The following is a 57,671-nucleotide window of genomic DNA, read 5'->3' as shown; positions in this document are numbered from 1 at the left end:
CTGCTATTGTCCTTTGCGGAAAAAATTGGTTACAACTACGCGTACCTTATCTCGTCTACTGCTACAATAGGGCTAATCTCTTTCTTCACGGCTTCGCTGCTCAAGAACAAAGCAGCCGCAGCGATGTTCGCCTTTATTCTGAGCGTATTCTACGGCTTCATCTTCATCATCATACAATTAGAAGAGTACTCCTTGCTGGTAGGGGCAGTGGCCTTGTTCTTCATCGTAGCGGCATTGATGTATTTCTCCCGAAAGATAAACTGGGATAACCATTAAATAAATATTCACCTAAACCTTATTACCCAAGCTTTCACCCGCATGCACTGGCATGCGGGCGATTTAAACCGAACCAACATGCATACAAGTAATTATTGGATAGCACATTTCAAGACAAACGCCCGGGAACAGCGCGTAGACTGGAAGTTATTTCCCTCGCTAACAACCGAGGAGGTTAAGATTATATTGCCATCGCTGCAGGCCTGGCAATTAGGAGAAACATCGGAAGGGAAGCATTTAATTGCGGCTTCAACCAAATACGCCAACAAAATAGGCGACCCGGATTACGTGGAGGCTGTAAAGCTTTTTATAAAGGAAGAGCAAAAGCACGGTAACAACCTGGGCCGGTATATCGATGGCATCGGGAAAACGCGTATCAGAAAGGATTGGGGCGATACGCTGTTCAGGAAAGTGCGGTATTACAACACCAATATGGAAATATGGACGCTGGCCGTTATTGTAGTGGAAAGCACCGCGCAGATTTTTTACCAGGCACTAAAAGATGCTACGGACTGCGAACTGTTACAGGCGATATGCACCGATATATTAATAGACGAAGCCTATCACATCACTTTCCAAACCGAACGGCTTGCAACAATTTATGAAGGCAAACCCGAATACTCCAAAGCCTGGCGCAACCTGGTGTATAAGGCGTTCTTCTTTTTAACCTCCTGCATGGTATGGGTGGCGCACCGTACCTTATTTAAAGCCGGCGGCAACACGTTCAATTCATTTACCCGGAAAATGATTTTTAAGTACAGGAAAACCATTAAAATGATAACCGAAAGGCAGCGAAAAGAGGTATCGTGGGAATAAGGAAAAAATAAATTCAAAATACCGTTTTGGTTTTCGGTTCAAATTTTATTATGTTTGCATAGTAAAACATAATACCATGAGCGAAGAACTAACTGAATTTTCGGAACAGATAGAGGAGCAATTCGAGATGGAAGACATCACCATCGAGGTTTATATCGATAAGCTGCTCAGCATCTTTTTATAAATGCTTGCTGCCTTTATAAAAAGGCAGGGTGCCAATAAATCTGCTCCGGGCCATCCTGTGCCTGCAATAAATGCGCGCAAATCCGTACGCACAATTAATTCAAGGGCATTTTAGCCAATCAGGCTTTGCGCCTTCGCGCCTTTGCGTGCCAAAATAGCCCCTGATCTTATCTACACATCTGAAATCTGCACATCTGCACATCATTTTCAGCCTCAAAATCGTACCTTTGCCTGTCAATTTGACTTTATAATTACTATGGCGCAATTGTTGAGTTTGCCGTAGTACCATAATATAATAACATGTTAGACTTTTTTAGTAAGCTTTTCGGAAGCAAATCAGAACGGGATGTAAAAAGCATACAGCCTATAGTTGAAAAAATTAAGGCTGAATTTGCCAAATTGGGCGGGCTGAGCAATGATGAGCTTAGGGCTAAAACCATAGAATTCAAGGAAACCATAGCCGCAGGGCTTTCCGGAATTGATAGCGAGATACAGGCCATTAAGGCTCGTACCGAAACCGAGCTGGATATGGAAGTAAGCGAAAAGGTTGAGCTTTATACTCAGCTGGATAAGCTGGAAAAAGACCGCAATAAAGAGCTGGAAGATATCCTGATCAATATTCTCCCTACCGCCTTCGCCGTAGTTAAAGAAACCGCAAAACGCTTAGCGGAGAACCCGAGCATAGAAGTTACCGCAACCGTTTTCGACCGTGAACTTGCTGCCAAAAAGGGCAACGTAGTAATAAAAGGCGATAAAGCTACCCACAGCAGCACCTGGCTTGCTGCCGGCAACCCTGTTACCTGGAACATGGTACACTATGATGTACAGCTGATAGGCGGTATAGTATTGCACCAGGGTAAAATATCCGAAATGGCAACAGGTGAAGGTAAAACGCTGGTAGCCACGCTGCCTGCCTACCTAAACGCACTGGCTGGCCAAGGCGTACACATTGTAACCGTGAATGATTATCTGGCACGCCGCGATAGCGAGTGGATGGGTCCGTTGTACGAGTTCCATGGCCTGTCGGTTGATTGTATAGATAAACATGAGCCAAATTCGGAAGAACGCCGCAAGGCTTACCTCGCCGATATCACTTTTGGCACAAATAACGAGTTTGGTTTTGATTACCTGCGTGACAATATGACACGCAGCCCCGAAGAGCTGGTACAACGCAAGCTGCACTACGCCATGGTAGATGAGGTGGATTCGGTATTGATTGATGATGCGCGTACACCGCTCATTATATCGGGCCCTATACCACGTGGCGACGAACACGAGTTTTATGAACTGAAGCCACGCATAGAGCGTTTGGTGAATGCCCAGAAAGCTTATGTTAACGCCGTATTGAACGAGGCCAAGAAAGCCATCAACGAAGGCAAGACCGGCGTTGACGATGGCGGCTTAGCCTTATTGCGCGCGCACCGCGCCCTGCCAAAGAGCAAAGCACTGATAAAATTCCTGAGCGAAGGCGGCAATAAAACCGTATTGCTTAAAACAGAGAACCACTACATGCAGGACCAAGGCAAGGATATGCCTAAGGTTGATGCTGAACTGTTCTTCATCATCGACGAGAAGAACAACTCGGTAGAGCTTTCTGAAAAAGGTATCGAACTGATTACTGCATCGGGCGAAGACCCGGGCTTCTTCGTGATGCCGGATGTAGGTTCTGAAATTGCACGTATCGAAAAATCTGAGCTGCCCGCCGAAGATAAAATTGCCCGCAAGGATGAGCTGATGCGCGATTTCTCTATCAAATCTGAGCGTATCCACTCGGTAAACCAATTGTTGAAGGCTTACACCTTATTCGAAAAAGATACCGAATACATCCTGGACGAAGGCAAGGTGAAAATAGTAGATGAGCAAACCGGCCGTGTGCTTGATGGCCGCCGCTACAGCGATGGCCTGCACCAGGCGATTGAGGCTAAGGAAAACGTAAAGGTAGAAGATGCCACCCAAACTTTTGCCACCATTACCCTGCAGAACTACTTCAGGATGTACCACAAGCTTTGCGGCATGACGGGTACCGCCGTTACCGAAGCGGGCGAGTTTTGGCAGATATACAAGCTGGATGTGGTAGAGATACCAACCAATACGCCAACCAGCCGTGCAGATATGCAGGATTTGGTTTACCGTACCATCCGCGAAAAATATAACGCTGTTGCCGATGAAATCGTAAAACTAACCCAGGCAGGCCGCCCGGTACTGGTAGGTACTACATCGGTAGAAATATCAGAATTATTGAGCCGTATGCTTAAGCTGCGCGGCATAAAACATAACGTACTGAACGCCAAGATGCACCAGAAAGAGGCCGATATTGTGGCCGAAGCAGGGCAGGCAGGTACCGTTACCATTGCCACCAACATGGCCGGTCGTGGTACAGATATAAAATTAGGTGCAGGCGTGCAGGCATCTGGCGGTTTGGCCATTGTAGGCACCGAGCGCCACGAGAGCCGCCGTGTGGACAGGCAGTTGCGTGGTCGTGCCGGTAGGCAGGGCGACCCGGGCTCTTCGCAGTTCTTCGTATCGTTAGAGGATAACCTGATGCGTTTATTCGGCTCGGAGCGTATCTCAAATCTGATGGTGCGTATGGGTATAGAAGAAGGCGAAGTGATACAGCACTCTATGATATCCAAATCTATCGAGCGTGCGCAGAAGAAAGTAGAAGAGAACAACTTTGGCATACGTAAACGCTTGCTGGAGTATGATGATGTGATGAACTCGCAGCGTACCGTTATCTACGCAAAACGTAAGAACGCTTTGTTTGGCGAGCGCCTGGAAGTGGATTTGAATAACACCGTCTTCGATGTTATGGAAGATGTGGTTACCGAATATAAAGAAGCCAACAACTACGAAGGCTTCAGGCTGGAGGTTATCCGTTTGTTCTCGGTAGATATCGATACCACGCAGGAAGAGTTTGTGGCTACATCATTAAATAACCTGGTTGATAAAACCTTTGCCCAGGTGATAGAGTTTTACAAACGTAAATCAGAGCAGGTTGCCCAACAGGCTTACCCTGTATTGAAAGACGTGTACGATACCCGTGGCCAATATGTAGAAAACATTGTGGTGCCCTTTACCGATGGCGTGCATGGTCTGCAGGTTGCCGTTCCGTTGAAAAAAGCAATCGAGAACAAAGGTGCAGAAGTGTTTAAGTCTTTCGAGAAGAACGTTACCCTTTACCTGATAGATGATGCCTGGAAAGAGCACCTGCGCGAGATGGACGAGTTGAAGCAATCGGTACAGAACGCCGTTTACGAACAAAAGGACCCATTGTTGGTTTACAAGTTCGAGGCCTTCGAATTGTTCCGTGCGATGCTTTCGAACGTGAATAAAGAGCTGGTGAGCTTCCTGTTCCGCGGTGGTATTGCTGTACAGCAGGAGCCGGAGCAGGTACGCGAAGCAAAGCCGGAACCTAAGATGGATCTAAAGAAGATGCGTACCTCTAAACCGGAACTGATCAGCGAAGCTAACGGCATGCCGATGGAAGATACCCGCGAGATACAAAAAGCAACACCCGTAAAGGTGGAGCAAAAAATAGGCAGGAACGACCCATGCCCATGCGGTAGTGGCAAAAAGTTCAAAAACTGCCACGGCGTAGGGCAGAATTAGCCCCACCCAACCCTCCCCAAAGAGAGGGCTAAAAGAATAACCCCCGCGTCATTGCGAGGAACGAAGCAATCTCCCGATAAGCATATCCGCTATGCATAGCTTAGAGATTGCTTCGGTCCTCGCAATGACGTTTTAAAAACATTGATAAATGAAAAGAGCAATATTTGATCGTAAAGCTATGTTAAGCCTCATCAAATGTTGCTCTTTTTTCGTTTTGCTGCTTTTTTCGGCCAGCGCATCGGCGCAAACCAAAGGCAAGGTAGTGGTGGTACGCCCTGCCTTGTTCGATACCTTGCTGGCAAAACGCGCCTCGCTCAACAGGAATGGTGGCAGCGTTAATGCCGGTGGTGCATACACTTCAAATTACGGCTATAGATTGCAGGTATATAGCGGCACCAGTCGTAATGCGGCCTATGCTGCCCAGGCTAAATTCAATAGCGAATATCCCGAAATACGCACGTACATGACTTACCACGAACCCTACTTTAAAGTAAAGGTGGGCGATTTCCGCACGCGGCTCGAAGCCGAAAAGATGAAAGCCGCCCTGCAATCCGTATTCCAGGCCATGTTCATCGTCTCAGAAAAAATCATCCCCCCTAAAACCGTTACCAATAATGATTAAGGAAAAGATACAGCAACTATCGGCAACTATTTTTGATGATGTGGTGGCTACCCGTCGCCATTTGCATTCGCACCCCGAGCTTTCGTTTCACGAGGTAGAGACATCTGTTTTCGTGGCTAACAAGTTAGAGGAGCTGGGCCTCGAATACCACAAAATGGCCGATACCGGCCTGGTTGCTTTGATAAAAGGGGATTTACCATCTGATAGGGTAGTGGCCCTCCGTGCCGATATGGATGCCCTGCCTATATTGGAGGCGAACGATGTGCCCTATAAATCGCAGAACCCTGGCGTAATGCACGCCTGCGGGCACGATGCACACACCTCATCGTTATTAGGCACAGCTAAGATTTTGACGGAACTGAAAAGCGAGTTCGGCGGGACCATAAAGCTGATTTTCCAGCCGGCAGAAGAGAAGCTGCCAGGCGGCGCCAGCCTAATGATCAAAGAAGGCGTATTGGAAAATCCCAAACCACAAGCCGTATTGGGTCAGCATGTAATGCCGCTGATAGATGCCGGCAAGGTGGGCTTTCGTGCGGGCAAATACATGGCCTCAACGGATGAATTGTACGTTACCGTGCGCGGCAAGGGAGGCCACGGTGCACAACCGCAACAGAATGTTGACCCGGTAATTATCACCGCGCATATATTAACCGCCCTGCAAACCATCGTGAGCCGTTCTGCCGATCCTAAGAGCCCTTCGGTATTGTCGTTCGGCAAGGTGATTGCCAATGGCGCTACCAACGTTATCCCTAACGAGGTTTACCTGGAAGGCACCTTCCGCACCATGGACGAAAAATGGCGCAGCGAGGCCCATATCAAAATCAAGAAAATGGCCGAAGGCATTGCAGAAAGCATGGGTGGTAGCTGCGAGTTCAATATCGTGCGCGGCTACCCTTTCCTCATTAATGAGGAAGTGCTTACCGCTGCAACCCGCGGCCACGCCGAAGATTACCTGGGCAAAGAGAACGTGCTGGATTTGGATATTTGGATGGCTGCTGAGGATTTTGCCTACTACTCGCAAGCGGCTGATGCCTGCTTTTACCGTTTAGGTACCCGCAACGAGGCCCGCGGCATCACCTCATCGGTACACACCCCAACATTCGATGTAGAGGAAGATGCCTTTAAGATAAGTACCGGTTTGATGGCCTATTTGGCGGTGAAGCAATTGGGGAATTAATTTTAGTTCATGGATGATGGTTCATAGTTCATGGCGGTCAGCAGCAAAATTTACTATTTAGCTTTTGTCTATGAACCATGAACTATCATCTATGAGCTATAGAAAACTCCTCTTACTTCCTATCTTCCTCCTGTCTGCCATCTGCTCGCAGGCCCAGCAAATCAATCGTTACAACCCCGATACGCTGCGCACCATCGTTATCGATTCGGCGGTTAATATACGTTCGCACCGTTTGCGGGCGCAGGATTTTATAGATGCAGTGCTACAGGATACCAGTTTCTACCTGGCTTTCCGCAACATGAAAGGCTATGGCTTTACAGCCGAGAACCGCATTTTTACTTACGATAAAAAGAACAAGGTTAATGGTAAGATCTACCGGAAGATACAGCACAGCAATGTTGCGGGTACGCCAAAGGTAAGCTACCTGGCCAAAGCGGATAGTGGAAACGTGGTCAAGAAGAACGGCAAGTACCAGTTGTACACGGTAGAGATGTTCGATTATATTTTTATGAGCGCCTACAATGCCGATTTTGCCAGAAGCGCGCCCGTACCCGGAGAGCCAAAAGGCAAGAATGCGGGCTATAAGGCAAAGCTGAAAGCCCTTATTTTTACGCCGGGCCGCAAGATAAGCGGCATACCGTTCATCAGCAGCAAAACAGAGATATTCGGAGATGATTTGAAGCAGTTTTATCGCTATGAGTTTGCCCGGGGCAAGTATCTGGATACTATCCCTGTGTACCGCTTTAAGGTTATCCGCAAGCCCAGCAGCAGCATGGATGACGTGATGATACAGGAGATGACCACCATTTTTGATGAGCGCACCTTCCAGATATTGGGCCGCTACATCGATATGAAATACAGCAACATGTTCTTCGATTTTGATGTGCAGATGAATATCGAACTCAACTACTTCGATGGCGTGCTGCTCCCCACCAAAATAACCTATCAAGGCAACTGGGATATCCCCTTCCACAAAGAAGAACGGGCGAGTTTTTTGATTTTGCATAAGGAATATAAGAAGGAGTAGAAGCCCCCTAAACTCCTGTCCGTGAGGACTCCTTCGGAGAAGGGTGGACAGATATTAAAAGAGGCTGTATCAAAATCCCGGTTTTTTTTGGCGCAAATATAGCGGATAACAGCAACAATGATGGTGACACGATATTGACACCATTCGCAAAATTGCAAGTAGTTGATTGTTAAGGATTTGAAAATGTTCACGGTGTTCATGCTGCGCCGCGTGAACACCGTGAACGGTGGCCTTGCTGTTCTGCAGGCCCATATAAAGCAAAAAGAGGCTGTATCAAAATCAATATGATACAGCCTCTTTTAATATTGCCCAAATAGTTTATTTAACCGTCTGTAGCATTTCTTTCACAGCAGCTTCCAGTTGTTCGTCTTCGCCGCTCAATACATTATTGTAATTATTGGTTACCATAATGTCGGGCTCTAACTGGTGATTTTCGGTATAATGTGTTTCGCCGCTACCCCAGCTCGATACCATTGGGATACCGAATACAAGTGTTCCATCTATTTGCCGTTCCCACCAAACCGCTGTGCCGGTACCGGCAACAGGCATGCCTATCAACTTACCTATTTTAAGCTCTTTGTACGCGTAAGGGAACATAAATGCATCGGAGTAATTACCTTCACTCATTAAAACGCAGCTTGGCTTGTTCCATTTGTTCAAACTTTCGCCCCCAATGGTTTTATTTCCCTGCGGACGCAATTCGAAATACAACTTACCGCCTAAGAAAGTCACCAACTCATCGTGCAACCAGCCGCCACCATTAAAACGGGTATCAACTATAAGCGCTTTTTTATCATAATTGCGGCCCAGTACCTTATCAAAAGTTACTCTGAAACTCGGGTCGTTCATGCTTTGCACATGCACGTATCCAACTTCACCATGCGAAAGGCTATCTACAAGGTGCTCCATTAGGCCTAACCAGCGTTTGTACATGAGGGTGCCGCTTTCAAACCTGGTAGTAACCGGTTTTACGTTTTCTTCAAACGTAGCGTTACTTTTGGGGTCGTGAAAGCTTATTAATGTAAATTTCCCGGCTTTATGGTTCAGTAGTTTATTCCAATCGGCATCTCCGGTAACGGCTTCGTCGTCTATCATATCAATTACGTAGCCTTTTTTCATTTTAGTACGCGCAATATCAAACGGGCCGCCGCTTAAAATATCCTTAACCAACAGCCCGTCGCCGCCCTTCGTAAGGTCGTATAGTAAGCCTAATGCAGCGGTTTCATCGGCGTTGGGGAACAGCGGTGCGTAACGGCCACCTGTATGCGAGCCATTTAGTTCTCCTAAAAACTCGCTTAATAGTACCTGGAAATCGTAGTTGTTGTTGATGTGTGGCAGGAAATTAGCATAAGCGGTATGATAATAGTTCCAGTCGGTACCCTGTAAACCGGGATCGAAGAATTTCTTCTTTACCTGTTTAAACGCGTGCTCAAAAATATAGCGTCTTTCCGCAGCAGCGTCCAAATCCATGCTCCCGTTTATCTTAACGGGTGTCATTTTGCCATCATCGGTGTTTACTTTGGTAATGTTACCGCTTGCCAGTACAAACAGCGTTTTGCCGTCGGGCGTAAGTTTTAATGAACCGCCGGTAGCGTTTAAGTTGGCGAGCACTTTGGTTTCGCGCGTGCGCGTTAGTATCTGCCAAAGATCGTACCCCTTGTCGTATTTAGCCAGGTAATACATTTTTTCGCCATCCTTAGATAGTATATTATCGGCTATATCTGCAGGGGAAACCGTAAGCCGCATCGTGCGCTGGCTAAGATTTTTAAAGTTGGGAATGTATTCATATGGCGCCGGCCCCGCTGATGTTTTTGCTTTATCGGGCGTAGCGGCGGCGCGATTGATGGAGTCGCGTTTATCTTCTTGCCTGCTTATGTCCATGTCTTCCTTGCTGAGCTGAAACTTGTCCCACGCGGCCTGATCAAAAAACATGGCGTACACATCCGTTTGCGCGCCGCGGGCTAAATTTTTCATACCGTCTTTATCAGACTGCCAATACATCATTTTGCCATCCATGCCCCACTGTGGGTGCCCGTCGTTAAAGCCGCTTTGTGTGAGGTTAATCCGCTCGCCGGTTCCGTCTGCTTTAAATAAAGCTACTTCACTTCGGAATGCCGCGCCTTCGCTGGATTGTGCTATGATATATTTGCCATCCGGAGACCAAACGAAGTACTGGTCACCGTCGGAATAGGAAAAATTAACCCCCTCTGGCAGTACAGTAACTGTTTTTTTTGAGGCGATATCTAAAACTTTTATAATATTACGCTCTTCAAGGTAGGCAATCTTTTTCCCGTCAGGAGAGTAAACACCCTGAAATTCGTCTTTTGATGTAGCTATAACCGGGCTAATATTAAAAGTAGTGGCCGCAAAAAAGTAGGGTTCGTTTGCCTTTGCAATCTCCGCCTTATAAATATCCCATGATTCGGTGTTTTCCACAGCATAGAGCAAGTTGCGGCCATCGGGACTAAACTGCACCATGCGTTCCTGGAACGGTGTATTGGTAATACGTTTAGTAATATTGCCATCAACCGAGCTTACAAAAATCTCGCCGCGGTAAACAAATGCTACTTCTTTGCCATTTGGCGACACTGATATTTCGGTTGCATCGCCTTTAACGGGCATGTTTTGTGTTTGGTCGGCGTTAAAATCGGCAGTAAGGCTAATGGTAATCTTTTGGGGTTGCCCGCCTTCCGCTAATGTATATAGTTGTCCATTCTGCGTAAACGCAAGGGTGCCGTTATCGGCCCGCGAAAGGTTGCGGACAGGATCTTTCGTAAATTTGGTCAACTGCGTTACGGTGTTAACGCTCGCCAGCGATGAGCGGTATAAATTTTGGTTGCCATTACGCTCGCTCAAATAATAAAAACCATCGCCATTACCCCAAACAGGCTCACGGTCCTCACCTGCAAAAGGCGACACCCTGGTGTAAGTTTTAGTGGCAATATCATATACAACAATATCGCGCGTAACATTTGATGTATGGTGTTTGCGCCAGGGATCCTCATATCCTTTTCGGTCCTGAAATATAAATTTGCTACCCGTTTTGTTGAAATGAACAAACTCTGTACCTGCAGAATTAACCAACAGGCTGCGGCCGCCTTTGGCCGGAACCTGGTAAAGCTTCATAAAATATTGCGGACCCGGAAAACGAACAGATGTATAAACATCATTGCGGTCGGTACCAAAGTAAACCGTTTGATTGTCGGCAGAAAATTCATAGGGAATATCTTTTTCTGAACTATAAGTAAGCCTTGTGGCGGCACCGCCGCTGGCCGGCATAATGTAAACGTCGAAGTTGCCGTAGCGGTCTGATGCGAATGCTATCGATTTTCCGTCGTTGCTCCAAACCGGATAACCATTATATGCGCTGTTAATAGTTAAGGGAACAGCCGTACCGCCGGCGGCAGGTACCTTAAACAGGTTGCCTTTGTATTCAAAGGCGACCCATTGCCCGTCGGGCGAAAGCTTGGGTTGTTGCATCCACAGCACCTGCTGTGCAAATGCGCTGAAAATGAGTGTTGTTACCGCCAGCAAAGAGAGCACTATCTTTTTCATTTTGAATGTGTAAGGGGTTGAACGCTAAAGTTATAAATAAAAGCGAACTAAATAATATACAGAACACGATTTAGCGATTGATGGATTAACACGATTGAAATAGAAATAAGAAAGCCTTGCTAATGAAGTAATCAGCAAGGCTTTTATCGTGTTAATCGGTGTAATCCCAAATATTAAAATTCCGCATTCTTCGGGAACCTTGGGAAAGGGATAACATCCCTGATATTGCCCATACCGGTTACGAAGAGCACCAAACGCTCGAAGCCCAGGCCGAAGCCCGCATGCGGGCAAGAGCCGAAGCGGCGGGTATCCAGGTACCACCAAAGCTCGTCTTTAGGGATGCCCAGTTCGTCCATACGGGTGGTGAGTTTATCCAAACGTTCTTCGCGCTGCGAGCCGCCAATGATCTCGCCGATGCCCGGGAACAGGATATCCATAGCGGCAACGGTTTTGCCATCTTCGTTCTGGCGCATGTAAAAGGATTTTATCTCTTTAGGGTAATCGGTAAGGATAACCGGTTTTTTAAAGTGCTTCTCAACCAGGTAACGCTCGTGTTCCGATTGCAGATCGGTACCCCAACCCTCTACCGGGAACTGGAATTTCTTCTTCTTGTTCGGGGTAGATTCGCGCAGTATCTCTATCGCTTCGGTATAAGTCAACCGTTCGAAATCGTTGTTCAGGCAAAATTGGAGCTTATCTAATAACGACAATTCCGAACGCTCGTTCTGTGGTTTCTGCTTTTCTTCTTCCAACAAACGCTGGGTTAAAAACTCAAGGTCCTCCTTGTTTTTATCCAAAGCATAGCTGATCACATATTTCAGCAATTCCTCGGCCAGGTTAGCGTTATCGTGGATATCATAAAAAGCCATCTCCGGCTCTATCATCCAAAACTCCGCTAAGTGGCGGGTGGTGTTAGAGTTTTCCGCACGGAAGGTTGGTCCGAAAGTGTAGATATCGCTCAAAGCCATGGCACCCAATTCGCCTTCCAGCTGACCGGAAACAGTTAGGTTGGTAGATTTTCCGAAGAAATCCTGCTTGTAATCCACCTCGCCGGTATCGGTGCGCGGCACGTTGCCCAAATCGAAATTGGTTACGTGGAATGCCTCGCCCGCCCCTTCAGCGTCAGATTGCGTAATTACCGGCGTGTGCAGGTACACGAAGCCCTTCTCCTGGAAGAATTGGTGCACTGCAAATGATAATGAGTTCCTCACCCTGAATATTGCGCCGAATGTATTGGTTCGGAAACGCAGGTGAGCGTTCTCGCGCAAAAACTCCAACGTTTGCTTTTTTGGCTGCAATGGGAACTCATCCGGGTTGCAATCGCCCAATATCTCAATCTCGCTGGCAATAACCTCTACCGATTGGCCCTGGCCCAATGATGGGGCGAGCTTGCCGGTAATGCTTACGGCTGCGCCAAAGGTGATGCGTTTGAGCAATGCAGGGTCGGTGTTTTCAAAATCGACTACGATTTGCAGGTTGCTATTGGTAGAGCCATCATTCAAAGCAATAAAACGATTAGAACGGAACGCCCGTACCCATCCTTTTACTGTTACATCCGTGCCGGTTTCCCCGCTTTGCAGTAATGCTTTAATCTTTATTCGCTGGCTCATATAAAAATATTTTGAGCGGCAAAAATACGATTAATCATCCATTGGATGAACCCGAAATTGCAGAATTTAAGCGCAGACGATAGACTTATTTAGGCAGGTAAACATTGAACATGCCATTGACAAATTTTACCGTTTCGGGGTAAGTCGCTGAAGGGTTAGGATAATTTCTTTTAAGCGTAAGGCTGTAGGTGCCGCTAGCAAGTCTGCTTGTTTCGTTATAGTCGGTAACGGTTAGTGTGCTTGCAGCGGTATTATCAACAATATATTCGCTGGTGAAAACATCCCCACCGATGGTGGTAAAATAAAAAGCCTGCGTGTTCTGGAACGAATATGTGCCCTTGCCGGTAAACTTTAAGCGCATGATAAGGCGCTCTTCGGTTTTAGAGCCAACGATCAATAAAGTATCCGTCCCCTGTTTTTCAGCGGTGGCTTCGCCCACCCATTTTACGGCGTTCTTATCCGCCCCAATGTAAGGCGCAATAACGGGGGGCACGCAGCAGTTCCGCTTAGAGCATGCAGCGGTAAATAACGACAAAACAACTAAGGCAAGTAATGTAAGTTTTTTCATAAGTGGTGTTTTTATGTTATTACGCCAGGTTAAGGGGTAACGCTACAGCGTATTTATTCTTTGCGTATTATTATTGTATTAAATTGAGGTTAACTGCTCAGCCCCAGTCTGCATCTTCGCTGTATTGTTTTGCCTTGCATTATTGCAAAATCTATAAATCCCTTAAAGTTTCTTAAAGGTCGAGTTCAAGCAACTCCCTGCCCTATGCCAATTAATCCCGTTAATCCTTAAATCCTGCGAATCATGGTTCAGACTTTCCGTAGTTTTGCCGCATGAATCCCAGGCTGAGTCTCATCATAGGCATATTGTGCATATCCTTTTCACCCATCTTCGTAAAGCTGGCGGGCGTGTCGCCATTAGGTGCGGCCTTTTACCGGGTGGCCATTGCCTGGGCCTGCCTGCTGCCCTATTGCATCATCAAAAATAAGCTCAGGATAGGGCGTAAGCAATTGCTCATCTCTATTGCTGCGGGTATGGTGTTCGCATCGGATGTGGCGGTTTGGAACGTGTCGTTGTTAAAGATCAGCGCAACCGTATCAACGCTGCTGGCCAACCTTGCCCCGGTATGGGTAGGCCTGATAGGTTACCTGCTTTTTAAAGCAAAATCGGGCAGGCAGTTTTGGATTGGTACTTTCATTGCTATTATCGGCATGGTGGTGCTGGTAGGTTATCAGCATATCCTTCATCTGGAATTTAATGCCGGCATCTTGCTGGCGCTGTTGGCCAGCTTTTTATATGCCAGCTATATACTTATCACCAAAAACGTGATGGCGGGTATAGATGTATTTACCTTTATGTTCTACAGCATGCTGGGCGCGGCAGTCTTTCTGTTTGGCGTAAGCGTATTTACGGGCGATAACATGATGGATTTCTCATTGAACGTTTGGCTCTGCTTTATCGGTATGGGCATCATTTGCCAGCTTACCGGCTGGCTCACTATCAATTATTCGTTACGGTATCTGCCATCTACCAGGGTGGCCATTGCGCTGTTGAGCCAAACCGTTTTTGCAGGTATTTTGGCGGCATTTTTATTGAACGAGCATTTATCGGTAACGGAAATCATCGGTAGCGTGATTGTGCTGGCGGGGATAGCGGTTACGTTTTTGAAGGGGAATGCAGAAAAGGTCATTGATAGTGATTAATCGGAATTACTTTAGTAAATCCCAATATTCCTTTGGACTAATAATTTTTGTTCCCTCGTATTCAGAGAACGTAAAATCGTTAGTGTTACCGGTAATGATGTAGTCCGCATGGCTTTCAACAGCAAGTTCTAAAAGCCTGTTGTCTGCAAAATCAGCAATTACAGTTAGTGTTAATTTAGGGTTGAATAAAGCAGCCTTACGCTCAATGTCTATAAGTAAGGCTTCTGCCCTCAAAACAAAATCGGGATATTTTGAGAATTTATCCCGGCTCAACACGGCATAATACTCAAGCATTAACTTCTCAGAAACACAAAGCTGAACGTTGCTGCCTTTGAATATTTCCTCTATGACAAGGTAAGGGTAACTTCTTTGAATTAAAGATGATACTAAAATGTTTGTATCAACTATTATCTTTTGCATTGTCTCTTACAGCTCTTACTTCTTTAGTGATATCATCCATTGTCATTGTGGATAACCCATATTTTTCTGCAAGTTCAACAGCCTTAAGAAGATTTTGACGCGCAAATAGGTCGAGCCAGTCGTTATAGCTAAGCTTATCGTTTTGTAAGCCTAATTTGGCAAATTCACTTTCAGATATAGATATACTTATGGTGCGCATAATTCATCACTTATAAATCAAATATAACCAATTTTTAAGCCAATATCAATTACCGTAAAAATCGTATAGCATAATGCTACAGTGTTTCGACGCGAGGCAATTGAAAATCCCGACTCAACAGATATTGATAATTTCAATTGGGACTAACGGTTTTACCCCACCTGCCATTTGTTAAATGATATTTTCTATCTTTAAGAACAACTAAAGCCCGCAAACGCTTACTTTTGCAGGCTCAACGTTTTTTACCCATGATCACCAAGCCCACCATCGACCGTATAATGGAAGCCACAGATATTGTGGAGGTGATTGGCGAATTTGTGCAATTGAAAAAGCGTGGCGCCAACTACGTGGGGCTTTCGCCCTTTGCTAACGAGCGCACCCCTTCCTTTACGGTATCGCCGGCGAAGGGCATCTTCAAAGATTTTTCATCTGGCAAGGGCGGCAGCGCCATCACCTTTTTAATGGAGCTGGAGAAGTTTACCTATCCCGAAGCTTTAAAATGGCTGGCCAAAAAGTACGGCATCGAGATAGAAGAGACCGAGATGTCCGCCGAGGACAAGGCGGAAGATAACCGCCGCGAAAGCCTCATGATCGTATCGGGCTATGCCGCCAAATTCTTCCACGAAAGCCTGCTGGAAACCGACGAGGGCCAGAGCATTGGCCTCAGTTATTTTAGAGAGCGCGGCTTTACCAACGATACCATCAAAAAATTCGAGCTGGGCTACTCGCCCGACCAATGGGAGGCCTTCAGCGGTGCTGCTATCCGCAACGGCTACCAGGAAGAATTTTTGGTAGAAAGCGGCCTATCGGTAAAACGAGAAAACGGTACCCTGTACGATAGGTACCGCGGGCGGGTGATGTTCCCCATCCATAGCTTCACGGGCAGGGTGATAGCCTTTGGCGGCCGCACCCTGAAAACGGATAAGGCGGTACCCAAGTATGTAAACTCGCCCGAAAGCGAGATATACCATAAATCGAACATCCTTTACGGGCTGTACTTCGCCAAAAAATCCATCCGCGAAGAGGATAACTGCTACCTGGTAGAGGGTTATGCCGACGTGCTGTCGGTTTCGCAGGCGGGGATAGAGAACGTGGTGGCATCATCGGGCACCTCGCTCACGGTAGAGCAGATAAAGCTTATCAGCCGGTTCACCAAAAACATCACCATTTTATACGATGGCGATGCTGCGGGCATCAAGGCATCCCTGCGCGGACTGGATATGATACTGGAGCAGGGCCTTAATGTAAAGGTGGTTTCCTTTCCCGACGGGCACGACCCCGATTCGTATGTGCGTAAACTGGGTACCAATGCCTTCAAAAAACACATCGAGGAGAATAAGAAGGATTTCATCCTGTATAAAACCACCCTGCTGCTTAAAGATGCCGGCAGCGACCCGATTAAAAAGGCCGAAGTGATACGCGAGGTGGTAGAAAGTATTGCCAAAATCCCCGATTCTATCAAAGCATCGGTGTTCATCAAGGAATGTAGCAGTATTATGCAGATCGATGAACGCGCCTTGCTCTCCGAACTGAATAAGATGCGTCTGGCCAAGGCGAAAAAGGATAGCCAGCAACAAAATAACCGCCATCAGCAGCAGCAATACGATGACGTGGCGCCCCCCGATGAACTGCAATACCTGGAAGGTTTCGAAGAGCAAAAGCCCAGAGAAATTGACACACAAGAAAAAGAAATTATCCGCCTGCTGTTACTTTACGGTAATAAGATGATTGATTGGGACGGCATAACCAATACGTACATCGGCCCTTTTATGATGGTGGAACTGAACGACGTGGAATTTGATGTGCCTGCCTGCAAGCAATTCATAGAGATTTACCGCCACGAGGTGGATAACGGCGTACTGCCCGAGGAGCAACATTTTATACACCACCCGGATAAGGGCATTGTTGACCTTGTGGTCACCTTGCTTGCCACCAAGTACACCCTGAGCGAGAACTGGTACGAGATGCACAAAATATTAGTGCCCGATGAGCAGGCCAACATGAAGGCCACCATACTGGGCGCTATATTCCACCTCAAAATGCACAAAGTGGGCAAAATACTGGAGCAACTGCGCAACGAACTGCAAACCGCCACCAGCGATGCCGACCAGGATATACTGCTAAACCAATACATGCACATGAAAAAGGTAGAGAAAAGTATATCCGATTATTTAGGCTCGGTGATATTGAAGTAGCAGATGAAATATCTATATCTGCTTGTGGTGCTTTTCTACCATGTATCAAGCGTGTTTTGGTGGCAATTTAACGAAGTGCTATTAGGCTGCAGTTTTTTACTTTTTTTTATAACGGGGCTTGTGCTGACGGTTTATGGTAATCAAAGTAGGAAGCCGTTAACAGATATAGGGTGGGGGATGCTGTACGGCACCATGCTGGCCTTCTTTATAAACTTGATCTTGCTATTGTTTTCTGTTCCATCGTATCTTAAAAAAATCAACTAATGGCAACCCATAACGACCTCGGCCGCAAAGGCGAAGCCATTGCTAAAGCCCATCTGGAAGCCAATGGCTACGAAATAATGGATGAGAACTGGGTGCATGGAAAAGCCGAGATAGACCTCATCGCCTATAAAGACAAAACTATTATCTTCGCCGAAGTAAAAACCCGCACGGGCACTGGCTTTGGCCTGCCCGAGGATTTTGTAGATGCGCGTAAGCAGCGTTTACTGGCCAATGCGGCCGACGAATACATATATTTGATGAATCACCAGGGCGAAGTGAGGTTCGATATAATATCTATCCTTTTCGACCGTACTAACAACTATAACTTAAAACACATAGAGGATGCCTTTTGGCCCTCGGCCGACTGAATATGAATAAAAGGATTATCTATTCCGGCGCCGCTGCCCTGGCCGGAATTATACTGTTAACTATAGGCTTTAACAGCTGTAAAAATAAAGACGATAGCGCCGCCGATATTACGATTAGTCCGGAAGCGGGTACTACCTACAAATCCGGCGATGCGGTAAGCTTCAGCGTAAAATACCCCGCCACGGTTAAGCCCGATTCGGTAGTGTATATGCTGGAGGCCCAAAGGCTCGGCTCGGTAAAAGATTCATCGGTATTAACCATCAAAACCGATACGTTGGTACTAGGTGCACGCGTAATAACCGCCAAAATATACCAGGCCGGCAAGGCCGACGAGGTGACCACCAACATTGTATTGCTGGCCGCCAAAGCACCCGAGGAACTCACCTTTAAAGTAGAGAAGGTTTTCCCGCATGATACGTCAACTTATACCGAGGGCCTGCTGTACCAGGATGGTGCACTGTACGAAAGTGGCGGCGGTTACCTGGACCCTCCGCCGGGACAAACCAAAGAAAGCCAATCGCGCCTGAAAAAAGTAAACCTGACAACCGGCAAGGCCGAGCGCATGATTATGATAGACCCCAAAGTTTTTGCTGAGGGTATTTCCATCGTGGGCAATAAGCTTATCCAGCTTACCTACCTCGAAAAGAAGGGTTTCGTTTATGACAAGGACACCTTTAAATTGCTCAGCACCTTCGATAACAATGTAGGTATTGAAGGCTGGGGGATGACCTTCGACGGCAAGAAGCTGTATATGGACGATAAAACCAACCGCATATTCTTTTTAGATAAGGATACCTACCGCCAAACCGGTTTTATTGACGTTTACGATGACAAAGGTGCCATAAACGAAGTAAACGAGCTGGAAATGATAGATGGTAAGCTATACGCCAACGTGTACCAAACCGATAACATACTGGTGATAGACCCCAAAACCGGTGCCGTACTGCAAAAGATAGACATGAAAGCCCTTTACCCCGAAGCCCAGCGCAACAAGGAAGCCGATGTATTCAACGGGATAGCCTACGATAAAGCCACAGGCCGCATATTCGTAACCGGCAAAAAATGGGATAAGCTGTTCCAGGTAAAGTTTGTGAAAAAGTAGTTGCCAGCTGGCTTTATTCCTTTTTGCTGCCGCGAGCCTCCCGGCTTGTGGCCCGCATGCAAGGTAGCCACTAAGCGAACCATGCATAGCGCGAAATGCAAACCCGCTCTGCTAAGTGGCCACAAGTCAGGAGGCTTGCGACAGCGGCGCTGCTTTCTATCAGTTTTTTCAATTAGAATTTATTGGAAATTCAGCTGTAAAATGTTGCGAAAAGTTGGAAAAAACTGGACAAGATTGACCCGTTTTTGGCCAGTTTCAGCCGTTTTGCTGCTTTCGAAAAACGCAGAAATTTGCAGAAAAACGCAGACTTTTGATGATTTTTTGGCAATTATGCGGCGTATTTTGGCAAACTTTTTTGTGTGAATTCTATATCTTTCGAATTGGACAAGACTTAGTGCATGGCTAGCCTAATTCAGGGTTACCTAGGCCTCCGCTTCCCCGGCTTCTTTTTCCTTTATCTCGCCGGGCAACAGCCGTTCGTTAGGTTGCTCCAGTACAACATTCAGATGTTGCCTGCCTAATAGGTAAACACCGACGGCAATAATAAAATACACCAGCGCCAGCACAGCCCAGGCATTTTGTATCTGGGCCTCGTGCCCCGCGCCTACCCGGCTCTCAAAGAATGCTTGCGGGAAATCTACCGACGCATGGGCAATAACCAGTACGAATACGTTGCCGCCAACCCTGTCCCACAACCAGGTAAAGATTACCGAAAGCGCAAAAACGATTATAATGAAGGGCAGGACTATGCGCCATCCGCTAAAAAATAGGGGCAGGTGCCATAGCGCCCATATGGCAAACACCATCAGCATGGCAATTTTTAACGGGCGGCCCTCGGCCAGTTTAGGCAGTAGCCATCCGCGCCAGCCCAATTCCTCGCCAAGGCCTAATACCAGGCAGGCACTGCCTATGTGCATCAGCAACAGCATAGGGCTAACAGCCAGTACGTACTCTATCAGTTGCCCGGGCGAAAAGCCTCCCATTATAAATGCCAGCAATGTTACAATGATGCCAGCCAGTGGGAGGGAAATCCACCAGATGATATGATCGATATGGGGGGTTAGTTTAGCAAAGTATGCCTTAATACCAACAGAACCATCGGTAATGCTGATGACGATGAGGCCCGCCATAGCCGGGCCGAAAACCACCACCGTTTTAGAAAAGTAATTCAGCCCCAGTTCCGAATTGGCAAACAAATCGTTCAGCACAAATAACTTCAGCGGCAAGCCTACCAGTAACGATATAGCAAACGCTATCGCGATAAAGCATGGGATTTGATATTTGACAACAAACGCTTTCAACCGGGGAATAAATTATTAAACCGCTCTAATATATAATAATACCATCATATTGTCACGGTAGCATTACCGCGATAAATATCTGCTTATATGTGTTTTTTAGCAAATAATTTATTGCACATATTCGGCCGCCGCTTCATGCATACGAACTGCACCCCGTTTAGTTACAGCCTTAGGCTACTTTGTTGTACTTATTCCGGTACTCTATCGGCGATAAGCCTGTTATCTTCTTGAACACCGTACGGAAGGATTTGGTATCGGTATAGCCAACATCGTACATCACCTCGTTGATGTTTTTGCGGGTGCTTTCCAGGTGTTTTTTGGCAGCTTCTATCTTTACGCGTTGTATGTATTCTACAGGGGTATTGTTGGTGGCTTTCTTAAAACGGCGCTCAAAGTGTCGCTTGCCTATGGCGTATTTATCGGCCAGGCCCTCAACAGAAATACGTTCGGTGATATTGGCTTCTATAAATTCCTGCGCTTTTTTTATCGGCTCGTCCTCGTGCCCTTTTTGCCCGTTGAACATAATAAATGGCGACTGGCTCTTGCGGTCGATCTCCAGAGCAAACATCTTGGCGGCCATAATGCTCATCTCGCGCCCGGCGTGCTTCTCCACCAAATATAAAAGCAGGTTCCAGTACGATGTTGCTCCGCCGCTGCTGTAAAGCCCCTGCTGCTCGGTAACTATCCTATCGTCAACCAGGGTAACATCAGGGAACATGGCCCGGAACTGCTCGGCAAAACGCCAGTGGCTGCTGCACTCCTTGCCTTTAAGCAAACCGGTAGCGGCCAGCAGGAAAGCCCCAATGCAAAGGCTGGCCACTTCGGCACCGCGGCTGTATTGCTGCATTATCCAGGGCATGAAATCTTCGTTCTTTTTGATAGCCGTAGCCATATCGCCGCCCATGGCGGGGATAATGATGAGGTCGGTTTTAGGCACTTCTTTCAACACAGCATCGGTATGTACCGAAAATAGTCCGTTATGCAGACGCACCTCCGGAGCCAGCCCAATCAGCTGCACTTTAAACATGGGTGGATTGCCTGCTGCTTCCAAAAAATCGTTTACGCCGGTGAATATAATACGCGGGTCTACAATGCTTGCTAAAACAGCTTCGTTGGTAATCAGGATGGATACATGCTTCATAACGCTGGCTTTGTTTGATAATGCAATATAGGCAAGACATATCGAATAATAAATTAAAGTCGCAAAGCACCCTTAAAAAGTCATTTATTCACCTTAGGGCCTAAGGAAGGCTGCTATACCTTTGGGTATGATTAGAATAACTACCAAGCACCTATGCGAAAGCTGATCGTATCGATGAATTTGAGCCTCAACGGCTGCATGGCCGGGCCCGATGGCGGGCTGCAATGGCACCACAACCATTGGAGCGAGGATATGGCGCTGGCAATTACGCAGCAACTGGCCGATGCGGGTACTATTTTGCTGGGGCGGACAACCTACCTGGCCATGGCCCCACATTGGCGGGCGGACATCGGTAACGGGTACGGTGCCAGGCAGGACATGGATTTTGCGGAAATGATGCGTGGCCATACCAAGGTGGTCGTATCGGGCACCTTGGCCGCTACGGGCTGCTGGCCCAATACGGAATTGATTAATGGTGATTTGGCCCATAAGGTGGCGGCCCTTAAACGCCGACCCGGTAAAAACATCATCGTGTATGGTAGCGGCAGGCTGGTTGATGCATTGGCAAGGCTGGGTTTGATTGACGAATACCGGCTTTGGCTGCACCCGGTGATTATAGGCGTTGGCCGCCCTTTGTTTAGCAAAATGCAGGCAAATCTGATGTTTACGGGCATGCAGGTTTTTGATACCGGGGTGGTGCTAATGTGTTATAGACCGGTGTGAAAAAATCAGGTGCATTTTTTGTAATTTGGCCAAACCTAATTCAAAACCGCAATATGTTTACCAATCCTTTTGTTTTTTATGGGCGCATCCGGCGCATGGAGTACGGCCTAAGTGTACTGATTTATCTGGCCGGATTGGTTTTTATCATTGTTCAGGCCGAAGATCATCACAAAGAGATGTACTTGTTCGCGCTTTTCCCGCTGGCCTGGTTCAGGTTTGCGCAGGGGGCCAAACGCTGCCATGATCTTGGCAACAGCGGTTGGTTTCAACTGATACCCTTTTATTCTTTTTGGATGCTTTTGGCAGATGGTAACATTGGCCCCAACCAATATGGCGAAAATCCTAAAGACAATAACTACCCCAATTACCCCGGTGGTGGGCCTTACCAGCACCCGGGCGGTGGTAAGGGCAAATATGGTATGTAGCTTTTTTGCAGAACGGGAAATTTGTAAATTAGCCAGCCCCGAACATTTGCTATGCACAAGAACCCATTCTCGTTAAACGGCCGAATCCGCCGGGCCGAATATTGCGTTAGTTGCTTCGCTTATCTCTTTGCCTATTATTTTATCTGGGGCATGGACGGCGGGCGCGGGGGCGACATTTTCATGATAACAATTGCCGTGCCCATACTTTATTTCGCTTTGGCGCAGGGCGTAAAACGCAGCCACGATATTGGCAAAAGCGGCTGGTGGCAGTTTGTCCCTTTTTACATCTTCTGGCTCATGGGTACAAAAGGGCAGACAGGCCCCAACAAATACGGCCCAGACCCCAAGGTTGCACCGTATGAGTGAACAGTTGCCAGTTTGCAGATAGCAGTGGGCAGTTTGCAGTCAGTTGTTTGCGGTTAGCAGTTTGCATACAATAAACAGATAGCAGTCGGCCGTTCAGCTTGCAGATAAGTTTTAAATTAAAAACAATGTTTATGCTTTAGGACTTGCCCACTGCCCACTGCCCACTGCCCACTGCCCACTGGCACCTACCTCCAGGCTTTATACTGATTGATCAAACCGTTGGTAGATGAATCGTGCGAGGTAATTTCTTCGTCGCCTTTAAGCTCGGGCAATATCTTGCCGGCCAATTGTTTGCCCAGCTCTACGCCCCATTGGTCGAAACTGTAGATGTTCCAGATAATACCCTGAACGAATATCTTATGCTCGTACATGGCAATCAGCGAACCTAATGCCCTTGGCGTTATCAATTTAACCAATATGGAGTTGGTAGGGCGGTTACCCTCAAATACTTTAAATGGTGCGATTTCGGCAATCTCTTCTTCCGATTTGCCGGCTTTCTTCAATTCATCTATAACCACCTCTTCGGTCTTGCCGTTCATCAGCGCCTCAGTTTGGGCGAAGAAGTTAGAGAGTAGCATCTTGTGGTGCTCGCCAAGCGGGTTATGCGATTGTGCAGGTGCAATAAAATCGCAAGGGATAAGTTTGGTGCCCTGGTGTATCAGCTGGTAAAAGGCATGCTGGCCGTTGGTGCCCGGTTCGCCCCAAATAATTGGGCCTGTGCTGTAATCTACGTGCTTGCCGGTGCGGTCTACATGTTTGCCGTTACTTTCCATATCCCCTTGTTGGAAGTATGCTGCAAAACGGTGCATGTATTGGTCGTATGGCAAAATGGCCTGCGTTTCGGCTTCGAAGAAGTTATTGTACCAGATGCCCACCAAGGCCAGTATCGCCGGGATATTCTCTTCCAGCGAGGCTGTTTTGAAATGATTATCCATGGCGTGCGCGCCGTCCAGCAATTCGATAAAATTATCGAAACCGATGCTAAGCGAAATAGATAAGCCTATGGCGCTCCAAAGCGAGTAGCGGCCGCCAACCCAATCCCAAAACTCGAACATGTTTTTGGTATCGATACCGAATTTAGCTACGCCCTCGCTATTGGTAGATAGCGCCGCAAAGTGCTTCGCCACATCCTCATCCTTACCGCCGCTGGCAATAAACCAATCGCGCGCGCTGTGGGCGTTGCCCATGGTTTCCTGCGTGGTAAACGTCTTAGAAGCTATTAAGAACAGCGTGGTTTCGGCATCTACCGTTTTCAGGGTTTCTACGATATGGGTAGCATCCACGTTGGATACGAAGTGCAGGTTGAGGTGGTTTTTGTAGGCTTTAAGCGCCTCGGTAACCATTACAGGGCCCAAATCAGATCCGCCGATGCCTATGTTCACCACATCGGTAATCGGCTTGCCGGTGTAGCCTTTCCATTCGCCGCTGATAATGGCATGGCTGAAGGTTTCCATCTGTGCCAGTACGCGGTTTACATCGGGCATAACATCTTTCCCTTCCACCAGTATTGGTGTATTGCTGCGGTTGCGCAGGGCAATGTGTAAAACGGGGCGGCCTTCAGTTACGTTTATAGGTTGACCAGAAAACATGGCGGCAATTGCATCATTTAGGCCACATTCGCGCGCCAGTTGTATCAACAGCGCGAGGGTTTCATCGTCTATCCGGTTTTTCGAATAATCGACCAGGATATCCTCAAACTGTAAGGAGAATTTTTCAAAGCGTTCTGCATCAGTATCAAAAAGTTCTTTCAGGTTTTTTGATACGATGTCGATATAGTGATCGGCTAAATATTTATACGATTGGGTGGCGGTGAAATTGGTAGTTGGTAGCATAGCGGAATAATTTTTGGTAAAAGTAGCAAGTTAATTTTGCGGCAGTAAACTAAAATGAAATTTATGGCAAAAGGGTGTTATTTATTGCGTTTTTGCACATTTATGCCTTAGTGTTTCATTTACACCTGTTTAATTGTCATTATTTTAACATAATTAATAAATATTTTTAAAAATGGAAACAAATAAATGATATATTTGCTTTGTTGATAAGTTAATCGCTTATTTATCGCCAAATCATCAATACGCTATCTAAAAACTTGCTTTTATGTTCGAAAAACTGTTTTTGCTCGTAAAAAATAACGCCGGGACGGCTGTTACCAACAACCCTTTAATTGCCGAAAAATACCGTGATGCGGTTTTGAACGACGCGTCGAGTTCGATAATAGAGGTGATAAAGGCGCATATAGAAAGCGGGAAGCTGATAGACCTGGTTAAGTACTTCCAGATAGAAGGCGTTTATGATAACCCGCTTATCAATAAAGCCGTAAATAAATTTGCCATAAAGCTGGATAAGTTTTACGATATCAGTTCGGCCGATGCGAAACAAATTTCCAACGATCTCATCCGCCCGGTAATGCTGGAGCTGATACGCCAAAGCAAAACTGAACAAAATAAAGAGTTTGCCCTCAATACCTTGCTATCAAAAATAAGCGGCCACGTAGCCGATATGGGCCTGTTGCTTACGCAAATGGCGTAATTGAGTTTTAAGGTTTTAAGGTTTTAAGGTTTTAAGGTTGAAAAGTTTTAAGGTTGGAGAGGTTAAAAGCTCTCCAACCTTTTATATTTCCGGCAATTCCTCCCAACATTATTGAGTTGTAAGGTTTAAAGGTTGAAAAGTTTGAAGGTTGGAGAGGTTAAAAGCTCTCCAACCTTTCCATTTCCGGCAATTCCTCCTAACATTTAAACTTCCCAACCTTCGAACGTTCCAACTTTCCAACGTTGCAACTTTCAAACTCCTTTACCTATCTTTGGCGTATGACTAAAGAGAACTTACAGGATTTAAGGGATAGAACAACTTCCCTGAGGAGGCATCTTTGACATCGATACCAAACTCGATGCGATGCACAAGGAACAGGAAATAACCATTGGCCCAAACTTTTGGGACCATCCTAAAGAGGCGGAGAAGGTCCTCGCTTCCATCAAAACAAAAAAAATATGGACCGACGCTTTCCAAAAGGTAGTAGCGGTAGTGGAGGATACGGGCGTTTTGTTCGAGTTTTTCCAGGCAGGCGATGCCACAGAAGCGGAAATGCTAGAGCAATATAAGGCTGCAACTACTGCAGTAGAAGAGCTGGAATTCAAGAATATGCTTAGCGCCGAGGAAGACCAGTTTAACGCCGTATTGCAAATTACCGCAGGTGCCGGCGGCACCGAAAGCTGCGACTGGGCCGGTATGCTGATGCGCATGTACATTATGTGGGGCGACAAGAACGGCTATAAAGTTACCGAGCAGGATTACCAACCGGGTGATGTGGCCGGCGTGAAAACCGTTACCCTGCAACTGGAAGGCGATTTTGCCTATGGATACCTCAAAGGCGAGAATGGCGTGCACCGCCTGGTGCGCGTATCACCGTTTGATGCCAACGCCAAGCGCCATACCTCGTTCGCTTCGGTATATGTGTACCCGCTGGTTGATGATACCATTGAAATAGAGGTGAAGGATGCCGACATCGAATTCGAAACCTTCCGTGCAGGTGGTGCAGGCGGACAAAACGTAAATAAGGTAGAAACCGCCGTGCGTTTATACCACAAGCCATCGGGCATCATCATCAAAAACCAGGAATCGCGCTCACAATTGCAAAACAAGGAGAACGCTATCCGCTTGCTGAAATCGCAGCTGTACGAGGCAGAGATGCGCAAACGCGCCGAAGCATCAAGCGCGGTTGAGGGCAATAAAAAGAAAATTGAATGGGGTTCGCAGATACGTAATTACGTTTTGCACCCTTACAAATTAGTTAAAGACCTGCGTACCGACCACGAAACCTCTAACGCCGCCGCCGTATTGGATGGCGACCTGAACGAGTTCCTGAAATCGTACCTGATGGAATTTGGCGGCCCAAAAAGCTAAAGCGGCCATTTTTAATATACTTTACGATAGCGATAGGCCTTAAAAACCTGTCGCTATTATTGTTTAATTACCAAATTCTAAATGCTAACAGCCGTACACTCGTTCTGCATTGATGGGCCTGCTGCACAAGCGCACTTTTGTGATGTAATCAATTATACACTTAAACACACATCATGAAAAAACGTTTTCTTACATTATTAAGCAGTTTACTAATTGGCTTTCTTCCGGCAGCTTTAGCACAAAAATTGCCACCCGGCGCATTTGGGCGTAGCATCAAATTTGATTTAGCTATATCAGATTCCTTGCGTGCTCTGGGTTACACCACCTCAAGTTTCTCTATTTACGATTCGGGTTTAGCGGCGGCATTCTATAAGCCGTTGTTAAACAGCAATCAAACCATGAAGACACCAATAATGCTGGGCGTTAAATTAAACCCTGCATTAATGGATTATGCTTTGTCGCCGGTAAAGTCATTTTCTAAAACCTATACCGCTTTCAGGATTTCGGATGGGTCGGATGCTGTGCTGATTGCATTGGGCATCACTAAAAGCAATATAGATGATTACCGGTATCGCGTGGTGCTAAATGATAGCGTGGAGGTGGTGCACTGGTCTAAAATACCGGGGCTGGAGCAAAAATACGGGGCCGAAAAACCTTATGGATTGATAGGTAGTTTCAATTACCCAGATAAGCAGATACTGGTGGAAGTTGTAAACGTTAAAAACTACCAGCTTAGAGACGGCGTTATCTTCGACTGGCGTAAAAACATCAGGCCGGTTATTACCAGTATCAGATTTCAGCCGCCGCTGCCTGCCGGCAAAACATATACTAATTACGGGGTTGAATTGATGAAAATGCAAGCTCCCCATCAAATGAAGTACGACACCGTTACCCACGCACCAACGGAGATCAGTTTTTTTGCGGATAGTGTGAACGCTATAACCCTGTTATTTAAGGACCACGAAGCTGTAGCCTATAATGTTAATTTGTATAAGCAGGAACAGGGGGAAAGCAATTTTTTTACCTCAGCACAAGGGAGCAGTTTAGAAACTGAGTTTAAGTTTGACGTTCCGAATTACCCATCCGGAGATTATGAAATAATTATTCGCCCGCAGGGTGCGGGAGGTTTTAACTTGCAGGATCAGCAATTGCATATCAAGCTTAAAATATTGCCAAATCCGGTTTTAGATAAAAAGGCATCGTTAAAACAGCTCCTACCCTACGTGGTGGGGGCCGTTGTGGTTTTAGGGCTGCTGTTTGGTGGCTACTACAGGCGCAACCAGGTAAAGCTGCTAAGAGCGGCACAGGCAAAGCAGATAACCGGGCTTAAATTGCAATCCATTCGCGCGCAGCTCAACCCGCATTTTATGTTCAACGCGTTAACGTCCATCCAAAACCTAATCAATAAGAATGATATAGCCGGCGCCAACCATTACCTGGCTAAGTTTGCCGGCCTTACCCGGCAGGTGCTTGCAACCGGTGGCGAAGAATTGCTTAGCCTGGAGGAAGAACTAAAACTGATGGACGATTATTTGCAAATGGAGCAATTGCGCTTCGGCTTTAAATATCATATCACAGCCGCCGATGACTTAAATCAATCGAACATAGAAGTGCCTGCCATGCTGTTGCAGCCCTTTGTAGAAAACGCGGTTAAGCACGGGGTGGCAATTTTAAAAGAAGCCGGGGAGATTAGCCTATCGGTTACGCGCAACCAAAAAGACCTTGTTTTTACCATAAAGGATAACGGTAGCTGGACAGGCGCAACCAACGCTGATGAAAATAGCGGCTACGGATTGAAATTGAGCCAAGAACGCATAGCTTTACTGGGCCAGTTGTTTAAAGGGCAGCCCGTAACATTACATATACAAAAGAATGCCCCGGGGACTGTAGTAAACATTTGTTTAACCAACTGGATTTAATTTATGCCGATGAATATACGCAGCATTATTGTTGATGACGAGCCTAATAATGTAGAAAACCTGCAGCAGATCATCAAAATGCACTTCCCCGAAATTGTGGTGACAGCCGTGGCAAACGATGCTGATAACGCCATTACTGCCATAAAAGAACATCGGCCCAATCTGTTGTTTTTAGATATACAAATGCCTGGTAAATCGGGCTTCGATGTGTTACGGGCCTTTGATCAAATTGATTTTGAAGTTATTTTTATCACTGCTTATGATAAATATGGCATCCAGGCTATCAAATTTTCGGCCCTGGATTATTTGCTGAAACCTATCGACGTTGATGAATTTAAATTGGCTATAGAGAAAGCCAGGCCCAAAATTGCCGGCAGGCAGCAAAACCAAAGCATCGAAAACCTGCTGCAGTACATTAAAGGGGGGCAAAACGATACGCCCAAAATAGCCCTGCACACCCTTACCGAGATCATGTACGTAAAAATTACGGATATTGTAAGGTGCGAGGCATCGAACAACTATACCACGTTTTACCTCAACAATGGCGAACAGGTGCTTGTATGCAAAACGCTTAAAGAATTTGCCGATATTTTAAAACCTCACCAGTTTATACGCACGCATCAATCGCATTTGGTTAACCTGTACTTTGTAAAAAGCTATTTAAAAGAGGATGGTGGTACACTGCTGCTGGCCGATAAAACCAAGGTGCCCATATCGCGGCAGAACCGCGAAATGTTAAAAAACGCGCTGGCTAAAAGTTTGTAATGAAAAAGGTATAATTGTAACTCAGTAACCAATTATGAAAACTCTTTTAGCAGCCTCAGTTTTGACGATTTTAACAATGGGAGCTTTTGCACAGGCTCCAAGCCCTATGCCTTTATACCCTACGGGCGTACCCAATTCCAAGCCAACACCCGCGGGCTATGTGGAAGTAACCGACGCGAATAATTGGATAACCAAGGTAAGCATACCCACCATTACGCCCTACCTGCCCGAAAAAGGCACAGCAAATGGTGCTGCGATAGTAATTTTCCCCGGTGGGGGATATGGTGGCCTGGCCAATAACCACGAAGGGATGGCAATTGCTAAAGCATTCAATAGCATTGGCGTTACGGCCTTTCTGGTGAAATATCGCTTACCATCAGATGAAATAATGGTTGATAAAACTATCGGCCCGCTACAGGATGCGCAGCGTGCGATACAAATAGTAAGGCAGGGCGCAGCCGGGTGGGGAGTAGACCCTCACCGCATCGGCATCATCGGCTTTTCGGCAGGAGGGCACCTGGCTTCTACCGCGGGTACGCATTTCGATAAGGTGGTGATAGCTAACCCGGACAACATCAGCGTTCGGCCGGATTTTATGATGCTGATATACCCTGTGATATCGTTCGGGCCGAAGGGGCATGTGGGTTCGCGCGAAAACCTTATCGGCAAAACGCCTTCGCAAGCCATGTTAGACCTTTACTCCAACGAAAAGCAGGTAACCGCCAATACGCCGCCAACCTTTTTGATACACGCGCAGGATGATGGCGCAGTTCCGGTAGAGAACAGCCTGATGATGTACGAGGCACTAACCAACGCCAAAGTTAAGGTAGAGATGCACCTGTTCCAGAATGGCGGCCACGGCTTTGGTATGCCTAACCCCACTACCAAAGAAAAATGGTTCGATTGGGCCGCCGCCTGGATGGAAGCGAATGGGTGGTTGAAAAAATAAAATGTTTCTGAAACTCACTACGGAGATGCTTGGACATCCCTATGCTAATGAACCATCATCGGTTTTTGAGCAATGGGCGCGGGCGCAACTGGAAATATGTGGTGACGATGGCGAATCTGAAAGGATAATATTTGATACTCAATGGGACGTTAAGGTATTTGTTGCTTGGGTTTTAAAAAATCAAAACTTTTTACTTGCGGAAGAGTGCCCTGCCCTTTTGCCAGGATTATCAATCGCGGAAGGCTTGCATGATTTTTACGAAGGTTTGGATTTAGATTCGGAGAGCAAAGAAGAAGCCGAACTGCTGGATTTAGTTTATAACTATCGCGAACGACATGGTCTGAGGTTCGCTATGCGCGGTACAGATATTGATGATATTTTTATCGGGCCAATGAATGGAGAAATAACGGTATCGTGTTTTAATAAGTTTTCTAATTGGAGCTATAAGGTAGATATTGAAAGGTTTTTATCTACTATTAAAACACTCAGCGAAAATTTCCCAATATAGAAGCATAATGAATATTCCATTCCAAACCATCCAATGGGACAGCATCCCTAAAGAAGAGCACCCCGGTACAACAGGTACATCCTTTTGGCGGGTACTGCAGTTGCCGGGTTTGCGCATAAGGCTGGTAGAATACTCCGCCGGTTACCTGGCCGACCATTGGTGCCAAAAAGGCCACATTGTGCATTGCCTGGAAGGTGAGTTCGAAAGCGAAATGGAAGGTGGCGAGATATTCAGCCTAACTGCGGGGACGAGCTATGTGGTTTCTGATGATGCAAGTTCGCACCGGTCTATCTCCAAAAATGGGGTGAAGCTTTTGATTGTAGATGGAGATTTTTTAGCCACCCAACCACCTAAAGGGGGAGCTTTTTGATTTGCGATTTTAAACTTCGGTTCCCCTTTCAGGGGGTTAAGGGGCACTTATTTCACCGCCGCCAAATTTTGGTAATAACTACTCCCCACCGGTAATACTGCCCCGTTTACTACCAATTGGTGCCGCTCTATTTTCTCCACTTTGTTTACTGCGGCAATGAACGAACGGTGTATGCGGATGAACTGGTCGGCAGGCAGCAGGTTCTCCACTTCGGATATCGTCATGCGGGAGAGGAGTTGCTTATCCTTCAGTTCAAAGTTTACGTAGTTGCCCGTAGCTTCCAGGTAGCAGATGTCGTCAAACATTACCTTTACCTGCTCGTACCCCGTTTTCAGGAACAGGTAATCCTTTTTATCCTCCTTGGTATTGCGGAAGTTGTACAGTTCATACGCCTTGTTGCAGGCCTTGGTAAAGCGCGCCAGCGAGAAGGGTTTTAGCAGGTAATCTACGGCATCCAGTTCAAAACTGGTAACGGCGTGCTCGGTATAGGCGGTGGTGAATATTACCAGCGGTTTTTTGCTGAGGCAGGCAAGCAGGTCGATGCCGGAAATATCGGGCATTTTGATATCCAGGAACAGCAGGTCGATGGGGTTGTGTTGCAAGTATTCCATGGCCTTAAAGGCATCGGTAAATTCGGCTTTCAAATCTACGAACGGAACCTTGGCCGCGTGCGAGCGCACTACGCCAAGGGCCAGGGGTTCGTCGTCTATAGCTACTGCGGTTATCAAAATATCAGGCCAGATTAATGGTTAAATGTATGAAAAATTCGCTTGCATTCTCGCGGATGATGAGCTCATGCTTGTTGTTGTAAAGCAGCTTTAGCCGTTGTTTTACGTTTATCAGTCCTATGCCGCTCTTGCCTTTTTCGGGGTCGTTATCAGGCCGGGTGTGTATGCTGTTGTGCACGTCGAAGTACAGCTTATCCTCCTTTGTTTGCAAGGTAATTTTTATGTGCGATGGTTCGCGCAGGCTGATGCCATGCTTAAAGGCGTTCTCTATAAAGGGTATCAGCAGCATGGGGGCAATCTGCAAGCCCAGGATATGGTCCTCAATCTGTACTTCTATCCGGATATCGGGCGAGGTTTGCGTACGTAGTTTTTGCAGGGCGATGTAGTTGTTGAGGTAATCAATCTCGCGGGTGAGCAGTATTTTCTCGTGCATGTTTTCCTGCAGCATAAAGCGCATCATATCGCCCAGGCGCTGTATGCCCTCGCCGGTGCGGTCGGCGTTTTCCTGCAGGGCGGTGCCGTACAAGGTATTGAGGGCGTTGAACAAAAAGTGCGGGTTTATCTGCGAGCGCAAAAAATCGAGGTTGGCTGTGGAAGTGCCAAGTGCAGTCTTTAGGTTAAGTATCTCGGCTTTGCCGGCCAGGCGGCGTTTATAAGTTATCCACGAGAATGGCGCAACCACCAAAAGCTGGAAACCTACATTAAAACCTGCTATAATGGCTACAGCTTCGTGCCTGTGTAAAGCTGCAGCCAAAATAAACAGCACAGGTATTGAAACCGCGGTTGTTACCCAAACCACCTTTAACCAATAAGTTAAAAACCGTTTGTTATTGGCAAGTGTAGTGGGTATAAGGCTATAGATAGAAAGCCCGTACACGCCTATGGCCACCGGTATCGTCACAAAAAACAGGGCGATCACATCAATATTGGTATCTATCAGCAATAATCCAAAGATCAAAAGCATCCAAACCACCAAAGCAATAATGCTATCACGGGTGAGTACCTTGTATTCCGACTGAATGCGGTCGGTATTGTTGAGCAGGTAATTGGCAGCATGCTTAATGAGGCTGTAAAGCGTAAGCATCATGATCACCCATATGGCATAGATGAGATTTGTTTTAAAAATGATGTTATTTACATACTCCGGTGTGTGTTTGTAAAACAGGTAGCCCTTCAGCCAGGTATCGGTAATACCGCAAAACAACCATATCGCGCCAAATAAGGCTACCGCCAATACGATCATCAGGGTGGTTTTGCGTTTTTCTATCAGCGAGGGGATGATGACGAAATTCCAGAGTAAGAATGAAAAGAAATAAAGGGTGTATCGCGCCACCATCGGGAAGAAATAGTATTTGGAGTAGGAGTAATGCAGGTAATACTCGTCAAACATATACCGGTAGGGCGTCCATATTACGTTTACGTTGCTTTCGGCAACACGGGCAAGCAATAGCAGTAGGATAAAGCCATAAATGCCGGCAGCGGCGTAGAGCTCTATTTTTTTAAGGTCGACGGTTTTTCTGATGCGGGTGATCATAGTGATAGAGAATTATGCCGCAAGATAAGCCCGGCTGAAAAATCAGGAAAGTAAATGGGACGAAAGCAGGGATAAGTGGGACGAAGAGGGATGAGAAGCAAGAGGTAAGAATCAAGAGCCAGGACGAAGGAAGGGAAGAGAATCAAGAGGCAAGAATCAAGAACCAAGATGAATAAAGGAAGTACGAAACGAGAACCAGGAAAAAAAATACATCATCTTTTTCTGTCTTGATTCTTGATTCTTAACTCTTGTTTCTGAAAAGCTATTCCAGTATCCCCAGCAATTCATTCAACTCATCCACTTTTTCTGATGCGCCGGCGTGTTCGTAGGCGCTGATGAGGTTGCGCAGCACGCGTTTGATGATATCGGTATTGGAGCAGGGCTCGTAAAATTGCTTGTCGAATTTCAGGTTAAGCTGTTTCAAAAACATGTCCACATCGCGCCTGCCGAAAATGAAGCCTTTGTTGAATGCGTTGATGTAGAACAATATGCCGCCCTCGAATTCGGTTTCCTGGCTTTCGTCCATATAAGCCAGTATGAAGTGCTGCGGCAGGTTTACGCCATAAACGGGGATATCCAGCTTTTGGGCTATGATGGAGTAGATAATGGCCAGCGATATCTGATTCCCTTTTTTGGTTTCCAAAACCTGGCTGATGTAGCTATTCTGCGGGTCGCGGTGGTTGCCGGTGTTGCCGCTAAACCCGTGGATGCTGTAAAAGACATGGTTCATTAGTTTTACCTGCTCTACCGGGCTACCTTCGTTCATCATCTGCAGCCATACGTCGCGTTTGATGGCTTCTATCTGGTTGATCACTTTTTGCTCGTCAAGATCGGGATATTGGTAGCGGTTTATGATGAGGATGCCCTGCAAAAGGTCGAATGCGCCGCCATGGAACCATAATTGCAGGTCGTTCTTTACCGTGCCGAATTGTATCTCGTGCACCGTATTAGCAATCCGCTCTTGCTGGATGGGGTCGAAAGCCCGTTCGAAGGCGTTCTCCAGATATTCGATGGCCTCGGGGCCGTAGGAGAGGAGCTTTTGATGCACATGGCTGTATATCTCGTTATCCGGGTCGTCCAGCAGACGAATTAAAGAGTTTACTTCTGTAGGATTTATCATATCTCTATCCGCTAAAATACTAAAGTTTATATACTTTTGCGTCATATAAACCGATGCTCAATCTAACGTTCGCTAAGGATTTCTTGTTTCACAGGTTCAGGTCAAAAAACCGTCATGGCTTGCATTCGCCATTCGTTTACAAACTGGTAGACGAAGTTATTTACGATTATAAGCACAAGCCCGCTTATGATAAAATAGAGAAAGAACGCGATAACCTACTTATCGACGACCGCATTATCACCGTTACCGACCTCGGCGCAGGCTCGCGCGTGAACAAAAACCGGCAGAAGAAGATAAGCGATATCACCATAAATGCCCTTAAATCGCCCAAGCTGGCGCAGTTACTTTACCGCCTTGCCGCCTTCACCAAACCCAAAAGTATCGTAGAATTGGGCACCTGCCTTGGCATTACTACCTTGTACTTGCACGAGGCCGCCCCCAATGCCAAGGTGCATACGCTGGAGGGCTGCCCCGAAACCGCTAAGGTGGCACAAAGCGTATTCAACAATGCCGGCTTGCGCAACATCAAACTGGTAACCGGCAATTTCGACGATACCCTTGCAGGCGTATTAGGCAAGCATGATAAATTGGATTTCGTGTACATCGATGGTAACCACCAGCGCGTAGCTACGCTTAACTACTTTGAGCAATGCCTGCCCAAAGTGCACGAAGATACCATGCTTATATTCGACGATATTTACTGGAGCGAAGGCATGAAACAAGCCTGGGCCCAAATAAAGGCCAACCCGCAGGTAACTGTTACCGTCGATCTATTTTGGATAGGCCTGGTGTTTTTTAAAAGCGGCCGGGTGAAGGAAGATTTTATAATCAGATTTTAGATAGTTCATGGTTCATGGATGATAGTTCATAGGCGAAGCTTGGAAGCCGCTATGTACCATGAACTATCATCTATGAACTTACTAAAACGCCTCTCCCAATCCAATATAAAGCCCGCTTAACCTAGGCTCATTGGCTCGTTTCTCGCCAACGCCATAATCCACACGGATGCTCAAACCTTTCTCCGTATCGAAGAAATAGCGTAGCCCGCCGCCGTAATTTGGTTTAAATTCGCTGAAGCTAAATTCGCTGTTCCATACCTGGCCGGTGCCTACGAAACCTACTATGCCAACGCGGTTAGTGATACGGTAACGCAATTCTGCCTGTCCGGCAAGCAGGTTGCGGTCGCGGAAACGGCCGTTGTAGTAGCCGCGCATCATCTCGTCGCTGCCCAGTGCAGGCATCAAATAAAAGGGTGACTGGCGGCCCGTCAAACTTTGTTCCTGTATATTGAAACCCAGAACAAAATGTTTGCCGAGCGGGAAGAACTGGGCGTACTCCACATTCAGCAGCCCGCCGCTGTAATCGCTGTTGCTGCCGATGCCTTTCATCAAATCCAGATAACTGGTGATAACCGCGCCTTTGGTGGTGTAAGTATTATTGTTGCGGCTATCAAAAATCACCGTTGGCCCCGCGTATAAGGTGGTGCCGCCATGGCGGCCTTCAATGGTTGGGTCGGTTTCGAATACCCCGGTTTTATCGGCATCCGTAAAGCGGTAATCAAACCCGCCGGCAACAAGGCCTATGTAAAAATACTTTCCCAATTTCTTCTCGGCGCTTGTGGCCACCTTAAACCGTTTCAGGCCAAGGCGGTCGGCGTTGCTTTTCAGGGTATTGTTGCCCGTACCGTAAAAATCGAAAGGGAAGTTGATGTACGATACCGCTGCTATGTAATGATACTTATTTTGCGGGGCCCAGTAGCTGGTGCTCAGGCTAAAGCGGCTTTGCCCCTTGGTAGTGATGGTAGCGTAGGCGAATATGTTCGATACCCGGGTTTCGCGATGCGCCGTATCGGTATAAAAGGAGAGGAGGCCTGCGCCGCCAAGTTCTACGCCGGTTTCGGGAGCAGTGCTTAATACGGGCAGTATCACAAAACTGCTCTTCTTGGTGGTATCCTTATCGAGATACATCTTGCGGATAAACTTCGGCAGGAAGCTGTTCTGCGCCAGGGCAGGCTGCAAAAAAGCCGTTAATAGTAATAAAAGGATAAGTTTTTTCATAAGGTAGCTTGTTGCTAAAGGTAAAGCTTAAGCGTTTGTTTTATCCAATTTTCAAATTAAAATTCTGTTAATGTCAAAATACCTACTTTTGCGCCATAATCAGCATCAATAAAATATGAGCACAGAAAGAGGCCCTATATCGCAATTTATCGAGAGGAATTACCTGCACTTTAACGCAGCGGCATTAATGGATGCAGCCAAAGGCTACGAAACCCACCTTACTGAAGGCGGTAAAATGATGGTTACCCTGGGTGGGGCCATGAGCACTGCCGAACTGGGCATCTCGCTGGCCGAGATGATACGCCAGGGAAAGATTGACATTATCAGCTGTACAGGTGCCAATCTGGAAGAGGATATCATGAACCTGGTGGCGCACTCGCACTATAAACGCGTACCCAACTACCGCGACCTGAGCCCGCAGGACGAGTGGGACCTGCTGGAGAACCACTACAACCGCGTAACCGATACCTGCATCCCCGAGGAAGAAGCCTTCCGCCGTTTGCAGAAGCATATTTACAAGATTTGGAAGGATGCCGATACCGCCGGCGAGCGTTACTTCCCGCACGAATACATGTACAAGATATTGCTTAGCGGAGAGCTGGAGCAGTACTACGAGATAGACCCTAAAAACTCCTGGATGCTGGCCGCCGCCGAAGCCAACCTACCTATAGTTGTACCGGGATGGGAAGACTCTACCATGGGTAACATTTTCGCCTCATACGTTATCAAGGGCGAAGTAAAAGCCACCACCATGAAAAGCGGCATCGAATACATGGCCTGGCTGGCCGGCTGGTACCCGGAGAACTCTACCGGCAAAGGCATAGGCTTTTTCCAAATAGGTGGAGGTATAGCAGGCGATTTCCCGATATGTGTTGTTCCGATGCTTTACCAGGATATGGAGATGCCCGAAATCCCTTTCTGGAGTTACTTCTGCCAGATCTCCGATTCTACCACCTCTTACGGCTCGTACTCGGGTGCTGTGCCTAACGAGAAAATTACCTGGGGTAAGCTGGATATTAACACGCCGAAATTCATTGTAGAGAGCGATGCGACAATTGTTGCACCACTCATTTTCGCCTGGATATTAAAACAATAACTATTTTTTGGATTAAATTCAAAAAATAATTGCGCGGTAATTTTTTAAGCCATGGTTAAAAAAGCCCTTTTTACACATGTTTTAGGGCTTTTTTAATTTGTTTAGAACGATTATAAATTAGATATTACTGTCAGGAATTTGTCAGCTATCCCTTAATAAATTTTACTTTTGTGGCTGAAAAAGTGGGTAAAACATACTTCTTTACGTCAGTTTATCACATTAACTACATAATTATTTAGCATAAATACACTTTATGAGAAATATCTCATTGATTCTTAAACAGTTCTCAAAGTCGGTTTTACTGGTTGCGGGTTTAGCACTTTGCGGATTAACTGCAAATGCACAGGCCGACCCCGCCAAAGGCGAAGCGATATTTAAAGCCAAATGTACAGCCTGCCATAAGATTGATATCCGGATGACAGGCCCGGCGCTTGGCCCGCAGTTGGAAGCAGAAACCGACGATGCTTACCTTACCAAGTGGATCCAGAACAACCAGGCCTTAATTGCCGCAAAAAACCCGAAAGCACTCAAAATTTATAACGAGTTCAATCAGGCAGGTATGACCGTATTTGCGGAATTGACCGATGCCGATGTTGCAAACGTTATTGCTTACGTGCGCGCCGACTGGAAAAAACAGAAAGAAGACAAAGCCAAGCCAGCCGCCGGCGGTGCTGTTGCAGCAGAGCAAGGCCCAAGCAACCTGGTAGTATTTGGCCTGTTAGGCGTTATCGTTATCGCGTTCATCGTGATACTGGTGCTTAACAAGGTTATTGCAACTCTTGAGCGTTTATTGCTTAATAAAAGCGGCCTGCTGGTTGACGAAGAAGAGGTTGAAGAAAAAGTAAAAGGCGATAAGTTAGCCGTTGTTAAAAAGGCGCTTAAAAACAAAAAACTGGTATTCTTTATAGTGCTTTGCGGTACCATTGCCATGGGCAGTTGGAGCTGGGTTACCATGTGGAACACCAACATGCACCAGGGTTACCAGCCGGTACAGCCTATCAAATACTCGCACAAGCTGCACGCAGGTGCCATGAAGATTGAGTGCCAGTACTGCCACACCGGTGCATTTAAATCTAAGAACGCTTCTATACCATCGTTAAACGTTTGTATGAACTGCCACAAGGCCGTTAAGACCGAGTCGCCGGAAATACACAAAATTTACGATGCTCTGGGTTACGATCCGCAAACCCAGAAATACGATAGCACCAAAGCTCAGCCAATTCAATGGGTACGTGTACACAATCTGCCCGATCTGGCTTACTTTAACCACTCGCAACACACGGTAGTTGGTAAAATAGAGTGCCAGAAATGCCACGGCCAAATACAGGAAATGCAGGAAGTTTACCAATACTCTCCGCTTACCATGAAATGGTGTATCCAGTGCCACAAACGCACCGAGATTAGCGGCAAAGGCAACGGCTACTACGACAAGATACTCGCAGCACACGATAAGATTAAAAAAGGCGAGAAAGTTACGCCTGCCATGTTAGGTGGCCTTGAGTGCGCAAAGTGCCACTATTAATAAACGGATTTAGAACTTAGCATTACAGTTTATATAACTTAAATGGATAGCAATAAAAAATACTGGAAAGGTTTAGAGGAACTAAACAGAACCCCAGAATTTGTTGAGAAAAATAGACACGAGTTTGCGGAGCCCATCCCAATTGAAGAAGTTTTAAGCGGGGGCGGTTTATCAGCAAAAACGCCTCGCCGCGACTTCCTGAAGGCGCTTGGTTTTGGCGTGGGCGCGGTTACCCTGGCAGCTTGCCAAAAGGTGCCGGTGCACAAGTCTATACCTTACCTGGTAAAACCCGAAGAAATTACTCCGGGCATAGCCAACTACTATTCTTCAACTTACGAAGGCAGCGCGATATTGGTTAAAACCCGCGAGGGAAGGCCGATAAAGGTAGAAGGTAACCCAGGTGACCTTTTATCAAAAGGCGGCTTAAGCGCACAGGCGCAGGCTTCGGTACTTGAATTGTATGATAACAGCCGTGTGCAGGGCCCGGTACTTAACGGTACTTCTACAGGCTGGCCTCAGCTGGATAAATTCGTTAAAGACGAACTTGCAGCCATCAAAGCAGGTGGTAAAAAGATAAGCCTGGTTACGTCAACCGTACATAGCCCTTCTACTTTAGCGGTAATCGCAGATTTTATTACTGCATTCCCTACCGCAAGCCATGTTACTTATGATGCTGTATCGTACACCGGTATTATACAGGCAAACAAAAATAGTTTCGGTAAAGCGGTAGTGCCTCACTACAATTTTGCCAACGCTAAGGTTATCGTGAGCTTCGGTGCCGATTTCCTGGGTACCTGGATATCCGGCGAGGAATTCACCACCCAATACGTACAAAACAGGAACAGCAAGGCGCTGGAAGAGAAGAAAGACATGTCTCGCCACATCCAGTTCGAAAGCGGGATGAGCCTTACCGGCACCAACGCTGATGTTCGCTTGCCTATCAAACCATCTGAAGACGGCCTGGCCATCATCAACCTTTACAATGCATTGAATCCGGCTGGTGCTTTGCCTGGTGCAAAAAAACTGACCAACGCAAACGCTGATAAAGCAATCATCCTGGCTGCTAAAGAGCTTCAAAAAGCCGGTCCTGGGAAAGCGTTAGTGGTTTCAGGTTCTAACGATGTATCAGTACAAACTGTAGTTAATGCCATCAACTCGTTGCTGGGTAGCTACGGTTCTACTATCGATTTGGATAACCCATCACGCCAATACGCAGGTAACGATACCGATTGGCTGCAGTTTGTTGCCGATGCCAAAAATGGCGCGGTAGATGCGGTTTTCTTCCTTGATTCTAACCCTGCTTACGATTTTTATATCGCTAAAGATATCGAGGCTGCTCTTAAAAAAGTGCGCCTTAAAGTAACCTTCTCAGATAAGGCCGACGAAACCGCCGCCCTTTGTGATGTTGTTGCGCCAAACCACCACTACCTCGAGTCGTGGGGCGATGACAGCGCAGTAGAAGGCTACTATACTATAGTACAGCCAACCATCAACCCGGTTAACAACACCCGCCAGGCCGAAGAAAGCCTGCTGGTGTGGAGCGATAATGCGGTTAAGACTTACTACACCTACCTGCGCAACAATTGGGATAAAAACCTGTTAGAAAAAGGCGGTTTATCCGGCCAAAAAGGTTGGGAAGCCCTGTTGCAAAAAGGCTTCATCAATGCAACGTCGGTTGCCCCAGGTACCTACAACTTTACATTGAGCCTGGGCGGCGTAGCGCAAACTATCATAAATAATAGCGGCAAGGTTACTGCCTCCGGCGATAGTGGGTTCGAGCTACAGGTTTATCAAACCCCCGCCATGCGCGATGGTAAGAAAGCCAACAACCCATGGTTGCAGGAGTTACCAGATCCGGTTTCTAAAGTAACCTGGGATAACTTCGCGGCCATGTCGCCTGCAGATGTTAAGAAAATGGGTCTTGATGAGTTCCAGGTAATCACCATAAAAGGCGCTAACGGATACTCGGTAGATCTGCCGGTACTTTCGCAGCCCGGCCAGGCCGTTGGTTCTATATCTGTAGCTGTTGGTTACGGCCGTACTGCTGCCGGTTTAGTAGGCAACAATGTTGGTAAAAACGCATATCCTTTCTACAACCTGCTTAGTGGTACGTTCCAAACGGTATCTGCAGTAACTGTAACAAAAACCAGCACTATATTCCCGCTTTCGCAAACGCAAACGCACCACTCTTTCGAGGGGCGTAATGTTATCCGCGAGGCTACCCTTGTAGAATACCAAAAAGACCCTGCTGCGGGCAGTGGTAAAGAAGGCGAGCACGAAGGATTTTATGATCTTTGGGAGAACAGCCCGCACGATAAACCGGTTTACGACTGGGTTATGGCTATCGACCTTAACGCCTGTACAGGTTGCGGCGCTTGCGTTGTTGCTTGTAGCGCAGAAAATAACATCCCTGTTGTAGGTAAAGACGAAGTTGGCCGCCGCCGCGAGATGCACTGGATACGTATTGACCGTTATTACAGCTACGAGCAAAACGGTGATGCAAAAACAGATGGCCGCACCGGCAAGGTTACCAAAGAGAAAGACATCGATAAATTGGTGAACTTTGATAACGTAACCGTTGTTCACCAGCCAATGCTTTGCCAGCATTGCGATCATGCACCTTGCGAAACTGTGTGCCCGGTACTAGCTACCACCCACTCATCGGAAGGTTTGAATATGATGGCATACAACCGTTGCGTAGGTACACGTTACTGCGCAAACAACTGCCCTTACAAAGTGCGCCGTTTCAACTGGTTCAACTACTGGAACGATAGCCGCTTTGATAACTACCTGAGCAACGAGCACACCCAACTGGTATTGAACCCTGATGTTACCACCCGTTTCCGTGGGGTAATGGAAAAATGTTCGATGTGCGTACAACGTATCCAGGCCGGCAAATTGAAGGCTAAAATTGAGAAACGCCCGTTGGCCGATGGTGAAGTGAAGGTTGCCTGCCAGCAAACATGCTCTGCAAACGCCATTGTTTTCGGTAACAGGAACGATCCTAACTCTGAAGTTTCTAAAGCTTTGAAGAGCGAACGTACCTACTACGTACTGGAAGAATTGAACGTAAAACCAGGCATAGGCTACCAGGTAAAAGTAAGGAACACATTATCAGAATTACAGGCTTAATTATTACAAGAGATTTATAATATATGGCATCTCACAATGAATCAATAATCAGGGAACCGTTAATTACGGGCAAAGGAATCACCTATGCCCAAATCACTAACGATGTACTAAACCCTGTAGAAAATAAACCTAATAAGGCCTGGTGGATCGGTTTTACAGTTGCCTCTATGGGCTCGCTATTATGGGTTGTGTCTATCAGCTACACCTTTTGGTTCGGCTTAGGCGCATGGGGCTTAAACAAAACAGTAGGATGGGCCTGGGATATCACAGGTTTCGTATGGTGGGTAGGTATTGGTCACGCCGGGACGCTTATTTCTGCGGTGCTATTAATATTCCGTCAAAACTGGCGTAACTCTATTAACCGCTCTGCCGAGGCGATGACCATCTTCGCGGTAATTTGCGCGGCCACTTACATCGTAGCGCACATGGGGCGCCCGTGGTTAGCTTACTTTACCTTGCCACTGCCAAATCAGTACGTGCTTTGGGTAAACTGGAACTCGGCGCTAATGATGGATGTGTTCGCGATATCAACTTACTTCTCGGTATCATTGGTATTCTGGTACACAGGCTTATTGCCGGATATCGCTTCAATCCGCGACCGCGCAACAGGCTTACGCCGCCGCATCTATTCGGTAATGTCGTTCGGCTGGACGGGTTCTGTTAAAACCTGGCAGCGTTTCGAGACCGTATCCCTGATATTGGCGGGTATATCTACGCCACTGGTACTTTCGGTACACACAATTGTATCTTTCGACTTTGCTACCTCCCTCGAACCGGGATGGCATACCACCATATTCCCGCCATACTTCGTTGCGGGTGCTATCTTCTCGGGTTTCGCAATGGTACAAACGCTATTGCTGGTTACCCGTAAGGTACTAGGTTTAGAAAATTACATCACGATGTTCCATATCGAATCGATGAATAAGATTATCATGCTTACGGGCTCTATCGTGGGTGTGGCTTACATCACTGAGTTCTTTATCGCATGGTACTCTGGTGTTGAATACGAGCAATACGCGTTCATCAACCGGGCTACCGGCCCTTACTGGTGGGCATACTGGAGCATGATGAGCTGTAACGTAATTTCTCCACAGCTGTTCTGGTCGAGCAAATTACGCCAGAGTATCAAGTTCTCATGGTTCTTATCTATCATCGTAAACATTGGGATGTGGTTCGAGCGTTTCGTAATTATCGTAACCTCGCTGCACCGCGATTACATTCCGTCGAGCTGGGTAATGTTTTATCCAACCTGGGTTGACGTAAGTGTGTTCATTGGCTCGATAGGTATATTTTTTACCATGTTCCTTTTGTTTATCAGGGTATTGCCTTCGGTAGCAATGGCTGAAGTGAAATTATTGCTGAAAACGTCCAGTGAGCAGTCTAAAAAGAAAGAAATAGAGGGTGGTCATCTTGACCCTGTAGAAGTACAGTATTACAAAGAATCGTTGGTTAAGTACGACAGTGTTGACATGTCTGATTACGAAAAAATATAAAAATGAGTAGCACAAAATTTATATTAGGCTTATTTGATGATCCCGATGACATGATGCACGGGATAGAGAAGCTGCAAAAGAATAGCATTCCTATTTACGACGTTTATACACCTATGCCTATCCACGGTATAGAGGATAAATTAGGCATAAAAGAATCCAGGCTCGGTTATGCAGCATTTTGCTTCGGTTGCCTTGGTGCAACAGTCATATTCAGCATATTGTATTATACATTGGTACACGATTGGCCTATGGATATTGGCGGCAAACCAAACTTTGCTATCCCCAACTTTGTACCATTCACTTTTGAATGGACGATATTGTTTACCGCATTTGGTATGACGTTTACCTTTTTTGCCGCTACCCACCTTTTCCCGGGCCGTGCCCCTAGGGTGATGGACCTGCGCGCAACTGATGACCGTTTCGTTATCGCCATAAACGCAAAAGGCAATGTGCCACATGAGGATATCACCAACTTATTAAAAGAAGCAGGCGCTGTAGAAGTGAAGCATAACGACAGAAAATATGTTAGCTATGAATAAATTTAGAATATGGGGCACAACGGCCATCGTTATTGCTGCATCGATAGTGTTCACATCGTGCAAGGATAAACGCAGCACCGGTTGGGAATATGCTCCCAATATGTACGAACATACCGCATACGACCCGGATCAGCCAAACAAAAATTTTAAAGACGGCAAAACGGCGCAGTTGCCACCGGCTGGTACAACACCGGTTGGTTTCAGGCGCTTCGATTTCCCGAACTCTCGTGAAGGATATGATAACGCAAGTGCCAGCTACCATCTGGATAGCCTGATAGCCCAAACGCCGGCGCACTTAGCCGAAGGCAAGAAATTGTTTACAACTTTCTGCTCTCCGTGCCACGGCGTAACTGGTCAGGGCGATGGTTTGGTGGTGCAACACGGCTACCCGGCTCCTCCTTCCTACTCAAAAGGGCAATCATCTCGCGGTGGTGCCATGAAAGACCTTACTGATGGTAAAATTTATCATACTATAACCTACGGTGTAAACTCTATGGGTTCGTACGCTTCTCAGATAGCGCCTGACGATCGTTTGAAAATAGTTATGTACGTTCACCAATTACAAAAATTATAAGATTATTTTTAATGAAGACTCATAATAATTTTGACGAGAAATTTGAATTCACAGGCAGCGCCAAAACGTGGAGTTTGGCGGCAATTGTGATTGGTGCTGTTTGTATCGTAGTGGGATTTATCCTTGGCGGCGATCATGTACAACGCATGTTTAGTAACCTGTTATTGATGGCGTACTACTTTGTGTGTGTGTGTACGGCTGGCGTATTCTTTTTGGCTTACCAATATGCCGCACAAGCCGGATGGTCTGCTTCTTTGATAAGAATCCCGCAGGCGTTTGCTAAAGTACTTCCAATTGCGAGTTTGCTGTTGGTGATTGTTGTTAGCGCAGGTTTGTTTACCCAGCACGAAATTGTTCACGAAGGAAAAAAACATATGGTGCCATACTTATATGCATCATGGGCAACGCATGGCCTAACCGTAGTGGGCAGCGAAAATTACAATGCAGTTATTGCCGGCAAAGCGCCGTTTTTAACAATAGGTTTCTTTTATGGGATGCTTATAGCATTCCTGGCAGCTTACAGCTATTTTGGTTATGCATTAACAAAATGCTCAACCGATGAAGATACCGAAGGCGGCCTGCGTAACTACACCAAAAGTTTTGCATTATCTTGTACCTTCCTGGTAATATTCGGTTTTACCTTCCCAATATTCGCATTTGGTACCATCATGTCTTTAGAGGCACACTGGTTCTCAACTATGTTTGGCTGGTATAACTTAGCAGCAATGCACGTGAGTGGTTTGGCTATTATAGCCCTTGTGATCATCTTGCTGAAAAAGAAAGGGAATTTCTCTTGGTTATCAGAAAATCACCTGCACAGTTTAGGTAAGCTGATTTTCGGTTTCTCTATCTTCTGGACCTACGTATGGTTTGCACAGTTCTTCCTTACCTGGTACGCCAACATCCCCGAAGAGTCGGTATATTTCTACAAAAGGTGGGAACCTGAATATAAGTTTTGGTTCTGGTTAAATATCGCCATGAACTTCCTGGCACCTTTATTATTGCTCATGTCTCGCGATGCGAAACGCTTAACCAACCGCATGATGTGGACTTGTATCTTGCTGATAGCGGGCCACTGGCTTGATTATTACCTGATGGTTATGCCGGGCACGGTTGTTGAGAAACGCGACTTCGGAATTGACGAGATAGGTACCTTTGTTGCTTTTGCCGGATTGTTCACTTTCCTGATGCTGACGCAGTTGAGCAAATTCAAATCGCTTATACCCAAAAAGCATCCTTTCCTGCAAGAGAGCCTGCATCATCACATATAATAATTGTTAAATTTGCACGAAATACAACAATCATAAAAACCAATAAAATGGGATTCAAAAGTTTATTTAGTTCTAAAAAAATGCTTTCGCTTTCGGCGGCGTTCCTGCTGTTCGGCACCAACGTGCTGATGGCTCAGGATGCAGCAACCGGTGCGGCGGCAGATGCGGCCAAGCCCAATGTTTGGCTGGGTGCAGCTTATTACGTGCTGCTATTTGTTATCGTATGCTTTGTTGTAGGCATTGTTGGCAAAATACTGCGCGTTTACGATCTTACCCAACAAATACAAAACAAAAAGCCTATCAACTGGCATAATGTGATGGGCGTTGTGTGCCTTATCTTCCTGATAGCAGGCATGTACGGCGCCTATTGGTCATTCACTGTACAGGGCGCTATGATTTTGCCGATATCGGCATCTGAACACGGCGTTAAGATAGACGAGATGTTTTGGACAACCACCGTGTTGACCATGATCGTGTTCGTAATAACCCAGATATTACTTTTTGGTTTCCTTTTCGCTTACCGTTACAATGCAAAACGCCGTGCGCATTTCCTTCCGCATGATAACACCATCGAGAAGGTTTGGACTATAGCCCCGGCAATCGTATTAACTATACTGGTTATCTTCGGTTTCTTCACCTGGGAAAAAATTACCAATTCGGTTGATGCTAAAGGAGAGCCAGCCTCGCTTAATGTAGATATTACCGGCCACCAATTTGCCTGGGAACTGCGTTATCCTGGTGCCGATGGCAAGCTGGGTAAAACCAGTTACAAACTGGTAACCGGCATAAACAAGGTGGGCGTTGATTTTAAAGATAAATCTGCTTACGACGATTTGCAGGTAGATACCATGTACCTGCCTGTGGGAAAATCTATCAGGTTGAATATCCACGCGCAAGACGTTATCCATAGCGTTTACATGCCACATTTCCGTGTGCAGTTGAATGCGGTACCCGGCTTGCCTACTTACTTTAAATTTAAGCCAACTATGACTACCGCTGCAATGCGACGCGAAGTGGGCGACCCTGCTTTCGAGTACCTGGTGTATTGCAACAAAATATGCGGCGGTGCGCATTACAACATGAAAAAGGTTGTACGTGTGGTAGAAGAATCAGAGTACCAGGCATGGTTAGCACAGCAAAAACCTTACCTGACAGATCTAATCAAAAAAGATCTGAAGTATGCCGTAGTAAAACCGGCTGAAACACAAAACAGGTTAGCGTTAAACAATTAATTCAACAAGATTAGCGAGTATGTCAACATTAGCAGTTCAAGATCACGGAGCAGGTCATCACGACGAAGATCACGGACACCACCATCACGATACGTTCCTTACTAAATACGTTTTTAGCCAGGATCATAAAATGATTGCCAAGCAATTCCTGGTAACAGGTATTACTATGGCGTTCATCGCGATGATATTATCGATACTATTCAGGATTCAATTAGCATATCCTGACAAAGCGTTTCCTTTGATGGAAACATTGCTTGGTCGTTTTGCACCAGGCGGTCGTTTAGATTCTAACTTTTACCTGGCCCTGGTTACCATACACGGTACCATCATGGTATTCTTTGTACTTACCGCCGGTTTGAGCGGTACCTTCAGTAACCTGCTTATCCCATTGCAGTTAGGTGCGCGCGATATGGCTTCGCCGTTCATGAATATGCTTTCTTACTGGTTCTTCTTTATGGCCAGTGTGATTATGCTTTCATCGTTCCTGGTACAAAAGGGCCCTGCAAGCGGCGGCTGGACCATTTACCCTCCGCTATCGGCCATGCCTAAGGCAATGCCCGGTTCAGGTATGGGGATGACTCTGTGGCTCATCAGTATGGTGCTGTTTATCGCATCATCATTAATGGGCGCTATCAACTATGTAAGTACAGTATTAAACATGCGTACCAAAGGGATGGACCTTTGGAAGATGCCTTTGACTATCTGGGCGTTCTTCCTTACTGCTATCCTGGGTATCCTGGCGTTCCCGGTACTGGTTGCTGGTGTGGTATTATTGATATTCGACCGTAGCTTCGGTACAAGCTTCTATTTATCAGAAATCGTAATAGGCGGTAGCGCTGTACAACCTTTCGAGGGCGGTAGCCCAATCCTGTTCCAGCACTTGTTCTGGTTCCTGGGCCACCCCGAGGTATATATCGTAATTATGCCTGCGATGGGTATTTCATCTGAAGTGATGTCGGTGAACTCGCGTAAGCCAATATTTGGTTACCACGCCATGGTTTACTCACTTATAGGTATCACCGTATTATCGTTCATTGTATGGGGTCACCATATGTTCGTAACGGGTATGAACCCGTTCCTGGGCGGTGTGTTCATGATCACTACACTGATAATCGCGGTACCATCCGCAGTAAAAACATTCAACTGGTTGGCTACGCTTTGGCGCGGTAACATCCGCTTTACTGCGGCAATGCTATTCGCTATCGGCATGGTGTCGTTCTTTATCTCAGGCGGTTTAACAGGCATATTCCTGGGTAACGCTGCGCTGGATATCAACCTGCACGATACCTACTTCGTGGTTGCCCACTTCCATCTGGTAATGGGTTCAGCAGCTATATTTGGTATGCTTGCCGGTGTTTACCATTGGTTCCCTAAAATGTATGGCCGCGTAATGAACGAAAAACTCGGTTACCTGCACTTCTGGTTAACCTTTATAGGTGCTTACCTGGTGTTCTTCCCTATGCACTTCATGGGCCTTGGTGGCGTTCCTCGCCGTTACTACGCATTCACCGAATTCGTAGAGTGGAACAAATGGCTATCAGTAAACGTATTCATCACCTGGGCAGCTATTATGGCAGCACTTGCACAAGTTGCTTTTGCAGTGAACTTTGTTTACTCTATATTCTGGGGCAAACGTACTACTCAAAATCCTTGGCAGGCAAACACCCTGGAGTGGACAGCGCCGATAGAGCATTTCCACGGCAACTGGCATGGCGAAATACCAACCGTTTACCGTTGGCCATATGATTACAGCAAGCCTGGCGCCGAAGAGGATTACATCCCGCAAACTGTACCGCTTTCGCAAACCATGAGCTCGAACGTTCAGCACGATTTTGAAGATAATCCTGCAGGTTTAGAGGCGTATGCAAAATGGAACGCCGCTAAAAAAAGCAACGAAGAAGTAAAGTAATTTTTATATCAGAACTGATTTTTTAGGGTAATTGTCAAGTTCTAAGTCTTAAGTCAGAAGTTCTAAGTCGGGTTTTGGACTTAAGACTTCTGACTTTGAACTTAAGACTTTGCAGAGTTACCCTAATTTGTTAGGAATATTTTGAATGAGTAATAACGCATCCGGGAGCCGATTTATAAAAATAAACCTGTTGACCATCATCTCGCTGTTCGTATTGATACTTGCGGGCGGGGTGGTACGTAGCAGCGGCTCGGGAATGGGGTGCCCGGATTGGCCTAAATGCTTCGGGCAGTATATACCGCCCACCAGCATATCCGAGCTGCCCATCAACTACAAGCAGCGGTATGCAGATGGGCGACTGGCCAAGAATCAAAAATTCGCCAAACTGCTGGATGTTTTTGGATACAGCCAGTTGGCCATGCGCATCCGTAACGATCGCTCGATACTGGTGCCCGAAGAATTTAACAGCGCCCGCACCTGGACGGAATATATCAACCGCCTTATTGGGGCAATTACAGGCGTTTTCTTATTGCTGGCAGCGGTATTTTCTTTCAGGTATTGGAAAAGCGATAAGCTGATACCCATACTCAGCGTGCTGAACGTTATCCTGGTGGGTTTCCAGGCATGGTTGGGTTCTATAGTAGTATCAACAAATTTGGTTGCCTGGATAGTTACCGTACACATGCTGCTGGCATTGGCCATATTGGCCATCAGCATAGCAACCTACCACATGGCGAGGGTTGAGGGGCGTTACAAACTAACCGTAAAGCCTTTTATAGTAATACTTACTTTACTGGTGCTTGCGTTGAGCATATTGCAAATAACCTTCGGCACCGAGGTGCGCGAGAAAATAGATGCTGTGGCAAGCCACTTAGAGGGCAGCTATCGTGATAGCTGGACCAGCAGGGCAGGGGAGATATTCACCCAGCACAGGGATATGGCCATCATGGTATTGATACTGAATGTTGTTTTGTATGCATTGATACGGCGTACGTTCACCAGGCACTCTATGCAGCAGCAGTTGATGAGCTTTACCTTTTTGATGCTCATGCTGCAGATAGTAACGGGTATCATCCTATCGTATTCGTCGTTGCCGCCATACGCGCAGGCAACGCATATTGTACTGGCAAGCCTGGTTTTTGGTGCCCAGTTTTATTTGTTGTTGAATTTATTCAGTTCGGTTAATTTACAGGGGGCACGCAGGTGAAGTGGAGCGATTTTAGCAAACTGATAAAGCTTAGGCTTACCTTTTTGGTAACGTTTTCAGCTTCGATATCATTCATCATAGCCGTGAAAGCCAACGGTGGCGATACCTGGGGCTCGCTTTACAGCAGCACCATGTGGCTCAACTGGGCAAAGCTGGTTATCGGCGGTTTCCTGGTTACCTCGGCTGCTAATTGCTTTAACGAGGTGATAGAGGTAGATACCGATAAGCTGATGAAACGCACGATGGACAGGCCAATGCCTGCCGGGCGCATGACGACAGGGCAGGGTTTGGTTTTAGGCCTGGGCATGGGCATGATGGGGACCTATTTGCTGGGGAGTTTGAATATACTCACCGGCTTGTTATCGGTGTTCTCGATACTGTTGTATGCATTTGCTTACACACCGCTTAAACGAAAATCGGCAATTGCGGTGTTCGTAGGGGCAATACCGGGGGCATTACCGGCTTTAATTGGTTACGTAGCCGGGCAACCACACGGAAGAATAGACGAGATAGCGCTGATATTGTTCAGCATACAATTTATATGGCAATTCGTTCACTTTTGGGCAATTGCCTGGGTGCTTGATGATGATTATAAGCTGGCCGGTTTCCGCTTGCTGCCAACCGGTAAAAGGGATAAAGCCAGCGCGGCAATTACCTTTATATTTGCCATCATAATGGTGCCGGTGAGTTTGCTGCCTACTATTTATGGTTATGGCGGTTACTATGTAGGCGGCGTATCACTAGCCATGAGCCTGTTGTTTTTATACCAGGCGTTCAACTTGCTGCGTAAGGCCGATGTTGCCGCCGCGCGCACGTTGATGTTTGGCTCTTTTTATTATTTGCCGGTAGTGCAACTAATGTTTTTATTTGATTTTATAGGAAAGGTGAAATGATGATGGCTAATATAGAACAAGAAGATAAACTGCAGCTGGCCCCCAAAAAATTCAACATGTGGATATTCATATTCACATCGTTTATGCTTTTTGCGGCGCTTACCAGCGGTTTTATCGTTTACAGCGGGGGCCACGGCACCGGCATCAATATTAAATTGCCGGCCATATTTACCTACAGCACTATCGTGATAGCGCTCAGCAGTGTAACCATGTATCTGGCATCTAAAGCAGCGCGCGAGCTGCAGATGGAAAAACAACGCCTGTTTTTAGGCGTAACCATTTTGTTGGGCGTGGCGTTCTTTGCGCTGCAAACATATGCCTGGCTGGTGTTGCTGCCGCAGATGGGGGTGTTTTTCATCAACCAGAATGCTTCGCAATCTTTTATATACGTATTCGTATGGATACACCTGGTACATATTTTGGCAGGGGTATTGCTTTTAGGCAACACGCTTTTAGGCACGTACCGCAACAAGCCGCAGGTTAAGAATTTATTCGGAATGCAGATGTCCTCTATTTTTTGGCATTTTGTCGATATTATATGGATTTATCTGTATGTTTTTTTACTTTTGAACCAATATTAACAAACACATGAGTGCACAAGTATCACCAATTGATGAGGTAAAAACCACTCCCTGGGCAGGCGGAACCTCCCCCTTCAAGGTAGAGTATGGTAAAATGATGATGTGGTTTTTCCTCCTCTCGGATGCGTTTACCTTTTCTTCGTTATTAATTTCTTATGGCGCGTTGCGTTTCAGTGCCAATAGCTGGCCTGCTGCCGATTTGATATTCCAATCCGTACCAGGTATGATAGAGCATGGCGCTCCGCTGGTGTTTGTAGGTATCATGACGTTTATCCTTATCCTTAGTTCGGTTACCATGGTACTGGCAGTAGAAGCCGGACACCGTATGGCCCGTAAAGAGGTAACATGGTGGATGCTGGCAACCATTTTGGGTGGTTTCGCATTCCTTGGTTGCCAGGCATTGGAGTGGGCGCACCTGCACAGCGAAGGCTTTTGGTGGGGAAGCATACCTCATGAGATTGGGGAATATTTCCACAAGTCGACTGACCCCAGCCTTGCTCCTTCTACTACTTACACGCATCAGTTTGCGAACCTGTTCTTTACTATCACAGGCTTCCACGGTTTCCACGTATTTAGCGGTGTAATAATCAATTGCATTATTACTGTTAACGTATTGTTGGGTACTTACGAAAAACGCGGCAGTTATTTAATGGTTGAAAAAGTTGGCCTTTACTGGCACTTTGTAGACCTGGTTTGGGTATTCGTATTTACCTTCTTCTATTTAGTTTGATAATTTAACCTGATTAAGCATATGTCATCAGAAACAACAGGAGCTCACCACGAAGAGCACGGCGAACACGGCGGAATGGATAAAAAAGCTATCATTAGGATAGCGGTTTACTTAAGCCTTATCACTGCGGTCGAGTTCATCATAGCACTTTGGTTGGTACCTAAAGGCCATATCCCCATGCATTGGGCAAATCCTATATATATCGTTTTAACACTGTTCAAGGCATTCCTTATCGTAGCATATTTTATGCACCTTAAGTTTGAGAAGGTTGGTTTGATGCTGGCTATCATCGTGCCGATACTGTTCATCATCGGGCTGATATTGGTGCTTACTAACGAAAGCCATTTTTGGGCAGGACAAATAAGGTAAAGTGTTAAAGCGTAACACAGGCATCCTAAAAAAGATAATAATCCTGGTAATGATATTGGCATTACCGGGATTTTTATATTATTTGCTAACCGTAAAAGGCAAAAACCGCTATAAGCCGCTGCCTTTCTACGGCAGCAAGCAGATAGCAAAGACAGGCCATAAGTTCCACGGCAAGTTTATTGCCGATACCATTTACCACAAGCTGGACGACTTTAAGCTTACCGACCAAAATGGTAAACCGGTATCCTTCAAAAACTTCGATAAGAAGATATTCGTTGCAGCTTTCTTTTATACCCGTTGCCCGGATGTTTGTACTACCGTTAACGGTTTTATGGATAGCCTGGATGTAAACTATCGAAAAAATAATATGGTGCAGTTGGTATCTATAACGGTGGACCCGGAGCACGATACCCAGCCCGTATTAAAGCAATACGCAGGTAACTTCAAGCCCAGTAATAAATGGCTGTTTTTAACCGGCGATACCACCACCATATACAACCTGGCCCACAACGGCCTGCTGCTTAATGCAGCCAAAGTTGGCGAAGGGAATTTTGTGTTGGATGATAAGATGGTACTCATAGATGCCGAAAAACGCATCAGGGGCTATTATTCGGGCAGCACGCGGGCAGATGTTATGCGCCTGAACGACGAGATAAAAGTGCTGGTATCTGAAGAACTGCGTAAGGTGGATAAAGCGCTTTATTAGAAGGTTAGAGGCAAAAGTGTTCGCTGTCTTGAAATTCGAGCCCTATCGCTTGCATATTTGACTCACCCCGGCTACGCTATCGCTGGCCGACCCTCTCTAACTTCGTTAAAGAGGGTGAAGAAGGAGCAAATAGCCGCAATGTCTCCCCATCTTTGCGTAGCAGAGAGGGGGCGGGGGGTGAGTTGCATATCGACGCAGACATTGCAGCCGCGTTTCAAATGCTAAAAATTAGAAGCAAGAAGTCAAGACATAAGAGTCAAGATATTTGCTGGAAGTTAAAATTGGAATCCTGGCTCTTGTAGTCTGGATTCGTGATCCTTAAATAAAATGACCGATAAATTCATATTCCGTTTCGTTGCGGGCGTCACCATTGCGGTGATAGCCCTGGTAATATTGCTTAACCGCCATCTTATACCCGGGCCTGCGGTTGCGCCGTCGTTCACGCCATATTTGCCCCTGCTGAATGCCATATTGAATGGTACCTGCAGCGTGTTGTTGCTGGTATCGCTTTACTTCATAAAACAGGGTAATATTGCTGTGCATAAAAGGTTGAATATCGTAACCTTTTGTCTTTCGGCATTGTTCCTGGTATCGTACGTGGTGTTCCATTACCTCATGCGGCACGATACCCCTTATGGCGATACCAATGGCGATGGCCTCGCCTCTCCCGAAGAAAAGCTCGTTGCAGGCGGCTTGCGTACTTTGTACCTGGCTATCCTGGTGCCGCACATCATCCTGGCTGCCGGGGTGTTGCCGCTTGTTTTACTAAGTTTTAATTCGGGCCTGCAAATGCAGGTGCAAAAACATAAGAAACTGGTAAGATGGGCGTTTCCTATATGGTTGTTCGTTACCGTATCCGGAGTTGTTGTATATTTGATGATAAAACCGTACTACCATTTTTAATAGTTGCAAAAGCATGAAAAAGCTCTGTTATTTATTCTTCGCGATATTTTTTTGCATAACGGTATTAGGTGTAATGCAGGCCAGTGCCCAGTGCGCCGCCTGTACTGCAGCCGTTGAAACAAGTTCGCAAGGCGGTAGCCATGCTACGGCCGGCCTTAACGCCGGTATATTGTATTTGCTGGCTGCGCCTTATTTGGTAGTGGCAGTTGGTGGATACATCTGGTACAAGAAATATCGCCGCAAGGCCGTGGTATTTGATGCGCCTAACGAGAAACTCAACCTTAATTAAGGCCCGCGGCAGTTTCGCTGCCTTGCTTAAGTATCTAAATCAAGAGGATGATACAACCCCAAACGCTTGGTTTTTTAACCGATCTTGTAGATAACAATAACCGCGACTGGTTCCAGGCCAATAAAGAGCGGTACGATAAGGCCCGCGAAAATCTTATCGCCTTCACTGCCGAACTCATCAGCAAGGCACATCAGATAGACCCCGGCGTGAGTGCAGACCTCGACCCCAAAAAAAGCGTGATGCGCATCTACCGCGATATCCGTTTCCGTAAGGATAAAACGCCCTACAAAAATAATTTCGGCATCAGCATACCTTCGCATGGCTTAAAACTGGGCGGGGCAGAATATTACCTGCAGATACAGCCCGGCAAATCGTTTATTGCGGGCGGCTACTGGATGCCCGAGGCCGAACACCTGAAAGCGATACGCCAGGAAATAGACTACAACGCTGCCGACCTGAAGAAGATTATCGACGGGCCAGAATTTGTGAAACTGTTTGGCGAGTTTAGGAAACAGGAACAACTGAAGACCGTGCCGCGGGATTACAGTGCAGATAATGAGAATATCGAACTGCTTAAACTGAAGAGCTTCGTGGTGTTCCACCCGCTTAGCGATAAGGAGGTGCAAAGCCCGGATGCCGTTAAAAAGGTTGCCGACCTTTGTGGCAAGATATACCCCCTGAATGTTTTTTTGAAGAACGCAATAGGTTAACTATTATAAACTAAGCATTATGAAAATCAAACACCTTTTATTAGCCGCAACCCTGATGATGGCATTGCATTCCTGCGTGGTATTATCGCCCAAAAAATACAAAACATTGCTCGCTCAGCGCGATTCACTGACCACCAGAACGGTTACCCTCGAGACCGAGAAAGCACAGCTGATGGCCGATACTGCCCGCCTGCACAACCAAATTGCTACGCTAAACGGAAACTACGCCGCGCTGGATAAAAAGTACAGCAGCCTGGATAAGAACTACAATGCTACCACCTCGCAGGTGAGTACCCTATCGAGTGACCTGCAAAAACGCGAGGCCCGCCTTAAAGAGGTAGAAGAGATTTTGCGCAAGCGCGACGAAGCGGCCAACGCCCTTAAGAATAAGCTGCAAAGCGCGCTGTTGGGTTTTCAGCAAAGTGGCCTGAGCGTGGATATACGCAATGGCAAGGTGTACGTATCATTGACAGACAAGCTGCTGTTCCCTTCGGGCAGTATAGTGATTGACGAAAAGGGCAAGCAAGCACTCAAATCATTAGCCGCAGTTTTGAACAAAGATGCAGACATCAACATAGCCGTTGAAGGCCATACCGACGACAAGAAAGTAAAGAACCTTGGCCAGATAAAAGATAACTGGGATTTGAGTGTGCTGCGCGCCACATCGGTAACGCGCTATTTAACCGAAGTTGAAATGGTCGACCCGCACCGCCTCACCGCTACCGGCAAAGGCGAGTTCCAGCCCATAGATACAGGCGGTACCCCGGAAGCTCTCTCCAAAAATCGCCGCATAGAGATAGTACTTACGCCCAAGTTGGATGAGTTGTATAACCTCATAACGAAGTAACGATATAATGAATGATAATAAAATCCTCCTGCAAAGGGGGATTTTTTGTTTGAGGGGGGGCGCCATCGCCATGCCCCCATCGCCATGCCCCCATCGTCATGCCCCCACCATCATGCCCCCATCGTCATGCTGAACTTGTTTCAGCACCCCACACGGCAGGTAGCCACAACGCAATCTCACCCCGCCGTCATGCTGAACTTGTTTCAGTACCCCACACGGCAGGTAGCCACAACGCAATCTCACCTATGCCCACCGTCATGCTGAACTTGTTTCAGTACCCCCCCCACGGGAGGTCAACGGCACGCAAAGGGGCAAGCATATCGGCCACTTTTATGATGGGGTGTTGAAATAAATTCAACATGATGGGTTTATATAATCTCAATCGTCATGCTTAACTTGTTTCAGCACCCCACACGGCAGGTCTACGGCACACAAAGGGGCAAGCATATCGGCCACTTTTATGATGGGGTGTTGAAATAAATTCCATTAGACTTGCAAAGAAATTAATTAACAGATTGTTGTTGATAATTTTGGCATGTTAAAATGTGGAGAAGATAGCCGGTAGGAAATAGTCACGAGTTCTAGCCTTCGAGGCTCTATGTTGATCTAATGCCCTGGCTATCTTCTTTTATTAACCCAAGGCTCTATAGTAATTTAACCCCACGTTCGTAGCATGGAATTAGCCGGGTTAACTCCACATCCTAAACACTAGCATGTTATGGACAAAT

General features: G+C 46.6%; 52 protein-coding genes (1 of these 52 running past the window's edge). 40 read left to right on the top strand and 12 right to left on the bottom strand.

Translation table 11 applies throughout. The features are described from left to right. The 6 genes from creD to AC1DXC_RS17900 form a co-directional block, all read left to right on the top strand. Nucleotides 1-276, top strand: the 3' end of a protein-coding gene (creD, locus tag AC1DXC_RS17925) for a cell envelope integrity protein CreD (protein WP_477460545.1). It extends 1,041 nt beyond the left edge of the window; the window shows 276 of its 1,317 coding nt (coding positions 1,042-1,317); its start codon lies off the left edge, out of view; it ends in the stop codon at nucleotides 274-276. A 78-nt stretch (nucleotides 277-354) separates the two neighbouring features. Then, nucleotides 355-1,092 carry a ferritin-like domain-containing protein gene (locus tag AC1DXC_RS17920; protein ID WP_477460544.1) on the top strand — a complete coding sequence of 246 codons (738 nt, stop codon included), beginning with the start codon at nucleotides 355-357 and terminating at the stop codon, nucleotides 1,090-1,092. 483 nt (nucleotides 1,093-1,575) lie between these two features. Beyond that, nucleotides 1,576-4,884 carry a preprotein translocase subunit SecA gene (gene secA / locus AC1DXC_RS17915; protein ID WP_477460543.1) on the top strand — a complete coding sequence of 1,103 codons (3,309 nt, stop codon included), beginning with the start codon at nucleotides 1,576-1,578 and terminating at the stop codon, nucleotides 4,882-4,884. 148 nt (nucleotides 4,885-5,032) lie between these two features. After that, a complete protein-coding gene (locus tag AC1DXC_RS17910) occupies nucleotides 5,033-5,506 on the top strand; it encodes an SPOR domain-containing protein (protein ID WP_477460542.1) in 474 nt (157 codons plus the stop codon). After that, the gene (locus AC1DXC_RS17905; protein WP_477460541.1) at nucleotides 5,499-6,683 is read left to right on the top strand and encodes a M20 metallopeptidase family protein; all 1,185 of its coding nucleotides are present in this window, start codon (nucleotides 5,499-5,501) and stop codon (nucleotides 6,681-6,683) included. Before AC1DXC_RS17910 ends, AC1DXC_RS17905 begins: the two co-directional genes overlap by 8 nt. 91 nt (nucleotides 6,684-6,774) lie before the next feature. Continuing rightward, the gene (locus tag AC1DXC_RS17900; RefSeq protein WP_477460540.1) at nucleotides 6,775-7,710 is read left to right on the top strand and encodes a hypothetical protein; all 936 of its coding nucleotides are present in this window, start codon (nucleotides 6,775-6,777) and stop codon (nucleotides 7,708-7,710) included. A gap of 318 nt (nucleotides 7,711-8,028) precedes the next feature. Here AC1DXC_RS17900 and AC1DXC_RS17895 read toward each other — a convergent pair whose 3' ends face one another. The 3 genes from AC1DXC_RS17895 to AC1DXC_RS17885 all read right to left on the bottom strand — a co-directional run bounded on the left by AC1DXC_RS17895 (nucleotide 8,029) and on the right by AC1DXC_RS17885 (nucleotide 13,443). Continuing rightward, nucleotides 8,029-11,265, bottom strand: coding sequence for a S41 family peptidase (locus AC1DXC_RS17895; protein WP_477460539.1), 3,237 nt, complete (start codon nucleotides 11,263-11,265; stop codon nucleotides 8,029-8,031). 173 nt (nucleotides 11,266-11,438) lie between these two features. Beyond that, entirely contained in the window at nucleotides 11,439-12,875 is a 1,437-nt protein-coding gene (gene asnS, locus AC1DXC_RS17890; RefSeq protein ID WP_477460538.1) for an asparagine--tRNA ligase, read from the bottom strand. A gap of 85 nt (nucleotides 12,876-12,960) precedes the next feature. Next, a complete protein-coding gene (locus AC1DXC_RS17885) occupies nucleotides 12,961-13,443 on the bottom strand; it encodes a DUF6252 domain-containing protein (protein WP_477460537.1) in 483 nt (160 codons plus the stop codon). 272 nt (nucleotides 13,444-13,715) lie between these two features. Here AC1DXC_RS17885 and AC1DXC_RS17880 point away from each other — a divergent pair, with 272 nt between their 5' ends. Further along, the gene (locus tag AC1DXC_RS17880; protein WP_477460536.1) at nucleotides 13,716-14,585 is read left to right on the top strand and encodes a DMT family transporter; all 870 of its coding nucleotides are present in this window, start codon (nucleotides 13,716-13,718) and stop codon (nucleotides 14,583-14,585) included. A gap of 6 nt (nucleotides 14,586-14,591) precedes the next feature. Here the strand turns inward: AC1DXC_RS17880 and AC1DXC_RS17875 are convergent, their stop codons facing one another. Then, nucleotides 14,592-15,005, bottom strand: coding sequence for a putative toxin-antitoxin system toxin component, PIN family (locus tag AC1DXC_RS17875; protein WP_477460535.1), 414 nt, complete (start codon nucleotides 15,003-15,005; stop codon nucleotides 14,592-14,594). Further along, complete coding sequence (locus AC1DXC_RS17870) at nucleotides 14,986-15,204, bottom strand: hypothetical protein (RefSeq protein WP_477460534.1); 219 nt, start codon at nucleotides 15,202-15,204, stop codon at nucleotides 14,986-14,988. Before AC1DXC_RS17870 ends, AC1DXC_RS17875 begins: the two co-directional genes overlap by 20 nt. A 248-nt stretch (nucleotides 15,205-15,452) precedes the next feature. Here AC1DXC_RS17870 and dnaG point away from each other — a divergent pair, with 248 nt between their 5' ends. The 3 genes from dnaG to AC1DXC_RS17855 all read left to right on the top strand — a co-directional run bounded on the left by dnaG (nucleotide 15,453) and on the right by AC1DXC_RS17855 (nucleotide 19,134). Next, nucleotides 15,453-17,399, top strand: coding sequence for a DNA primase (gene dnaG, locus AC1DXC_RS17865; protein WP_477460533.1), 1,947 nt, complete (start codon nucleotides 15,453-15,455; stop codon nucleotides 17,397-17,399). Nucleotides 17,400-17,662: 263 nt separating this feature from the next. Next, nucleotides 17,663-18,031 carry a YraN family protein gene (locus AC1DXC_RS17860; protein WP_477460532.1) on the top strand — a complete coding sequence of 123 codons (369 nt, stop codon included), beginning with the start codon at nucleotides 17,663-17,665 and terminating at the stop codon, nucleotides 18,029-18,031. Nucleotides 18,032-18,033: 2 nt separating this feature from the next. Next, nucleotides 18,034-19,134, top strand: a complete 1,101-nt coding sequence (locus tag AC1DXC_RS17855; protein ID WP_477460531.1) for a glutaminyl-peptide cyclotransferase — start codon at nucleotides 18,034-18,036, stop codon at nucleotides 19,132-19,134. 422 nt (nucleotides 19,135-19,556) lie between these two features. On the opposite strand, the gene AC1DXC_RS17850 is transcribed toward AC1DXC_RS17855, so the two are convergent. Both AC1DXC_RS17850 and AC1DXC_RS17845 read right to left on the bottom strand, forming a co-directional pair. Further along, nucleotides 19,557-20,435: a CPBP family intramembrane glutamic endopeptidase gene (locus tag AC1DXC_RS17850; protein WP_477460530.1), complete on the bottom strand. Its 879-nt coding sequence runs from the start codon at nucleotides 20,433-20,435 to the stop codon at nucleotides 19,557-19,559. A gap of 169 nt (nucleotides 20,436-20,604) precedes the next feature. Next, on the bottom strand, nucleotides 20,605-21,576 hold the full coding sequence (locus AC1DXC_RS17845; RefSeq protein ID WP_477460529.1) for a GlxA family transcriptional regulator: 972 nt from the start codon (nucleotides 21,574-21,576) through the stop codon (nucleotides 20,605-20,607). A gap of 153 nt (nucleotides 21,577-21,729) precedes the next feature. Here AC1DXC_RS17845 and AC1DXC_RS17840 point away from each other — a divergent pair, with 153 nt between their 5' ends. The 3 genes from AC1DXC_RS17840 to AC1DXC_RS17830 are packed head-to-tail and all read left to right on the top strand — an operon-like array spanning nucleotide 21,730 to nucleotide 23,090. Further along, nucleotides 21,730-22,299, top strand: coding sequence for a dihydrofolate reductase family protein (locus AC1DXC_RS17840; RefSeq protein WP_477460528.1), 570 nt, complete (start codon nucleotides 21,730-21,732; stop codon nucleotides 22,297-22,299). 53 nt (nucleotides 22,300-22,352) lie between these two features. Beyond that, complete coding sequence (locus AC1DXC_RS17835) at nucleotides 22,353-22,724, top strand: DUF805 domain-containing protein (protein ID WP_477460527.1); 372 nt, start codon at nucleotides 22,353-22,355, stop codon at nucleotides 22,722-22,724. Between the two features lie 51 nt (nucleotides 22,725-22,775). After that, on the top strand, nucleotides 22,776-23,090 hold the full coding sequence (locus AC1DXC_RS17830) for a DUF805 domain-containing protein (RefSeq protein WP_477460526.1): 315 nt from the start codon (nucleotides 22,776-22,778) through the stop codon (nucleotides 23,088-23,090). A 185-nt stretch (nucleotides 23,091-23,275) separates the two neighbouring features. Here the strand turns inward: AC1DXC_RS17830 and pgi are convergent, their stop codons facing one another. Next, nucleotides 23,276-24,922, bottom strand: coding sequence for a glucose-6-phosphate isomerase (gene pgi / locus AC1DXC_RS17825; protein ID WP_477460525.1), 1,647 nt, complete (start codon nucleotides 24,920-24,922; stop codon nucleotides 23,276-23,278). A 265-nt stretch (nucleotides 24,923-25,187) separates the two neighbouring features. Here pgi and AC1DXC_RS17820 point away from each other — a divergent pair, with 265 nt between their 5' ends. The 7 genes from AC1DXC_RS17820 to AC1DXC_RS17790 all read left to right on the top strand — a co-directional run bounded on the left by AC1DXC_RS17820 (nucleotide 25,188) and on the right by AC1DXC_RS17790 (nucleotide 31,501). Further along, complete coding sequence (locus tag AC1DXC_RS17820; protein WP_477460524.1) at nucleotides 25,188-25,619, top strand: hypothetical protein; 432 nt, start codon at nucleotides 25,188-25,190, stop codon at nucleotides 25,617-25,619. A gap of 278 nt (nucleotides 25,620-25,897) precedes the next feature. Further along, nucleotides 25,898-26,990, top strand: a protein-coding gene (prfB, locus tag AC1DXC_RS17815) for a peptide chain release factor 2 (RefSeq protein WP_477460523.1) whose coding sequence is annotated in 2 segments (ribosomal slippage) — nucleotides 25,898-25,957 and nucleotides 25,959-26,990 — 1,092 coding nt in all. Because the reading frame shifts where the segments join, the coding sequence is not laid out codon by codon here. Between the two features lie 173 nt (nucleotides 26,991-27,163). Further along, entirely contained in the window at nucleotides 27,164-28,909 is a 1,746-nt protein-coding gene (locus AC1DXC_RS17810; RefSeq protein ID WP_477460522.1) for a sensor histidine kinase, read from the top strand. Nucleotides 28,910-28,912: 3 nt separating this feature from the next. Then, on the top strand, nucleotides 28,913-29,674 hold the full coding sequence (locus AC1DXC_RS17805) for a LytR/AlgR family response regulator transcription factor (protein ID WP_477460521.1): 762 nt from the start codon (nucleotides 28,913-28,915) through the stop codon (nucleotides 29,672-29,674). A gap of 106 nt (nucleotides 29,675-29,780) precedes the next feature. Continuing rightward, nucleotides 29,781-30,623 carry an alpha/beta hydrolase gene (locus AC1DXC_RS17800; protein WP_477460520.1) on the top strand — a complete coding sequence of 281 codons (843 nt, stop codon included), beginning with the start codon at nucleotides 29,781-29,783 and terminating at the stop codon, nucleotides 30,621-30,623. Nucleotide 30,624: 1 nt separating this feature from the next. Continuing rightward, a complete protein-coding gene (locus tag AC1DXC_RS17795; protein WP_477460519.1) occupies nucleotides 30,625-31,131 on the top strand; it encodes a hypothetical protein in 507 nt (168 codons plus the stop codon). Nucleotides 31,132-31,138: 7 nt separating this feature from the next. Continuing rightward, on the top strand, nucleotides 31,139-31,501 hold the full coding sequence (locus AC1DXC_RS17790; RefSeq protein ID WP_477460518.1) for a DHCW motif cupin fold protein: 363 nt from the start codon (nucleotides 31,139-31,141) through the stop codon (nucleotides 31,499-31,501). A gap of 47 nt (nucleotides 31,502-31,548) precedes the next feature. Here AC1DXC_RS17790 and AC1DXC_RS17785 read toward each other — a convergent pair whose 3' ends face one another. From AC1DXC_RS17785 to AC1DXC_RS17775, 3 genes are all read right to left on the bottom strand, one after another. Beyond that, the gene (locus tag AC1DXC_RS17785) at nucleotides 31,549-32,229 is read right to left on the bottom strand and encodes a LytR/AlgR family response regulator transcription factor (RefSeq protein ID WP_477460517.1); all 681 of its coding nucleotides are present in this window, start codon (nucleotides 32,227-32,229) and stop codon (nucleotides 31,549-31,551) included. Nucleotides 32,230-32,233: 4 nt separating this feature from the next. After that, nucleotides 32,234-33,763: a sensor histidine kinase gene (locus AC1DXC_RS17780; protein ID WP_477460516.1), complete on the bottom strand. Its 1,530-nt coding sequence runs from the start codon at nucleotides 33,761-33,763 to the stop codon at nucleotides 32,234-32,236. A 262-nt stretch (nucleotides 33,764-34,025) separates the two neighbouring features. Further along, entirely contained in the window at nucleotides 34,026-34,883 is an 858-nt protein-coding gene (locus tag AC1DXC_RS17775; RefSeq protein ID WP_477460515.1) for a transglutaminase-like domain-containing protein, read from the bottom strand. A 53-nt stretch (nucleotides 34,884-34,936) separates the two neighbouring features. Between AC1DXC_RS17775 and AC1DXC_RS17770 the strand changes: the two genes are divergently transcribed. After that, entirely contained in the window at nucleotides 34,937-35,722 is a 786-nt protein-coding gene (locus AC1DXC_RS17770) for an O-methyltransferase (protein ID WP_477460514.1), read from the top strand. An 81-nt stretch (nucleotides 35,723-35,803) separates the two neighbouring features. On the opposite strand, the gene AC1DXC_RS17765 is transcribed toward AC1DXC_RS17770, so the two are convergent. Beyond that, nucleotides 35,804-36,940, bottom strand: a complete 1,137-nt coding sequence (locus AC1DXC_RS17765) for a BamA/TamA family outer membrane protein (protein ID WP_477460513.1) — start codon at nucleotides 36,938-36,940, stop codon at nucleotides 35,804-35,806. Between the two features lie 115 nt (nucleotides 36,941-37,055). Here AC1DXC_RS17765 and AC1DXC_RS17760 point away from each other — a divergent pair, with 115 nt between their 5' ends. The 19 genes from AC1DXC_RS17760 (at nucleotide 37,056) to AC1DXC_RS17670 (ending at nucleotide 56,943) form a co-directional block, all read left to right on the top strand. Further along, nucleotides 37,056-38,036, top strand: a complete 981-nt coding sequence (locus AC1DXC_RS17760) for a deoxyhypusine synthase family protein (protein ID WP_477460512.1) — start codon at nucleotides 37,056-37,058, stop codon at nucleotides 38,034-38,036. Between the two features lie 253 nt (nucleotides 38,037-38,289). Further along, on the top strand, nucleotides 38,290-39,558 hold the full coding sequence (locus AC1DXC_RS17755) for a c-type cytochrome (protein ID WP_477460511.1): 1,269 nt from the start codon (nucleotides 38,290-38,292) through the stop codon (nucleotides 39,556-39,558). Nucleotides 39,559-39,600: 42 nt separating this feature from the next. After that, nucleotides 39,601-42,690, top strand: coding sequence for a TAT-variant-translocated molybdopterin oxidoreductase (locus AC1DXC_RS17750; protein WP_477460510.1), 3,090 nt, complete (start codon nucleotides 39,601-39,603; stop codon nucleotides 42,688-42,690). A gap of 23 nt (nucleotides 42,691-42,713) precedes the next feature. Then, on the top strand, nucleotides 42,714-44,183 hold the full coding sequence (gene nrfD / locus AC1DXC_RS17745) for an NrfD/PsrC family molybdoenzyme membrane anchor subunit (RefSeq protein WP_477460509.1): 1,470 nt from the start codon (nucleotides 42,714-42,716) through the stop codon (nucleotides 44,181-44,183). 2 nt (nucleotides 44,184-44,185) lie between these two features. After that, nucleotides 44,186-44,722 carry a DUF3341 domain-containing protein gene (locus AC1DXC_RS17740; protein ID WP_477460508.1) on the top strand — a complete coding sequence of 179 codons (537 nt, stop codon included), beginning with the start codon at nucleotides 44,186-44,188 and terminating at the stop codon, nucleotides 44,720-44,722. Continuing rightward, nucleotides 44,715-45,296 carry a c-type cytochrome gene (locus AC1DXC_RS17735; RefSeq protein ID WP_477460507.1) on the top strand — a complete coding sequence of 194 codons (582 nt, stop codon included), beginning with the start codon at nucleotides 44,715-44,717 and terminating at the stop codon, nucleotides 45,294-45,296. The genes AC1DXC_RS17740 and AC1DXC_RS17735 overlap by 8 nt, the downstream gene beginning before the upstream one ends. An 11-nt stretch (nucleotides 45,297-45,307) precedes the next feature. Further along, complete coding sequence (locus AC1DXC_RS17730; RefSeq protein ID WP_477460506.1) at nucleotides 45,308-46,567, top strand: quinol:cytochrome C oxidoreductase; 1,260 nt, start codon at nucleotides 45,308-45,310, stop codon at nucleotides 46,565-46,567. A gap of 47 nt (nucleotides 46,568-46,614) precedes the next feature. Continuing rightward, on the top strand, nucleotides 46,615-47,799 hold the full coding sequence (locus AC1DXC_RS17725; protein ID WP_477460505.1) for a cytochrome c oxidase subunit II: 1,185 nt from the start codon (nucleotides 46,615-46,617) through the stop codon (nucleotides 47,797-47,799). A 19-nt stretch (nucleotides 47,800-47,818) separates the two neighbouring features. Continuing rightward, complete coding sequence (locus AC1DXC_RS17720; protein WP_477460504.1) at nucleotides 47,819-49,708, top strand: cytochrome c oxidase subunit I; 1,890 nt, start codon at nucleotides 47,819-47,821, stop codon at nucleotides 49,706-49,708. Between the two features lie 190 nt (nucleotides 49,709-49,898). Continuing rightward, the gene (locus tag AC1DXC_RS17715) at nucleotides 49,899-50,915 is read left to right on the top strand and encodes a COX15/CtaA family protein (protein ID WP_477460503.1); all 1,017 of its coding nucleotides are present in this window, start codon (nucleotides 49,899-49,901) and stop codon (nucleotides 50,913-50,915) included. Continuing rightward, the gene (gene cyoE, locus AC1DXC_RS17710; protein WP_477460502.1) at nucleotides 50,912-51,808 is read left to right on the top strand and encodes a heme o synthase; all 897 of its coding nucleotides are present in this window, start codon (nucleotides 50,912-50,914) and stop codon (nucleotides 51,806-51,808) included. The genes AC1DXC_RS17715 and cyoE overlap by 4 nt, the downstream gene beginning before the upstream one ends. After that, nucleotides 51,805-52,389, top strand: a complete 585-nt coding sequence (locus AC1DXC_RS17705; RefSeq protein WP_477460501.1) for a cytochrome c oxidase subunit 3 — start codon at nucleotides 51,805-51,807, stop codon at nucleotides 52,387-52,389. The genes cyoE and AC1DXC_RS17705 overlap by 4 nt, the downstream gene beginning before the upstream one ends. 7 nt (nucleotides 52,390-52,396) lie before the next feature. Next, a complete protein-coding gene (locus AC1DXC_RS17700) occupies nucleotides 52,397-53,119 on the top strand; it encodes a cytochrome c oxidase subunit 3 (protein WP_477460500.1) in 723 nt (240 codons plus the stop codon). A gap of 21 nt (nucleotides 53,120-53,140) precedes the next feature. Further along, nucleotides 53,141-53,488, top strand: coding sequence for a cytochrome C oxidase subunit IV family protein (locus tag AC1DXC_RS17695; RefSeq protein ID WP_477460499.1), 348 nt, complete (start codon nucleotides 53,141-53,143; stop codon nucleotides 53,486-53,488). Nucleotides 53,489-53,537: 49 nt separating this feature from the next. Continuing rightward, on the top strand, nucleotides 53,538-54,194 hold the full coding sequence (locus AC1DXC_RS17690) for an SCO family protein (RefSeq protein WP_477460498.1): 657 nt from the start codon (nucleotides 53,538-53,540) through the stop codon (nucleotides 54,192-54,194). A gap of 327 nt (nucleotides 54,195-54,521) precedes the next feature. Beyond that, nucleotides 54,522-55,097, top strand: a complete 576-nt coding sequence (locus AC1DXC_RS17685; RefSeq protein ID WP_477460497.1) for a DUF420 domain-containing protein — start codon at nucleotides 54,522-54,524, stop codon at nucleotides 55,095-55,097. Between the two features lie 13 nt (nucleotides 55,098-55,110). Next, on the top strand, nucleotides 55,111-55,386 hold the full coding sequence (locus tag AC1DXC_RS17680) for a hypothetical protein (RefSeq protein ID WP_477460496.1): 276 nt from the start codon (nucleotides 55,111-55,113) through the stop codon (nucleotides 55,384-55,386). A 47-nt stretch (nucleotides 55,387-55,433) separates the two neighbouring features. Further along, the gene (locus tag AC1DXC_RS17675) at nucleotides 55,434-56,096 is read left to right on the top strand and encodes a DUF2461 domain-containing protein (RefSeq protein WP_477460495.1); all 663 of its coding nucleotides are present in this window, start codon (nucleotides 55,434-55,436) and stop codon (nucleotides 56,094-56,096) included. A gap of 19 nt (nucleotides 56,097-56,115) precedes the next feature. Beyond that, nucleotides 56,116-56,943, top strand: coding sequence for an OmpA family protein (locus tag AC1DXC_RS17670; RefSeq protein ID WP_477460494.1), 828 nt, complete (start codon nucleotides 56,116-56,118; stop codon nucleotides 56,941-56,943). Nucleotides 56,944-57,671: the final 728 nt, after the last annotated feature.

Source organism: Mucilaginibacter sp. P2_D11, assembly GCF_056404435.1.
The sequence above is the reverse complement of the archived record's forward strand: the minus strand, read 5'-3'. Positions and strand labels throughout refer to the sequence as shown.

Bases quoted from the DNA above. Each gene is read 5' to 3' on its own strand.
- AC1DXC_RS17875 (WP_477460535.1), bottom strand. From the start codon at position 15,005: ATGCAAAAGATAATAGTTGATACAAACATTTTAGTATCATCTTTAATT.
- AC1DXC_RS17770 (WP_477460514.1), top strand. From the start codon at position 34,937: ATGCTCAATCTAACGTTCGCTAAGGATTTCTTGTTTCACAGGTTCAGG.
- AC1DXC_RS17790 (WP_477460518.1), top strand. From the start codon at position 31,139: ATGAATATTCCATTCCAAACCATCCAATGGGACAGCATCCCTAAAGAA.
- AC1DXC_RS17830 (WP_477460526.1), top strand. From the start codon at position 22,776: ATGCACAAGAACCCATTCTCGTTAAACGGCCGAATCCGCCGGGCCGAA.
- AC1DXC_RS17695 (WP_477460499.1), top strand. From the start codon at position 53,141: ATGTCATCAGAAACAACAGGAGCTCACCACGAAGAGCACGGCGAACAC.
- pgi (WP_477460525.1), bottom strand. From the start codon at position 24,922: ATGCTACCAACTACCAATTTCACCGCCACCCAATCGTATAAATATTTA.
- dnaG (WP_477460533.1), top strand. From the start codon at position 15,453: ATGATCACCAAGCCCACCATCGACCGTATAATGGAAGCCACAGATATT.
- AC1DXC_RS17775 (WP_477460515.1), bottom strand. From the start codon at position 34,883: ATGATAAATCCTACAGAAGTAAACTCTTTAATTCGTCTGCTGGACGAC.
- AC1DXC_RS17900 (WP_477460540.1), top strand. From the start codon at position 6,775: ATGAGCTATAGAAAACTCCTCTTACTTCCTATCTTCCTCCTGTCTGCC.
- AC1DXC_RS17820 (WP_477460524.1), top strand. From the start codon at position 25,188: ATGTTCGAAAAACTGTTTTTGCTCGTAAAAAATAACGCCGGGACGGCT.
- AC1DXC_RS17910 (WP_477460542.1), top strand. From the start codon at position 5,033: ATGAAAAGAGCAATATTTGATCGTAAAGCTATGTTAAGCCTCATCAAA.
- AC1DXC_RS17700 (WP_477460500.1), top strand. From the start codon at position 52,397: ATGAGTGCACAAGTATCACCAATTGATGAGGTAAAAACCACTCCCTGG.
- AC1DXC_RS17800 (WP_477460520.1), top strand. From the start codon at position 29,781: ATGCCTTTATACCCTACGGGCGTACCCAATTCCAAGCCAACACCCGCG.
- AC1DXC_RS17810 (WP_477460522.1), top strand. From the start codon at position 27,164: ATGAAAAAACGTTTTCTTACATTATTAAGCAGTTTACTAATTGGCTTT.
- secA (WP_477460543.1), top strand. From the start codon at position 1,576: ATGTTAGACTTTTTTAGTAAGCTTTTCGGAAGCAAATCAGAACGGGAT.
- asnS (WP_477460538.1), bottom strand. From the start codon at position 12,875: ATGAGCCAGCGAATAAAGATTAAAGCATTACTGCAAAGCGGGGAAACC.
- AC1DXC_RS17740 (WP_477460508.1), top strand. From the start codon at position 44,186: ATGAGTAGCACAAAATTTATATTAGGCTTATTTGATGATCCCGATGAC.
- AC1DXC_RS17765 (WP_477460513.1), bottom strand. From the start codon at position 36,940: ATGAAAAAACTTATCCTTTTATTACTATTAACGGCTTTTTTGCAGCCT.
- AC1DXC_RS17670 (WP_477460494.1), top strand. From the start codon at position 56,116: ATGAAAATCAAACACCTTTTATTAGCCGCAACCCTGATGATGGCATTG.
- AC1DXC_RS17705 (WP_477460501.1), top strand. From the start codon at position 51,805: ATGATGATGGCTAATATAGAACAAGAAGATAAACTGCAGCTGGCCCCC.
- AC1DXC_RS17845 (WP_477460529.1), bottom strand. From the start codon at position 21,576: ATGAAGCATGTATCCATCCTGATTACCAACGAAGCTGTTTTAGCAAGC.
- AC1DXC_RS17795 (WP_477460519.1), top strand. From the start codon at position 30,625: ATGTTTCTGAAACTCACTACGGAGATGCTTGGACATCCCTATGCTAAT.
- AC1DXC_RS17905 (WP_477460541.1), top strand. From the start codon at position 5,499: ATGATTAAGGAAAAGATACAGCAACTATCGGCAACTATTTTTGATGAT.
- AC1DXC_RS17920 (WP_477460544.1), top strand. From the start codon at position 355: ATGCATACAAGTAATTATTGGATAGCACATTTCAAGACAAACGCCCGG.
- AC1DXC_RS17840 (WP_477460528.1), top strand. From the start codon at position 21,730: ATGCGAAAGCTGATCGTATCGATGAATTTGAGCCTCAACGGCTGCATG.
- AC1DXC_RS17755 (WP_477460511.1), top strand. From the start codon at position 38,290: ATGAGAAATATCTCATTGATTCTTAAACAGTTCTCAAAGTCGGTTTTA.
- AC1DXC_RS17725 (WP_477460505.1), top strand. From the start codon at position 46,615: ATGGGATTCAAAAGTTTATTTAGTTCTAAAAAAATGCTTTCGCTTTCG.
- AC1DXC_RS17895 (WP_477460539.1), bottom strand. From the start codon at position 11,265: ATGAAAAAGATAGTGCTCTCTTTGCTGGCGGTAACAACACTCATTTTC.
- AC1DXC_RS17675 (WP_477460495.1), top strand. From the start codon at position 55,434: ATGATACAACCCCAAACGCTTGGTTTTTTAACCGATCTTGTAGATAAC.
- AC1DXC_RS17870 (WP_477460534.1), bottom strand. From the start codon at position 15,204: ATGCGCACCATAAGTATATCTATATCTGAAAGTGAATTTGCCAAATTA.
- AC1DXC_RS17690 (WP_477460498.1), top strand. From the start codon at position 53,538: ATGATATTGGCATTACCGGGATTTTTATATTATTTGCTAACCGTAAAA.
- AC1DXC_RS17680 (WP_477460496.1), top strand. From the start codon at position 55,111: ATGAAAAAGCTCTGTTATTTATTCTTCGCGATATTTTTTTGCATAACG.
- AC1DXC_RS17835 (WP_477460527.1), top strand. From the start codon at position 22,353: ATGTTTACCAATCCTTTTGTTTTTTATGGGCGCATCCGGCGCATGGAG.
- AC1DXC_RS17750 (WP_477460510.1), top strand. From the start codon at position 39,601: ATGGATAGCAATAAAAAATACTGGAAAGGTTTAGAGGAACTAAACAGA.
- nrfD (WP_477460509.1), top strand. From the start codon at position 42,714: ATGGCATCTCACAATGAATCAATAATCAGGGAACCGTTAATTACGGGC.
- AC1DXC_RS17685 (WP_477460497.1), top strand. From the start codon at position 54,522: ATGACCGATAAATTCATATTCCGTTTCGTTGCGGGCGTCACCATTGCG.
- AC1DXC_RS17885 (WP_477460537.1), bottom strand. From the start codon at position 13,443: ATGAAAAAACTTACATTACTTGCCTTAGTTGTTTTGTCGTTATTTACC.
- AC1DXC_RS17735 (WP_477460507.1), top strand. From the start codon at position 44,715: ATGAATAAATTTAGAATATGGGGCACAACGGCCATCGTTATTGCTGCA.
- AC1DXC_RS17855 (WP_477460531.1), top strand. From the start codon at position 18,034: ATGAATAAAAGGATTATCTATTCCGGCGCCGCTGCCCTGGCCGGAATT.
- AC1DXC_RS17805 (WP_477460521.1), top strand. From the start codon at position 28,913: ATGCCGATGAATATACGCAGCATTATTGTTGATGACGAGCCTAATAAT.
- AC1DXC_RS17860 (WP_477460532.1), top strand. From the start codon at position 17,663: ATGGCAACCCATAACGACCTCGGCCGCAAAGGCGAAGCCATTGCTAAA.
- AC1DXC_RS17880 (WP_477460536.1), top strand. From the start codon at position 13,716: ATGAATCCCAGGCTGAGTCTCATCATAGGCATATTGTGCATATCCTTT.
- AC1DXC_RS17720 (WP_477460504.1), top strand. From the start codon at position 47,819: ATGTCAACATTAGCAGTTCAAGATCACGGAGCAGGTCATCACGACGAA.
- AC1DXC_RS17730 (WP_477460506.1), top strand. From the start codon at position 45,308: ATGAAGACTCATAATAATTTTGACGAGAAATTTGAATTCACAGGCAGC.
- AC1DXC_RS17760 (WP_477460512.1), top strand. From the start codon at position 37,056: ATGAGCACAGAAAGAGGCCCTATATCGCAATTTATCGAGAGGAATTAC.
- AC1DXC_RS17780 (WP_477460516.1), bottom strand. From the start codon at position 33,763: ATGATCACCCGCATCAGAAAAACCGTCGACCTTAAAAAAATAGAGCTC.